Consider the following 56,599-nt stretch of genomic DNA (forward strand, 5'->3'; position numbering starts at 1 on the left):
GAGACGTGAGACGGGATCATTCCCACGTACGTGGTGGTGGCCGGGCGTGGCGCCGTGGGGGGGGGGGGGGGGGGGGGGGGGGGGGGGGCGCGGGGGGGCGGGGGGGGGGGGGGGCCCCCCCCCCCCCCCCCCGCTGTCGGGTCAGGTCACCGGGTCGACGGCATGGTCGCGAACTCGGCGGCCAGCTCCGACTCGACGATCGTCGCGGCGGACGGCCGGCGCGGCCCGCGCGCCCGGCGCCCGGAGGGGACGGCCAACGCCGCCACCGCCGCCGCGAGGGCGATCGCGGTGAGGAGCAGGAAGCCCATGGTGAAACCGGCCTCACGGGGCAGTCCACTCGCCTGCGGGTGGGCGGTGATCACGCCGCTGACCACCGCGGCGCCGATCGCGCCGCCGATGGTGCGGATGTTGGCGTTCATGCCGGTCGCGACGCCGGTCTGCGACGCCGGGACGTTGGCCACGATCAGGTTCGCCATCGAGGCGAACGCGAGCCCGATGCCGAGGCCCACGAGCCCGCCGGCGACGGCGACCTCCAGGCGGCTGTCGTGCGCGACCGCCAGCATCGCCGAGGCGACCACGTTGAACGCGGCGCCCGTCGCGAGCTGGGCCTTGGCGCTGAACCGCGCCTCGAGGCGGCCGGCGGCGATGCCGGCGACGAACATCGCGACGAGCATGGGCAGCATGAGCAGGCCGGCCTGGCTGATGCTCGCGCCGAAGCCGTAGCCGGCGGAGGTCGGGGTCTGCACGAACTGCGGCAGGAAGGCGTAGACGGCGAACATCGAACCGCCGTAGAGGAGGGCGACCAGGTTGGTCGTCCAGACGCCGGGCAGGCGCATCATCCGCATGTCGATCAGCGGGTTGGTGGAGCGGATCTCGGCCAGCGCCCAGCCGACGAAGAGCACGGCGGCCAGCGCCAGCAGGCCGAGCACGCGACCGGAGGTCCAGCCCCAGGCGGCACCCTGGCTGATCGGCAGCAGCAGCGCGACCAGCCAGCCGGAGAGCAGCCCGGCGGCGAGCCAGTTGATCCGGCCGGGCGCGCGAACGGGCGATTCGGGCACGAACCGGTACGCGGCGAGGGCGGTCAGCCCGACGATCGCCATCGGGATCCAGAACAGCCAGCGGTAGCCGAGGACCGCGACGATCGGGCCGGCGAGCACCACGCCCAGGCCACCGCCGGCGGCGACGATCGCCGAGATCGACGCGACGGCGGAGCTCACCCGCGTGGCGGGGAACTCGTCGCGGATGATCCCGAACGACAGCGGGAACACGGCGCCGCCCATGCCCTGGACGACCCGGGCGATGATCAGCACCCAGATGTTCGGCGCGATGGCGGCGAGCAGACAGCCGAACGCGAGGGCGAGCAGGGACGCGACGAGCATCCGCTCCTTGCCCACCATGTCGCCGATCCGGCCGACGATCGGGGTGAAGATCGACGCGGAGAGCAGGTACGCGGTCAGCACCCAGGTCACGGTGTTCTGGGAGGTGTGCAGGTCGTGCTGGATCGTGGGCAGCACCGGGGTGATCAGCGACTGGAGCATCGCGAAGAATCCGGCGCCGGCCGCGAGCACGAGGAACGTCAGCCGGCGCGAGCCGCGCCGGGTGGTCTCGATCACGGAGGGAACTCCAATGGGTACGAGTGGGGAGGGAGCGAATCCCGGAGTACGCTATCCGGAGGCACGGCTCCGGTCTTTTCCGGAGGGGTGCCTCCATTAAGCTAGCGGAGGTAGCCCTCCGGTTGCAACCGAGAAGAGGTGACGCGCGTCATGACCAGCGCCGACCAGCTGGGAGAGGTCTTCCTGCGGCGTCCCAAGCGGGCCGATGCCCGGCGCAACTACGACGCGCTGATCGCCGCGGCCCGCACCGTCTTCGGCGAGTGCGGGACGGGCGCGTCGCTGGAGGAGGTCGCCCGGCGGGCCGGGGTCGGCATCGGCACCCTCTACCGCAACTTCCCCAGCCGCCGGGATCTGTTCGAGGCGGTCTACGTCGACGAGGTCCAGGCGCTGAGCCGATCGGCCGCCGACCTGTCCGACCTGCCGCCGTGGGACGCGCTCGTCGCCTGGCTGCACCGCTTCGTCGCGTACGCCGCCACGAAGCGGGCCCTCGCCGAGGAGTTGATCCACGACTCCGACGTGTTCCGCACCTGCCGCATCGAGATCTTCGCGGCGGGCGAGCCGCTGCTGCGCCGGGCGCAGGACGCCGGGGTGGCCCGGCCGGACGCCAGCTTCGAGGACGTCATCCGGCTGATCAGCGGCATCACCGCCTACCAGTTCATGGAGCCGGCCCAGCGGGATCGGGTGCTGGCGATGGCCCTCGACGGGGTGCGCTACACCGGACCGCGCTGACCCTCAGCGGTCGACCAGCACCAGCCACTCGTCGTCGAGCCGCCGCACCGTCGTGCCCTCCGGCCACACGTGCGCGACGCCGGCGGCGGCCCGGGCCTGGTCGACCTGCGGTGGCCGGTGCAGCCGCGCCCCCTCGAAGCTCGCCGGGCCCTGGAAGCGGGCGCGGCCGAAGTTCGCCGCCCCGGCGAAGCGCGCCCGCTCGAACCACGCCTCGGCCGCGAACACCGTCCAACGGAACAGCGCCATGTCGGCGAAGCCGGCGCCCCGGAAGTCGGCGTGCCCGGCGAACTCGGTGTGCTCCATCGACAGGCCACCCGCGAACGCGGCCTCCGCGAACGTGGCCCCGTCCTCGAAGCGGGCGGCGTCGAAACTGGTCGGCCGGTCGAAGCCGGCGCCCCGGAAGGACGCCCGCTCGGTGAACGCGGCCCGCCGGCAGGAGAGGCCGCCCCCGAACCGGGCCCGGTCGAAGCTGGCCCGCCCGGTGAACCGCGCGTCGTCGAGCACGACCTCGCCGTCCCCGGCGAGGTCGTCCAGGACCGCGTCGGCGAGGACCGCGCCGAGGCGCAGCCGCCCCCGCACGGTGGCGCCGGCGAACGTGGTGGCCCCGTCGAACACCGCCCCGGAGAAGTCCGCGTCGACCAACTCGCAGCCGCTGGCGTCGAACCCGTCGAGCCGGGCGCCGCTCAGGTCGAGCACCGTGCCCGGCCAGTGGGCCGGGTCGCCCGGTCGCAGGCGCCGGGTGAGCACCCGCTGCGCGCTGCGCCGCACCTCCGTCTCGCGCGGCTCGCCGTCGGCCGGCGGCATCCGCAGGTACGCGCAGAGCACCGCCACGATCGTCGGACGCTGGGCCGGGTGGTCCTGGCCGAGCCGCTCCAGGGCGTGCAGCCCGCCGAGGCGTACGGCCGCGCTGTCGCTTCCGAGCAGCTCGACCGCGCGCGTGTAGAGCTCGGTCAGGCGGCGCTCACCGGCGTCGTGTTCGGCAGCGGCGGCCAGCCGCTCCTGGTGCCGCTCGGCGGCCGCGGCCACCGCCTCGGTGTGCGCCTGCACCCGCTCCCGGTGCTCCTGGTCGCGAGCGGCGACCGCCTCCTGGTGCCGCTGTGCCCGCTCGCCGATCCACTGCCGACGGGCGGCTAGCAGCAGCGCGAGCCCGCCGCCGGTGCCGGCCACCACGGTCAGACCGGTGCGGATCGCGTCGACCCGCAGGGTGGCCCGGGTGTCGGGCTGGCTGGCGCGGTCGGCCTCGCCGAGCAGCCAGTCCAGGACCAGCCAGCCCAGCAGCGCGGCGAGGAGCAGGCCCAGCAGCACCAGCCACCACGGCATCACCCGTAGCCGCCCGTCCGGGGCCTCCTTGACGCGCACGGCGCACAGCATGCCACCTTCCGCCGCGTCCCGGGTGCGGCGGACGCGCGCGCCGTCGCGACCGCGCCGGCGACTGTGGACGGTCGGCGGAACGCGGCCCGATATGCCGGATCGTGCGCTCGCCGGGACAACAGTTACCGGCGCGTAACTTGTCATTGACGTTTCTGAATTGTTAACCCCATCATCGATCCACGGTCGACCGGACACCCCCACCCGTCCTCCCGGTAACGCCGGGTGCCTCCCACCGGAGGTGCAGCCATGCTGCTCCGAAAGACCGCCCTGGCCCTCGCCCTCGCCGTCGGCGCCGTCCTCGCCGCGCCGTCCGCGGCCACCGCCACCGCGGCACCCCCTCCCGCCTCCGCCGCGGTCCCCGAAGCCACCGCCACGGACGCCGCCGCCGTGAGCGCCGCCGCGGCCCGTCCGGTCATCGTCGTCGGCGGCCTCAGCGGCGTCGCCGTCGCGTACGAGCCGCTCGCCGCCCGGCTGCGCGCCGACGGCTTCCGGGTGTACATCTACCAACTGCCCGGGCTGGGACTCGGGGACATCCCCACCTCCGCGCGGGCGTTCGCCGGCTACGTCGCGCAGGTCCGCGCGGCCACCGGCGCGGCCACCGTCGACCTGGTCGCCCACTCCGAGGGCGGCCTCGTCTCCCGCTACTACCTCAAGCGGCTCGGCGGCGCCCCCGCCGTCGCGCGCTACGTCAGCCTCGGCACCCCCCAGTACGGCACGTACGTCGCCAACATCCTCCAGTTCCTCGGCCTCGGCAGCTGCGCCGGTGTCGTCGCCTGCCAGCAGATGACCATCGGCTCGGCGTTCCTCGCCGACCTGAACGACGGCGACGACACCCCCGGCTCGGTCCGCTACACCACGGTGCGGACGGTGCAGGACGAACTGGTCCGGCCGACGCAGAACGCCACCCTCGCCGACGGCGCGACCAACGTGCTGATCCAGTCGTACTGCCCGCTGCGGGTGGTGGGTCACCTCGGGCTCGTGCTCGACGGCACCACGTACACCGTCATCCGCGGCGCGCTGGCCGACGCCCCCGTACGCCCCAACTGCCTGGCCCTCTGACCGGGCCGGCCCCGGGCGGGGCGCGACCCCGCCCGCGGCCACCGGCGCGCGACGCGGCACCGGGCGCGGCGGACCGCGCCGCGCTCGGTCACGTGCTGGAACCGCACCACCGCGATGGGTACGGTGTCGACACCTGCCGGTCCGGGACGCTCGACGAGGGGCTGCCATGGCACGCGTACTGCTGGACGTCACCATGTCGCTGGACGGCTTCATCGCCGGCCCCGACGTCAGCGTGGAGCACCCGATGGGCGTGGGCGGGCTCCGCCTGCACCAGTGGATCTTCGACGCCTCGGCGAACGAGGTGGACGCGGAGATCGTTCGTGGGATGCGGGCGGGCACCGGCGCGGTGGTGCTCGGCCGACGGACGTTCGACGTCGGCATCGACGTCTGGACCGACACCCCCTTTCCGGTGCCCTGCTTCGTGCTGACCCACGACCCCCTCGCCGAGCGGGTCGAGAAGAGCGGCACCTTCACCTTCGTCACCGACGTCCGGGACGCCTTCGCCCGGGCCACCGCCGCCGCCGGAGACCGCGACGTACGCCTCATGGGCGCGGCGGTCGGCCAGCAGTTCCTGGCCGTGGGCCTGGTCGACGAGGTCCGTGTCCAGCTCGCCCCCGTGCTGCTCGGCGCGGGCCGCCGCCTGTTCGCTCACCTCGGCGACGCGCCCATCGAACTGGACCGGGTCGCCACGGTGGACTCGCCGCACGTGACCCACCTGCGCTACCTGGTCCGGCGCCCCTCGACGCCGGCCACCGAGGTCCACCCGCCCCGCCCCGCCGGCGAATGATCGCGGCCGACGGCCGACGGCCGACGCCGGTGGCCCGGCGCGCGGTGGCGCCGGAGCGGGACGGAGCACCCGCACCCGACAGGGGGAGACCGGAACCGCCCGATCCGGCGGAGACCGGGCGGGGCGGGGCCCGGATTGGCCGAGCGTCCGCTGTGCCGCCACGGGCCGTGCGACGCTGGGCCCGTGCCGGCGGTGTCGACCGAGGGTCGCCCCGCCCGACACCCGGCGGGAGGGGGCAGCCAGTGACGGGAGTGCCGCAGGTCGACTTCGCGCTCGACACGTACGAGTGCATCGTGCTGTATCCCGGCGCCGCCGGCCGGGCGCTGCCGCCCGAGACGGTCCAACGCCTGCAGTCCGAGCACGCCGAGCACGTGCAGGCGCTGCAACGGCGCGGAATCATCCTCGTCTCCGGCTCGGTCGACGGCCCGGCCCGCAATCCGGACCCGCCGATCGGGTTCGGGCTGGCCCGCACCGGGTCGGTGGAGGACGTGCGCAGCGTGATGGAGGCCGATCCGGCGGTCCAGGCGGGGCTCTACCGGGTGGACGTGATGACGTTCCTCTGCCCGGCCGGCTCGCTGGAGTTCCCGCTCGCCAAGACCGAGAGCTGAACGGCCGAAAGGCATCGGTGGGTGTCGTCATCGTGACGGCGCCGCGCGGCCCTCGGTGTTAGCGTCGCGCCATCGAGTCCCGTCGCTGGGGAGCGAGCCGGGGGCTCCTCCGCCCGACCCCGCCGCGCCGGCCCGCCCCGACGACCGGGAGCACCGGAGCTGGACCGGCGTGCGGGAGCACCCCGGTGGGCGCCGACGCCGGAGGCGTACGATTCCCGGCGCGCGGTCGCCGTTGCCCGCCGCAGTCACAACGTTCCCCGGTGGGGTGTCACCCGCCGAGACGCGCGCATGCCGCGCGACGTTGGACAATTGTTCCGCAGCCCGCAAGGGGTCGGCCCCCGGATCGACCCGGAAGAGAGACTAGCCTGATGGGCGTGACACGCCGCGCGAAGATTGTCTGCACTCTTGGTCCCGCCACCTCCTCCCCGGAGCGCATCCGGGGGCTCGTAGAGGCCGGGATGAACGTGGCGAGACTCAACTTCAGCCACGGCAGCCACGCCGACCACGAGGCGGTCTATCGGCTCGTCCGCGAGGCGGCCGAGGCGTCCGGCAAGCCGGTGGCGATCCTCGCCGACCTCCAAGGCCCCAAGATCCGGCTGGGCCGGTTCGCCGACGGCCCGCACGAGTGGCGCACCGGCGACTCCGTCGTGATCACCGGCGACGACATCCTCGGCACCAAGGAGCGGGTCTCCTGCACCTACCGCAAGCTGCCGCAGGAGGTGAAGCCCGGCGATCGGCTACTGATCGACGACGGCCGGGTCGCCGTCGAGGTCATCGACGTCACCGGCAACGACATCCGCGTCCTGGTCACCGAGGGTGGGCCGGTCTCCAACAACAAGGGCGTCTCGCTGCCCAACGTGGCGGTCAGCGTCCCGGCGCTGTCGGAGAAGGACGCGGAGGACCTGCGCTTCGCCCTCGGTCTCGGCGTCGACATGATCGCGCTGTCGTTCGTCCGCTCGGCCGACGACATCAAGCTCGTCCACTCGATCATGGACGAGGAGGGCGTCCGCCGCCCGGTGCTGGCCAAGGTCGAGAAGCCGGAGGCGGTGGACCACCTGGAGGCCATCGTGCTGGCCTTCGACGGGGTCATGGTCGCCCGCGGCGACCTCGGCGTCGAGCTGCCGCTGGACCAGGTCCCGCTGGTGCAGAAGCGGGCCGTGCAGCTGTGCCGGGAGAACGCCAAGCCGGTCATCGTGGCCACCCAGATGCTCGACTCCATGATCGAGAATTCCCGCCCGACCCGCGCCGAGGCCTCGGACGTGGCCAACGCGGTGCTCGACGGCGCGGACGCGGTGATGCTGTCCGGCGAGACCAGCGTGGGCAAGTACCCGGTGCTCACCGTCAGCACCATGGCCAAGATCGTGACGACCACCGAGGCCGGCTCGATCGCCGTGCCGCGGCTCCAGCACGACCCGCGTACGCACGGTGGCGCGCTCACCGTCGCCGCCTCCTCGATCGCCCGGGCCATCGGCGCCAAGGCGATGGTGGCGTTCTCGCAGACCGGTGACACCGTCCGGCGGCTCTCCCGGCTGCACTGCGACCTCCCGCTGCTGGCCTTCACCCCGGTCCCCGAGGTGCGCAACCAGCTCGCGCTCTGCTGGGGCGTCGAGACGTTCCTGATGCCGTTCGTGCAGCACACCGACGACATGTTCCGCCAGGTCGACCAGGCGCTGCTCGGCCTCAACCGGGCCAACCCGGGTGACTACGTGGTGATCGTGGCCGGCAGCCCGCCCGGCACCCCGGGCTCCACCAACACGCTGCGGGTGCACCAGCTCGGATCGCTGGTGGACGCGGCGTCGGCACGGGCCCTGCAGTGAGCAACCCGCCGGTCGCCGTCGGCCAGGCCGCGGTGGACCAGCTGCTGGAGGTCCTCGACCTCACGCCGAACGGCGAGATGGCCTTCCGGGGGATGAGTCCCCCGGTGGGCCCGCAGCGGGTCTACGGCGGCCAGGTCGCCGGCCAGGCGCTCGTCGCCGCCGGCCGCACGGTCGACCCGGAGCGCTTCGTGCACTCCCTGCACGGCTACTTCGTGCGCCCCGGCGACCCGTCCGAGCCGATCGACTACCAGGTGGAGAACGTCCGCGACGGGCGCTCCTTCTCGGTACGCCGGTCGGTGGCCCTCCAGCACGACAAGCCGATCTTCTTCATGTCGGCGTCGTTCCACCGGGCGGAGGAGGGCCTGGACCACCAGGCGCCGGCGCCACCGGACGTGCCGGGGCCGGAGGACGTTCCGACGATGACCGAGCGGCTCGCCCGCTACCCGGAGCGGCTCGGCATCTGGGGGCAGATCCCTCGACCGATCGACGTCCGCTACGTCGGCGAGCCCGGCTGGGTGCGCCCCGGCGACCGCCCCGCCGACCCCCAACAGCGGGTCTGGATGCGGATCGACGGCAAGCTGCCCGACGATCCGCTGCTGCACGCCTGCGCGCTGACGTACGCCTCCGACCTCACCCTGCTCGACTCGGTGCTCTCGGTGCACGGCGAGGTGTGGGGGCCGGGTGGCCTGGTGGGCGCGAGCCTGGACCACGCCCTGTGGTTCCACCGCCCGTTCCGCGCCGACGAGTGGTTCCTCTACGACTGCTGGAGCCCGTCCGCGTCCGACGCGCGCGGTTTGGCCACCGGCCGCATGTTCACCACCGACGGCCAGCAGATCGCCAGCGCGGTCCAGGAGGGTCTGCTGCGCCGCGTGGGTGCGTGATCGATTCGTGCAGGGGCGGCGGCCTGGTCCGCTGACCAGGCCGCTAACCTTGCCGGCATGCGCCTCTCCGCCCGGGTCGACTATGCCCTCCGCGCCGTCGCCGAGCTCGCGGCGACGGCGAGCGGCCCCGGCCGGGGCCGCCCGGTGACGGCCGACCAGATCGCCCGGGCGCAGGAGATCCCGCCGAAGTTCCTGGAGAGCATCCTGCTGCAGCTGCGTCGCGGCGGCGTCGTGAACGCCCAGCGGGGCCCGGAGGGCGGCTACTGGCTGGCCCGCCCGGCGGAGGAGATCTCCCTGGCCGAGGTGATCCGGGTGATCGACGGGCCGCTGGCTCACGTACGCGGACAGCGACCGGAGGACCTCGGCTACCACGGCGCCGCCCGCTCCCTCCAGGAGGTCTGGATCGCGTTGCGGGCCAGCGAGCGGGAGATCCTGGAGCTGGTGACCGTGGCCGACGTCGCCGCCGGCACGCTGCCGCCGCGGGTGACCGAGCTGGTCGCCGACCCGCGCGCCTGGACCTGAGCCGGCCCCTCCGACCTGAGCCGTTCGACCTGGGCGGGCGCGCCTGGTTGGGCGGACGGCGTCCCACCCATCGATCGGGGACTTGACCGGGGCACCCCCGTGGCGCATTGTCGACCAAGTCGATAGGTCATGCCGAAAAGCCCGGGGGTGCCTCGTGCGCAAGCTGCTGGTCCTCGCCCTGGTCGGGCTCGCCGCTCAGCTGGTCGACGGTTCACTCGGCATGGCGTACGGGTTGACCTCGTCCACCCTGCTGCTGGTCGCCGGGGTCGCTCCGGCCGCCGCGTCCGCCTCGGTGCACCTCGCGGAGGTCGGCACCACGCTCGCCGCCGGCGTCGCGCACTGGCGGTTCGGCAACGTCGACTGGCGGGTGGTCTCCCGGATCGCCCTGCCCGGCGCGCTCGGCGCGTTCGCCGGTGCCACCGTCCTCAGCTCCCTCTCCACCGAGTCGGCCGCGCCGTGGATGGCCGCCATCCTGTTCACCCTCGGCGCGTACCTGCTGGTGCGCTTCACCCGGCCGCTGCGCTCCGCAACCACCGGGGGCCGCCTGCGGGGGCGGTTCCTCGGCCCACTGGGCCTGGTCGCCGGGTTCGTCGACGCCACCGGCGGCGGAGGCTGGGGTCCCGTCGCCACGCCGGCGCTGCTGGTCTCCGGCCGCCTGGAGCCGCGCAAGGTGATCGGCTCGGTCGACACCGCCGAGACCGTGGTGGCCGTCGCGGCCAGCGCCGGCTTCCTGATCGGCCTCGGCTCCGAGGGTTTCCTCCTGCCGACCGTGGCCGCCCTGCTGGTCGGCGGCCTGATCGCCGCACCGGTCGCCGCCTGGCTGGTACGGATCGTCCCGGCCCAGCTGCTCGGGGCCGCCGTCGGCGGCGTGATCGTCCTGACCAACGCCCGCACCCTGCTGCGCGCCGGCGAGGTCGGGACCCCGCTGTCGGCCCTGGTCTACGGGCTGCTCGCCGCCGGCTGGCTGACCGCCCTGACGCTCGCCGTCCGGGCGCTCCGCCGCACCCGCCACGTCCAGGCGCTCGCCGAGCCTGCGCCCACCAGCGGCGTCGTCGACACCGCCGCTGCGGCAGCCCGCGGTGGCGCCGCGTCTGTCGTGGCCACCGGGGGCGAGCAGTCGCGCCGGCTGCCGGTCGCGGTGGACTCCTGACCCGGAGGCGGCAGGAGATCGACTCGGGATCCGTGACGTCGGGGTGTCACGGTGGCGGGACACCCCGACGTCAAGGTTCCCGAGTCGATCACCGTTCGCCGGGTGCCGGCGCTCAGGTTGCCAGGAGGTCGTCGGCGGCGGTCCGCAGCAGCGCCCACGCCTCGTCCACGTGCGCCTCGGCGGTCTGCGGGGAGCCGACCGCCAGCCGCAGCGTGAACCGGCCGGCGACCCGGGTGTGCGTCAGGTGGACCCGGCCGGTGCCGTTGACCCGGGCCAGCAGCTCGGCGTTGACCTCGTCACCGGCCCGCAGCCGGAAGCACACCAGCGAGAACGGGTGCGCGGCGGCCAGCTCGAACCGGTCGTCGGCGCGTACCCGCTCGGCGAACCGGGCGGCCAACGCCACCCCGCGGCGTACGTGCGCGCGCAGCCCTTCGACGCCGTACCAGCGCAGCACGAACCACAGCTTCAGCGCCCGGAACCGGCGACCCAGCGGCACCTGCCAGTCCCGGTAGTCGAGCACCGCACCCGACTCGGTCGCCGCGTTGCGCAGGAACTCCGGCATCACGGTCAGCGCCTCGACCAGCTCACCCCGGTCGGCCACCCAGAACGCGTCGCAGTCGAACCCGGTCAGCAGCCACTTGTGCGGGTCGAAGCAGTACGAGTCGGCGAACTCCACCCCGGCGTGCGACCAGCGCAGCTCCGGACAGACCGCGGCCGCACCGGCGTACGCGGCGTCCACATGCAGCCAGATCCCGTATTCCGCGCAGATCGCCCCGATCTCCGGCAGGGGGTCGACAGCCGTGGTGGAGGTGGTGCCGACGGTCGCCACGACGATCGCCGGTACGTCACCGGCAGCCCGGTCCGCCTCGATCGCCGCGCGCAGCGCGTCCGGCCGCATCGCCTGGCTGACCGGGTCCACCTCGACCGCGCGTACCCCGTCGGCGCCCAACCCGGCGATCCGGGCGGCCTTCTCGATGGAGGAGTGCCCGTGGGTCGACGTGTAGGCCCGGTAACGCCGGTCGACGCCGACCTCCCGCCAGCGGCCGCCGCCGGCCCGGTGCAGCGCGGCCAGGGTGGCCACCAGGGTGGCCGACGACGCGGAGTCCTGGATGACCCCGCCACCGCGAGTGTCCGACCGGAACCGCCGCGGCAGGTCGAGCAGCCCGGCCAGCCAGTCCATCATCACCGTCTCCAGCTCGGTGCAGGCCGGGCTGGTCGCCCACAGCATCCCCTGCACGCCCAGCCCGGAGCTGACCAGGTCGCCGAGGACGCTCGGCCCCGAGGTGTTGGCCGGGAAGTAGCCGAAGAAGCCGGGGTGCTGCCAGTGGGTCAGCCGAGGCGCGACCAGCGCGTCCAGGTCGGCGAGGACCGCGTCGATGGCCTCACCGTCCACCGGCGGCCCGGCCGGCAGCGCCGCCGCGAGGGCCCCGGGCGGGTCGGACGACACCACCGGGCGCTGCCCCAACGTCGACCAGTAGTCGGCGATCCAGTCCACCACCGCGTAACCGGCGCGGCGGAACTCCTCGGGATCCATGTGCTCGGCCACCCGTGGAGTCGATCAACAATCGAGCCGGGTCGCAAGAGGGGAGGGCCGCACCGGGCCGGCGGCAGGCACCGGGCCGCAGCCGCGGAATCCGCACAGCTCCGGCCCGGTGCGCCACACCGCGGCATCTCCGACCCGTCCCGACCGGAAATGCCGTACCACCACCGGACTCAAAACTAGGTACCGTCCGGGTCGCGGGGGTGACGCCAGCGTGAAGATCGTGTTTCAGGCGCCCCGACGCAGCCCGCCGACGACCTGCTCGGCGATCAACTCGTACGAGCGCACCCGGTCCTCGACGTCGTACACCAGCGTGGTGAGCATCAGCTCGTTCGCGCCCGTGCGCTCCAACAGGTCACCGAGCTGCCGCCGTACCGTCTCCGGGGAGCCCATCGCCTGGCCCTCCCGGCGCTGCAGCACGAACTCCCGCTCGACCTCCGTGTACGGGTACTCCGCCGCCTCCTCGGGCGTCGGCAGCGGGCCCGGCCGGCCCGAGCGCAGCTTCAGGAACGAGAGCCCGGCCGGCGCGGCCAGCCACTCCGCCCGCTCGTCGGTGTCCGCGCAGACGGCGTTGACCGCCACCATCGCGTACGGCTCGTCCAACCACCGCGACGGCCGGAAGCTCTGCCGGTAGAGCGTGAGAGCGGGCAGCGTGTTCTGCGCGCTGAAGTGGTGCGCGAAGGAGAACGGCAACCCCAGCATGCCGGCCAGCTGGGCGCTGAAGCCGCTGGAACCGAGCAGCCAGACCGCCGGTTGCAGACCCCGACCCGGGGTGGCGGTGATCGGGCCCGGCTCCTCGCCGCTGAAGTAGTTCATCAGGTCGGCCAGCTCACGCGGGAACCCCTCGGCCGACAGCCCCTCCATCGTCCGGCGCAGCGCCAACGCGGTCACCTGGTCGGTGCCCGGCGCCCGGCCGATGCCGAGGTCGATCCGACCCGGGTGCAGCGCCTCCAGCGTGCCGAACTGCTCGGCCACCACCAGCGGCGCGTGGTTCGGCAGCATGACACCACCCGAACCGAGCCGGATGGTCGAGGTCGCCGCCGCCAGGTGCGCGAGCAGCACCGCCGGCGCGGAGCTGGCGATGCCGGGCATGTTGTGGTGCTCGGCCACCCAGAAACGGTGGTAACCCAGCTCCTCGGTGCGCCGGGCCAGCTCGGTGGTGTGCCGCAGGGCCTCGCCGGCGGAGGAGCCGGCGGCGACCGGTGCGAGGTCAAGAACGGAGAGCGGTACGTCGATCACACGCGAGGCCAACCCGTACCGCGCCGGATTTGTTCCCGCTCGCGCTCAACCCACCCCGCGGGCCTGCTCGAAGATGAGGCTGGTCTGGGTGTGCTGCACCGCCGGATCCACCGCCAGGTGATCGAGCACGAAGTCGCGCAGCGCGTCCGCCGACGCGGCCCGCACGTGCAGCACGTAGTCCTCCGCACCGGCCACGTGGAACACCGACACCACTCCGGGCAGCCGCACCGACCGGGACCGGAACGCGTCCACCGCCGGCCGCTCGTGCTCCCGCAACCGCACCGAGACCAGCGCCTGCAACGGCAACCCCAGCGCGGCCGGGTCCACGTCGGCGTGGAAACCACGGATCGCACCGCGCTCGCGCAGCACCCGCGTGCGGGACAGGCACGTCGAGGGGGCCACCCCGACCCGCTCGGCCAGGGCGTTGTTCGGCAGCCGGCCGTCGGCCGCCAGCTCGGCGAGGATCGCGCGATCCACGTCGTCCAGCGCCGGCAACAGTCGCACATCATTCGACACAGGGGGCATGTGAACGCCACCGGCGGACCCCTCCCCGCCGGCGGCAGCGCCGTCTACCAGCGGCTCTGGAACCCCACCGTCGCCCGCTTCGAGAGCGCGCTCGCCGACCTCGAAGGCACCACCGACGTCGTCGCCTTCGCCAGCGGCATGGCCGCCCTCACCGCCGCCCTGCTCGCCGCCACCCGCGACGGCCGCCGGCACGTCGTCGCCGTCCGCCCCCTCTACGGCGGCACCGATCACGTGCTCGCCACCGGCCTGCTCGGCACCACCGTCACCTGGGCCCGGCCCGCCGAGGTCCGCGCCGCCGTCCGCCCCGACACCGCCCTCGTCGTCGCCGAGACCCCCGCCAACCCCACCCTCGACCTCGTCGACATCGCCGCCCTCGCCGACGCCGCCGGCGACGTGCCGCTCCTGGTCGACAACACCGTCGCCACCCCCGTCCTCCAGCAGCCCGCCCGCCACGGCGCCACCCTCGTCCTACACAGCGCCACCAAGAGCATCGGCGGCCACGGCGACGTCCTCGCCGGCGCCGTCGCCTGCGACGCCGAGTGGGCCGCCCGCCTGCGCCGGGTCCGCGCGCTCACCGGCGCGATCCTGCACCCCCTCGGCGCCTACCTGCTGCACCGCGGCCTGCAGACCCTCCCCGTGCGGGTCCGCGCCCAACAGGCCGGCGCCGAGAAGCTCGCCGCCTGGCTCGCCGACCACCCCGCCGTCGCCCAGGTGCATCACCCCTCCCGGCACGACCCGGCCGGGCTGGTCGGCCGCCAGATGTCCGGCACCGGCAGCCTCCTCGCCATCGACGTACGCGGCGGCGCACCCGCCGCCGCGACCGTCGCCGGCGCCTGCCGCCTCATCACCCACGCCGTGTCGCTCGGCGGCGTGGACACCCTCATCCAGCACCCCGCCTCGCTGACCCACCGCCCCGTCGAGGGCGACGCGAAGCCGGCCGGCGGGCTGCTACGCATCTCGGTCGGCCTGGAGGACCCCGAGGACCTGCGGGCCGACCTCACCCAGGCGCTCGCCCGCGTCGTCTGACCCGCGGCCCCCGACAGACAGGCTCACGCTCCGGCGGGACGTGATCCGCCGGAGACGCGGACCGGTGCCGACGACCGGGGACCCGCCGGGAACGTCAGGACTTCGGCCCGACGTGGCGGTCGAGCGCGGCGACCGCATCCCGACGGGCCACCGACAGCGAGTCGGGGCGGTTCATCCGCCACGCGATGCCCAGCAGGTCCAGCGCCCACTGACAGAGGCCCATGATGTCGGTCGACTTGTTGCTGAGCATGTAGCGCGGATGGACGTAATCCTTGCCGCGCACCCGCACCCGGTTCCCGAAGCGCGCGCCGTCGGACCGGAACAGGCCCCGCAGGAGATCACCCGGGTGGGCGGTGACGATCTCGCGTTGCCACCCGGCGAGGACGATCGGCCGTTCGTGCTTCCGGCCCGGGCCGTGCTGGGGGAGCAGGCAGGGCCAGTGCGCTCCACTGCTCTCGACGGAGACGCAACCGACCTTCTGAATCCGCTGCACCCGGGTGGCGAGCACGGCGAGCATGCTCTGCGCGCAGGCCTCGACAAGATCGGGGTAGGACGCGGCGCACGCGATGCGGAGCACCGGGACCCGGGCGGAGGTGACCAGGTGCCCGTTGAGGCCGAGGAGGTATGAGTAGGCAGCTGGGTCTGTCGGATTGTCGACGTCGGGGCGCAGCGGGAGGCTGCGCGCCACCGATCGGATGTTGTTGCCTGCGCCCGGAGAGCGCGGGCGCGGGCTCTCAGATGGGGTGGATGCACGCGCCGATGGTCGAACGTGCGTACGACATTCGGTGCCCCCGGTGGGACTCGAACCCACACTGTCGGAGGTTTGAGCTCCGTCTCTCTTCCGGTTGGAGTACAGGGGCTTCTGTGGTTCAGCCCGATCAGGGTACCCACTACGCTAAGGGCTGCGACACCCGGTACGGCGGTGTCGGGTTCTGACTGGTGGGGGTAGGGCTCGTGGCCGAGACGCAGACGGATGCCGAGCGCAGGCGCGTACTGATCGCCGAGGACGAGGCGCTCATCCGGCTGGACCTGGCCGAGATGCTGGTGGAAGAGGGCTACGAGGTGGTGGGGGAGGCCGGTGACGGTGAGACCGCCGTCCGGCTGGCCGAGGAACTCAAGCCTGACCTGGTCATTCTCGACATCAAGATGCCGATCATGGACGGGCTGGCCGCGGCCGAGCGGATCGCCGGCGCCCGGATCGCTCCGGTGATCATCCTCACCGCTTTCAGCCAGCGGGACCTGGTGGAGCGGGCGCGGGCGGCGGGCGCGATGGCGTACCTCGTGAAGCCCTTCCAGAAGAGCGACCTGGTGCCGGCGGTGGAGATCGCCCTCTCCCGCTACTCCGAGATCGCCGCGCTGGAGTCGGAGGTCGCCGGTCTGACCGACCGGCTGGAGGTCCGCAAGACGGTCGAGCGCGCCAAGGGCGCGCTGATGACGACGTACGGGATGACCGAGCCGCAGGCGTTCAAGTGGATCCAACGCACGGCGATGGACCACCGGATGACCATGAAGGAGGTCGCCGAGCGGATCATCGCCGAGACGGCCGGTGGTGAGGTGACCCGCCCGGCCTCCTGAGGGCGGACGGTCGGGGGGCGCGTCGCGCGACCCCTGATCGATAGCATCGGATCCGTGTCCGTTCGACGGGTGGTCGCGGTGTTCGGTGTCGTCGTCGTGCTGCTCGGCGGCTGCACGTCCGGTGGCTCGGACGGCGACGACGAGCCACGGCCGGTCGAGGTCGGTTGGCAGTCGCTCGACCTGCCCGCGCCGCCCGGTCCCGCGGGCCGGTTGCTGCTGCGCGACGCGGTGGCCTGCGCCGGCCACTGGTTCGTGGTGGGGGGCGTCGCGGATTCCGCGGGCGGCACCCGTCCGGCGGCGTGGACGAGCGTGGATGGCGTGGCCTGGCGCAGTGTGCCGGTCCGCGCGGATTCGTTCTACGGGCGCCAGAACGTGCTCTACGCGGTGGGCTGCCGCGACGGTGTGGCCGCGGTGATCGGCGCGAAGGTGGGCGGCGCCCACGGTTACCCGCGGGTGAGCACATGGCGGCAGGCTTCGGACGGCGGTCTGGTGGAGGTGCAGGCGCCGTTCGAGACGTTCGGCGGGCCGAAGGCGGTCAACGTGTCGCGGTTGGCCGGCGGTCCGGGCGGTTGGTTGATCACGGGTAACCGGTCGAGCGGGGCGGCGGCCTGGGTGTCGTCCGATGCCGCGGAGTTCGCGCTGGTGGAGGGCGCGCCGCAGTTGGCGAGTGACGCGGCGGGGGTCAGCTGGGCGTTCGACGCGGTGGCCGGGCCGGAAGGTTGGCTCGCGGTGGGCGGTGTCCTGCCGGCGGGGCGGATCGACCGGGATCCGGCGGTCTGGGTGTCGGCGGACGGGCGTTCGTGGCGGCGGACGGTGCTGCCGGGCGGCCGGGACTACGAGGAGTTGCAGCGGGTCACGGTGGTCGACGGGGTGCCGGTGGCGGTGGGCCTGCGGGGCGGCACGTTCGGTGCCTGGCGGCGGGAGTCGTCCGGGTGGGTGGCGGCGGGCGCGTTCGGTCGGCGGGCCGGTGCCGGGGTCCCGTCGGTGACGGGCCTGGTCGCGGCCGGTGGTCGCCTGGTGGCCGCGGTGGCCGACGGTGAGCGGCATTCGGTGTGGGAGTCGGCGGACCGGGGCGGGACGTGGCGCCCGGTGTGGACTCCGGTGTCGCCGACGGCCGGGACCGACCGGGACGTGGCGGTGGTGGCGGTCGGGGACCGCTGGTGGCTGGCGGTGGACGACGGGTCGCGTGCCGGGTTGTGGTGGGCGCCGGTCCCGTCTGGACCTTGAGGCCGGACGACCAGGGCCTCATCACGCTGGGTAGCTGATCGAATACGCGGTGACCGCTGGGTCGCGGGCGGTCGGCCGTCGGGTCAATTGCGTGGTGGGCGAGCCGGCGAACGCCGTTCGTCGCCCCCGTTGCAGGCACCTAAGGACCGTAAGTCGGATTGACCTGTGACAACTATCTGAGGATTCGCGCGCGTCTTCGTAACGGTTTCGCAGACCCCGCCAGTAGGCCTTCCGAGACGGTCTGTCATGTCTGTACGCTCCGCCATCACGAGCCGTAACGCAGGGGGCGTCCCTGCGGGGTGGGTGGAATTGCGGGTTGCTGCTGTCCCCGGTTGTCGGGTCAGCGCGAGCCCGCATCTGGAGGAGGTCAGGAAGCCGTGAGGCGAAGCTATGTACGGGCGCTGAGCACCGCCGCGCTCGCCGCGACCCTGGTCGTGGCCGCTGGTTGCCAGGACTCGGGCGGCGAGGCTGGCACCGCGTCGGGCGACTGCGGTGGCAAGATTGCGATCTTCGGAGCGTTCACCGGCGACAATGCGGGTCTGGTCATCCCGTCGCTGAACGGCGCGAAGCTCGCCGTGAAGCAGTTCAACGAGGCGAACCCGAACTGCAAGGTCACCATGCAGGAGTTCGACACCCAGGGTGACCCGGCGGTGGCGACCCCGTTCGCGAACCAGATCGCGGGTGACAACTCGTTCCTCGGTGTCATCGGCGGTCACTTCTCCGGTGAGTCGGACGCGACGATGCCGATCTACCAGGCCGCGGGCCTGGCGATGGTCGCCCCGTCGGCGACCCGGACCGACCTGACCCAGAAGGGCAACACCTCCTTCTTCCGGGTGGTCGGCAACGACGGCACGCAGGCCGGCGCGGTGGCGACCTACCTCAAGTCGCAGAACGCGCAGAAGGTCTTCATGATCGATGACGCCAGCGCCTACGGCGCCGGTATCACCGAGGAGCTGGGCAAGCAGCTGGGCCCGCTGGTCGTGAACAAGGACAAGATCCAGGAGCGGCAGGCGCAGTTCGACGCCACCATCTCGAAGATCAAGTCGGCGCAGGCGGACTTCGTCTTCTACGGCGGTTACACCCGTGAGGCCGCGCCGCTGGTGAAGCAGATGCGCGCCGCCGGTGTCCAGGCCAAGTTCGTGGGCCCGGACGGTCTCTACGACACCGCCTTCCCGGAGGGTGCGTCGGGCGGCGCCGAGGGCGCCATCATCACCTGCCCGTGCCTCCCGGCCGACAAGGCCGGCGGCACCTTCTCCGCGGACTACCAGAAGGAGTACGGCATCGCGCCGGGCTCCTACGGTGCCGAGGGCTTCGACGCCGCGAAGATCTACCTGGACGCCTTCAAGGACGGCAAGAAGAGCCGGGCGGACATCCTGGCGTACGTGAAGTCGTACGACAAGCAGGGCGTGTCGAAGTACATCAAGTTCGACTCGAAGGGTGACGTCGACCCGACGAAGGTCGTCATCTGGGCCTACCAGATCAAGGGCACGGCGATCGAGCCGCTGCAGGAGCTCAAGCTCAGCTGACGCCCTACGCGATGGAGTGCGGCCGGGGTCGTTCACCCCGGCCGCACTCGATTCAAGGAGACCCCCGGTGCATTTTGATGAACTGATTGGCCACCTCGGCCAACACACGGTCGACGGGCTTTCCAAGGGTGCGATCTACGCCCTCATCGCCCTCGGCTACACCCTCGTCTACGGCGTCCTTCGCCTGATCAACTTTGCGCACTCCGAGGTCTTCATGGTCGGCACCTTCGCGGTGCTGATCCTGTGGAACCAGCTCGGTGTGGAGAACAACCCGCCCGTCGGCCAGGCGATCCTCTTCCTGGTGCTCGGCCTGCTCGTCGCCGCGGTGGCCTCGGGCGGCACGGCGTTGGCGCTGGAGCGGATCGCCTACCGCCCCCTGCGCCGTAAGAACGCGCCGCCGCTGATCTTCCTGATCACCGCGATCGGCCTCTCGCTGGTCTTCGTGGAGCTCTTCGGCCAGGTGCTGCCCAAGCTGCTCGGTGGTGTTCTGCCGGCGGCGTTCGGCCGGCCCCGGCAGATCGTCGGTATGCCGACGATCGTCCAGCAGGAGACCCTGTTCACCATCGGCAACACGGCGATCACGAACATCCAGCTGATCGTCTTCGTCGCGGCCGTGGCGATGATGGCGGTGCTGGACTGGTTCATCAACCGCACCCGCTATGGCCGCGGCGTGCGGGCGGTGGCGCAGAACCCGGAGACCGCCGCGCTGATGGGCGTCAACCAGGAGCGCGTGATCATGCTGATCTTCGTGCTCGGTGGCATCATGGCCGGCGCCGCCGCTCTGCTGTGGAGCATGCGGTTCGGCTTCACGCAGAACAGCATCGGTTTCGTGCTCGGGCTCAAGGCGTTCACCGCCGCGGTGCTGGGCGGTATCGGTAACCTGCGCGGCGCGCTGCTGGGTGGCCTCTTCCTCGGCATCGTCGAGGTCTACGGCGCCACGCTCTTCGCGTCCAACTGGGAGGACGTCATCGCCTTCGTGGTGCTGATCGTGGTGCTGATGTTCCGGCCGACCGGTCTGTTGGGCGAGTCGCTCGGGAGGGCCCGCGCATGATCGACAAAGTTCGCTCCGCCGACCGTCGCCGGGTGAGCCTGCTGACCGGCATCGGCGACCGCTGGCGGGCGCTGACGAAGTGGCAGCAGGCCCTCGGGCTGGCCGCCTTCGTGGCGATCCTCTACTACCTGCCGTGGCTCGGCATTCCGGGCCTGACCTGGTTGCGCACCGACTCGATCCAGGGCGGCAACAACTGGGCGGGTGTGCTCTTCGTCTGCGCCATCTACGTGCTGGTCGCGATCGGTCTGAACGTCGTGGTCGGCCTCGCCGGCCTGCTCGACCTGGGCTACATCGGCTTCTTCGCCATCGGGGCGTACAGCGTGGCGCTGTTCGGTTCGGTGAACTCGCCGGTGGTGAAGTGGATCCAGCGGGAGTTCGACCTGCCGCCGACCTGGGCGGTGACCTGGGCGATCTGCCTGTTCATCGCGATCGTGCTGACGATGATCTCCGGGGTGCTGCTGGGCTGGCCGACGCTGCGGCTGCGCGGTGACTACCTGGCCATCGTGACGCTGGGCTTCGGCGAGATCATCCGGATCGTGGCCCGGAACGCCACCGGGCTGACCAACGGCCCGGTGGGCATCTCGGCTATTCCCGGCCCGGAGGGTGCGCCCTCGCCGGACAACAAGGTCTTCGGCCTGATCGACGCGAAGCCCTGGTACTGGCTGGCGATCACGTTCGTGCTGATCATGGTGTTCCTGGTCCGCCGGCTGGAGCGCAGCCGGGTCGGCCGGGCGTGGCTCGCCGTCCGCGAGGACGAGGACGCCGCGGCGGTGATGGGTGTGTACCCGTTCAAGTTCAAGCTCTGGGCGTTCGCCATCGGCGCGGCGCTCGGCGGCCTGTCCGGGTTCCTCTTCGGCAGTCGGAACGCGTTCATCGACCCCACCCAGTTCAACGCGAACCTCTCCATCCTCTTCGTGGCCATGGTCGTGGTCGGCGGCTCCGGCAACATGATCGGTGTCTCGCTGGGCGCGGTGCTGCTGGCGTATCTGCCGGAGCGGTTCCGCGACTTCGCCGACTACCGGTGGTTGGCGTTCGGTGTGGCCATGGTCGTGGTCATGATCCTGCGTCCGCAGGGCCTCATCCCCAGTGGACGGCGGGCCCGGGAGTTGAAGGACCGTGCGACGGAGGCAGAGGAGGCGCCCGCTCATGTCTGACGAGACCACCAGCACGGCCGCGCCGAAGATCCCGGCGCAGCCCGGGCCGCGGCCCGTGCTGCTCGATGTCGACAACGTCACGCTCCGCTTCGGCGGCGTGGTCGCCCTCGACGGGGTCAACTTCCAGATCCACGAGGGCGAGATCCTCGGTCTGATCGGTCCGAACGGCGCCGGGAAGACCACCACGTTCAACGTGATGACCGGGGTCTACCGGCCGACCGCCGGGGCGGTCCGGTTCCAGGGCCAGAAGGTGACCGGCCGCAAGCCGCACCAGATCAGCCAGCTCGGCATCTCCCGCACGTTCCAGAACATCCGGCTGTTCCCGGAGATGACCGCGCTGGAGAACGTCATGGTCGGGACGGACTCCCGGCACAAGACGAGCGTGCCGGGCGCGTTGTTCCGGTTGCCGCGGTTGAAGCCGAAGCCGCACGAGCTGCCGCAGGTCACCGCCCCGGCGGGGATCCAGCGGTCGTGGCAGGAGACGCGTCGGTCGTTCGCCAAGACGTTCGGGCTGTCCCGGTACATCCTGGAGGAGCGGGCCGCCGAGGCGAAGGCGATGGAGCTGCTGCGCTTCGTCGGCATCGCCGACCGGGCCAACGACGAGGCGCGGAACCTGCCGTACGGCTACCAGCGCCGCCTGGAGATCGCGCGGGCGCTGGCGACCGAACCGAAGCTGATCTGCCTGGACGAGCCGGCCGCCGGCTTCAACCCGGCGGAGAAGGAAGAGCTCCTCACCCTGATCCGCAAGATCCGTGACATGGGCCTGACCGTCCTGCTCATCGAGCACGACATGCGCCTGGTCATGGGGGTCACCGACCGGATCGTCGTGCTGGAGTTCGGCCGCAAGATCGCCGAGGGTGCGCCCGCGGAGGTCAGCCGCGATCCGAAGGTGATCGCCGCGTATCTGGGGGAGTCCGTCGATGACGCTGCTTGAGCTCGACGACGTCACCGTCGCCTACGGCCGGATCGAGGCGTTGCACGGCATCAGCTTCACGGTCAACGAGGGGGAGGTGGTGGCCCTGATCGGCGCGAACGGCGCCGGCAAGACCACCACGATGCGGGCCATCTCCGGCACGCGCTCCCTGTCGAACGGCCGGATCACCTTCAACGGCGAGGACATCAGCAAGCTCCGGGCGGACCTGCGGGTCGTCCGGGGGTTGTGCCAGTCGCCGGAGGGCCGGCAGATCTTCCCCGGCATGACGGTGATGGAGAACCTGGACATGGGGGCGTACACCCGGCGGGACTCCGCCGGCATCGCCGCCGACCTCGACCGGGTGCTCACCCTGTTCCCGCGTCTCGCCGAGCGGCGCAAGCAGCCCGGTGGCACGCTCTCCGGCGGTGAGCAGCAGATGCTGGCCGTCGGGCGGGCGCTGATGAGCCGGCCGAAGCTGCTGCTGCTCGACGAGCCGTCGATGGGTCTGGCGCCGATGGTGATCCGGCAGATCTTCGACATCATCACGGAGATCAACCAGCAGGGCACCACGATCCTGCTGGTGGAGCAGAACGCCCAGCAGGCGCTGTCCCGGGCCCACCGGGGTTACGTGCTGGAGACCGGTCGGATCGTGAAGGAGGGCTCCGGTCAGGAGTTGCTGCACGACCCGGCGGTCAAGGAGGCGTACCTCGGCGTCGCCTGACGTTCCGCGGCGGCGGCCGTCCCCGGAGGCACCTCCTCCGGTGGCGGCCGTCCGCTTTTTCCGCCCGTGGTGCGGTCGCCGGGGATGTCGGTGGCACGGGCTAGAGTCGCCACGTGACAGCTACGACGCCGCGCCTGCTCCTCGTCGACGGACATTCCCTGGCATACCGGGCCTTCTTCGCCCTGCCGGTGGAAAACTTCTCCACCACGACGGGGCAGCCGACCAACGCCGTCTACGGCTTCACCTCGATGCTGATCAACGTGCTGCGCGACGAGCAGCCGACACACATCGTCGTCGCCTTCGACGTGTCCCGCCGCTCCTTCCGCACCGAGAAGTACGCGGAGTACAAGGCCGGCCGCAGCGAGACCCCGGCCGACTTCAAGGGCCAGGTCAGCCTGGTCAAGGAGGTCCTCGCGGCGCTGCGCATCCCGGTGGTCGAGATGGAGGGCTACGAGGCCGACGACGTCATCGCGACGCTCGCCTGCCAGGCCCGTGACCAGGGCATGTCGGTGCTGATCACCACCGGCGACCGCGACGCCTTCCAGCTGGTCGGCGACGCCGTCACCGTGCTCTACCCGCGCAAGGGCGTGTCGGACCTGGCCCGGATGGATCCGGCGGCGGTCGAGGCGAAGTACGGGGTGCCGCCCGAGCGCTACCGCGACCTGGCGGCGCTGGTCGGTGAGACCAGCGACAACCTGCCGGGTGTGCCCGGTGTCGGCCCGAAGACCGCGGCCAAGTGGATCACCGCCTACGGCGGCGTCGACGGCGTCGTCGCCCGGGCCGACGAGATCAAGGGCAAGGCCGGCGACAGCCTGCGCGAACGGCTCGCCGACGTGATCCGCAACTACGAGATCAACTGCCTGGTCTCCGACCTGGAGCTGCCGCTGCGCCCGGAGGACGCCCGCTGGGCCGGCTGGGACCGGGAGGCTGTGCACCAGGTCTTCGACACCCTGGAGTTCCGGATCCTGCGCGACCGGCTCTACCAGTACCTGGAGGCGGTGGAGCCGGAGGCCGAGTCCGGCTTCGACCTGGCCGGCGAGGTGCTCGCCGCGCCCGGCGCGGTGCGCGGCTGGCTCGAGACCCACGCCCCGGCGGGAAGCCCGGTCGGGCTGGCGGTCACCCTCGACACCGGCCCCAACCGGCGGCACACCGCCACCGTGACCGCCCTGGCGTTCGCGACCGCCGGCGGCGCCGCCGCCTGGGTCGACCCGAGTCGGCTGGACGCCGCCGACGAGGCGGCGCTGGCCGGGTGGCTGGCCGACCCGCAGCGCCCCAAGGTGCTGCACGACAGCAAGCCGGCGGTGCTGGCGTTCGCCGCCCACGGCTGGTCCCTGGCGGGGATCGCCCGCGACACCCAGATCGCGGCCTACCTGGCCCGCCCCGACCAGCGCTCCTACGACCTCACCGACCTCGCTCTGCGCTACCTGCACCGCGAGCTGCGCGTCGACGCGCCGGAGACCGGTCAGCTGACCCTGGAGGGGCTGGGCGACGACGGCGAGGCCGAGCAGAACCTGATGCTCCGGGCCCGGGCCACCCTCGACCTGGCCGACGCGATCGACGCCGAGCTGTCCCGCGACGGTGAGCAGTCGGCCCGGCTGATGGCCGGGGTGGAGCTGCCGCTCATGCGGGTGCTCGCCGATATGGAGCGCACCGGCATCGCCGCCGACACCGACTACCTGTCCGAGCTGGAGGCGCACTTCGCCGCCGAGGTGAAGGCCGCCGCGCAGGGTGCCTACGAGGCGGTCGGGCGGGAGTTCAACCTCGGCTCACCCAAGCAGCTTCAGGAGATCCTCTTCGGCGAGCTGGGCCTGCCCAAGACCAAGAAGATCAAGACCGGCTACACCACCGACGCCGACGCCCTTCAGTGGCTCTACGCGCAGAACCCGCACCCGGTGCTGGAGCACCTGCTGCGTCACCGCGACGTGGCCAAGCTGAAGTCGACCGTCGACGGGCTGCTCAAGTCGGTCTCCGACGACGGCCGGATCCACACCACCTTCAACCAGACGGTGGCCGCCACCGGTCGGCTCTCCTCCACCGAGCCCAACCTGCAGAACATCCCCATCCGCACCGAGGAGGGGCGGCGGATCCGCCGCGCCTTCGTGGTGGGGGAGGGCTACGAGTGCCTGCTCACCGCCGACTACAGCCAGATCGAGATGCGGATCATGGCGCACCTGTCGTCCGACGACGCGCTCATTCAGGCGTTCAACTCCGGCGCCGACTTCCACGCCGCCACCGCCTCGTCCGTCTTCGAGCTGCCCGTCGGCGAGGTCACCGCCGACCAGCGACGCAAGATCAAGGCGATGAACTACGGCCTGGCGTACGGACTGAGCGCGTTCGGCCTCTCCCAGCAGCTCTCCATCAGCACCGAGGAGGCACGCGGGCTGATGGAGAACTACTTCGCCGGCTTCGGCGGGGTGCGCGACTACCTCCAGGAGGTCGTGGCCCGGGCCCGGCACGACGGCTACACCGAAACCATCCTGGGGCGTCGCCGCTACCTGCCCGACCTGGTCAGCGACAACCGGCAGCGCCGGGAGATCGCCGAGCGGATGGCGCTCAACGCCCCCATCCAGGGCTCCGCGGCCGACATCATCAAGGTCGCCATGCTGCACGTCGACACCGCGCTGCGCGACGCCGGGCTGCGCTCCCGGATGCTGCTGCAGGTGCACGACGAGCTGGTCTTCGAGGTCGCCCCCGGCGAGCGGGCGGCGCTGGAGGAGTTGGTCCGGCGCGAGATGGGCGGCGCCTACCCGCTCTCCGTGCCGCTGGAGGTCTCGGTCGGCGAGGGCCGCGACTGGAACAGCGCGGACCACTGACCGACCCGGCCGGACTCGGTCAGCGGCCCGGCCCGCGGCGTTCCTTCGGCGGGGCGCCGTGCCGCTGCAGGGCCTTGCGGGACGGGCCGCCCGGCGGCGGGAGCGGCCCCTTGACCGGGTCGTGGCCCCAGTTCATCAGCGAGTACCGCCAACGGGTGCGGCGCACGTCGCCGCTCGGCCGCTGGGCCATGTGCCGCCGGACGTACCCGACGACCTTGCGCATGTGCTTGTAGTCGGCGGCGGTGAGCTGGTCGCGTTTGCGGCGCAGCAGGTCGATGATCCTCCGGCCCGACTCGTGGCCCACCGACTCGCCGCCCCGGGTGCCCTTGCGCCAGCCCACGTGCTTGGACTCGTCGGTCTCCAGCCACTTCTGGAGTTCGCCCGGCTTCATGTTCACCGCGTCGGTGAACTCCCGGTACGTCTGCTGCGGATCGTCACTTCGGCTCATGACGCAGCACCTCCGGTCGGTGGGCGACGTCCCGGCCCGAGTCGTCGTTGCGGATCCGGTACTGGGGCTCCTCCGGCGTCGCGTTCACAGCGTGCCCGCGGATGTGCGTCCGGTCGATCAGCTTCTCCTTGACCACGCCGTACGCCCGGCCGCTGTGGCTGGCCCAGGAGACGTGGTCGCCCCGGCGGAACTCCTCCTTCTCGGCCATGCGCGCGGTTACCCGGGCCCGCCGGCCGGAAACGACGCGTCAGCCGGCGGCCGGCTTCTCCGCCACGAAGATGGCGGTGCCGGGGAAGAGCCGGCCGCGCAGCGGGCTCCACTGCCCCCAGATCCCCTCGTGTCCCGCCGGCCACTCCGGCTCCACGAGGTCCACCAGCCGGAACCCGGCGCCGACCAGCTCGCGGATCCGGTCGCCGAGGGTGCGGTGCTGTTCGACGTACGTGGCCACCCCGGCGTCGTCCTGCTCGACGTACGGCGCGCGGTCGAAGTAGGAGTGCACGGCGGTCAGCCCGCCCTCACCCGGGTCGTCGAGGAAGATCCACCGCATGGGGTGGGTGACCGAGAAGACCCAGCGGGCGCCGGGGCGCAGCACCCGGAACACCTCCCGCATCAGCGCCGCCGAGTCGGCCACGAACGGGATCGCCCCGAACGCCGTGCAGGCGGTGTCGAACGCGCCGTCGGCGAAGGGCAGCGCGAGCGCGTCGGCCTGCACCAGCGGCACGCGTACGCCGGTGCGGTCGGCGGCGAGCGCGGCGTGCCGCAACATGCCGGCGGACAGGTCCATGGCGACCGGCCGGGCGCCCTGGGTGGCCAGCCAGCGTGCGGCGGACGCCGCGCCGGAGCCCACCTCCAGGATCCGCCGCCCGGCGAGCTCGCCGAGGAGCCGGGCGTCCGCCTCGCGCACCCCCTCGGGGCACCAGACGAAGTCCACGTCGCCGAGGAACGCCCCGTGCTCGGCCTGGTAGTCGTCGGCGTCGGTGTCCCACCACCCGCGGTTGGCCCGTCGCGCCTCGGTGTCGCTGACCCGGCGCCGGGTCACCCGGCTGTCGTCGTCCACCCGCTCACGCTAGGGCCCGGAGGCGCCGGCGGCGCGGTGGGGGGCCCGGCCCGGCGCGCCGCCACCCGCCGTCCGGGTCCGGCGCTGTCGGCGGTACGGGCGTGACAGGTGTGACGCGCGAGACAGCGGCGAGTGTTTCGGGCTGATTTCTCGGCTTTCGCAGGTCACGAGCCGACGAGCATGACGGGAGGGCTTGCACGCTGTGGTAATGCGCAGGGTAGGCTTGACGATGCGCTCGCGGATCGTGTGCCTCGGCAGGGAGCAGGTGCGCGGTCGACGAAGCCACCTGACGGCGCCACATCATCTCAATCTGGCAATGTTCGGTGTGCCCGGCGACGGATCCGCAGGCGCGACCGGGTCACCGCGACACACCTGCCAGCTGTGACAACCCATCCGACCGGAGCAACCGCCCACATGACGAGCAGCATCGAGGCCCCCTCGAGCGCCACCAAGGTCACCGTCGACGACCTCGGTTCCGAGGAAGCTTTCCTCGCCGCGATCGACGAGACCATCAAGTACTTCAACGACGGCGACATTGTCGAAGGCACCGTCGTCAAGGTCGACCGGGACGAGGTCCTGCTCGACATCGGCTACAAGACCGAGGGTGTCATCCCCTCTCGGGAGCTGTCGATCAAGCACGACGTGGACCCGGCCGAGGTCGTCTCGGTTGGCGACCACATCGAGGCCCTTGTTCTCCAGAAGGAGGACAAGGAGGGGCGTCTGATCCTCTCGAAGAAGCGCGCTCAGTACGAGCGGGCCTGGGGCACGATCGAGAAGATCAAGGACGAGGACGGTGTCGTCCGCGGTTCGGTCATCGAGGTGGTCAAGGGCGGCCTCATCCTCGACATCGGGCTGCGCGGCTTCCTGCCCGCCTCCCTGGTCGAGATGCGGCGGGTGCGCGACCTGCAGCCGTACGTCGGGCGTGAGCTCGAGGCCAAGATCATCGAGCTGGACAAGAACCGCAACAACGTGGTCCTGTCCCGCCGGGCCTGGCTCGAGCAGACCCAGTCCGAGGTGCGCACCGAGTTCCTCAACAAGCTCCAGAAGGGGCAGGTCCGCAAGGGCGTCGTGTCCTCGATCGTCAACTTCGGCGCGTTCGTCGACCTCGGCGGCGTGGACGGTCTGGTGCACGTCTCCGAGCTGTCCTGGAAGCACATCGACCACCCGTCCGAGGTCGTCGAGGTGGGCCAGGAGGTCGAGGTCGAGGTCCTGGACGTCGACCTGGACCGCGAGCGGGTCTCGCTGTCGCTGAAGGCGACCCAGGAGGACCCGTGGCGGCAGTTCGCCCGCACCCACGCGATCCAGCAGATCGTGCCGGGTAAGGTCACCAAGCTGGTGCCGTTCGGTGCGTTCGTCCGGGTGGACGACGGCATCGAGGGCCTGGTCCACATCTCCGAGCTGGCCGAGCGCCACGTGGAGATCCCGGAGCAGGTCGTCCAGGTCGGCTCCGAGGTCATGGTCAAGGTCATCGACATCGACCTCGAGCGCCGCCGGATCTCGCTGTCGCTCAAGCAGGCCAACGAGGGCTTCGTCGAGGGCGAGGAGCACTTCGACCCGACCCTCTACGGCATGGCCGCGACCTACGACGCCGAGGGCAACTACATCTACCCCGAGGGCTTCGACCCGGAGACGGGCGAGTGGCTCGAGGGCTACGACAAGCAGCGCGAGACCTGGGAGCAGCAGTACGCCGAGGCGCGCCAGCGCTGGGAGGCTCACACCAAGCAGGTGCAGACCTCTCGTGCCGCCGACGCCGAGGCCGCTGCCAACCCGGCTCCGGCCACCACGGGTGGCGGCGCCACCTCGACCAGCCCGGCCCCGAGCCGGCAGGCCGAGGAGCCGGCCGGCACCCTCGCCACCGACGAGGCGCTCGCCGCTCTGCGGGAGAAGCTCGCCGGCGGCAAGTGACCCGCTGACGACGACGGGCCCCGTTCCCGCGATCTCCGGATCGCGGGGCGGGGCCCTCGCCGTTCCACGACACCGGGTACGCGCCGCCCGCCCCGCCCCGTCCCGCCCACCTACCGCCCCATCTCGTCCGCCCTACCGCCCCTTCCTGCCCGACCTTCCTCCCCGCAACCCGCCGCGTCTCGCCGATCGCGCGGCCTCCCGCGGTTCCGCCCTGCTGCCAGGGACGCCGCGCTGCGTCTCGCGAGCACCTACATCCCTGATGTAGGTGCCTCCGGCGGGCTTCGAGGCCCCTACATCTCTGGTGTTGGGCGGTCGGTGTCGTGTGGCGGCCTCTTCTGGTCTCGCCGTGCCGTCCGGGAGGGCGGCGCTGCGTCTGGCGGTCGCTATTTCCCGGATGTAGTTGCCTCCGGCGGGCTTCGAGGCGCCTACATCCCTGATGTTGCGCGATCGGCCTCGCGCGATCGACCTTGTGCGGTGACCTTGGGCCGTGGCCGCGCTGGTCGTGAGTGGGTGGCCGAGCCTGGCGCACGGGGTTGGTTTGTCTGCGCCGGGCGGGATCCGGTTGACTGGTGCCGTGCTGATGGTGGGGTTGACAGGCGGGATCGGGTCGGGCAAGAGCGCGGTGGCGGCCCGCCTCGTCGAGCGCGGTGCCGTGCTGATCGACTCCGACCGGGTCGCCCGCGAGGTGGTCGCGCCGGGGACCCCGGGGCTCGCCGAGATCGTCGAGGCGTTCTCCCCGCGGGTCCTGGCGGCCGACGGCAGCCTCGACCGGGCCGCGCTCGGTGCGATCGTCTTCGGCGACGAGGCGTCCCGACGGCGGCTGGAGGCGATCACCCACCCCCGGGTCCGGGCGCGCAGCGTCGAGCTGGCCGCCGCGGCGGGAGCGGACGCGATCGTCGTCAACGACGTGCCGCTCCTGGTCGAGGTGGGGCTCGCGCCCACGTACCACCTGGTGGTGGTGGTGCAGACGGCCGTGTCGACCCGGTTGGCGCGGCTGGCCCGGGACCGGGGGATGGACCGCGCGGAGGCCGAGCGGCGGATCGCCGCGCAGGCCGACGACGCCCGGCGCAGCGCCGCGGCCGACGTGCTGCTGACCAACGACGGCACCCTCGCCGAGCTGCACGCCGCGGTCGACGCGCTCTGGCGCGACCGGTTACTGCCCTACGAGCGGAACGTGCGCGAGCGGCGGGTCGTGCGGGCGACCCGGGTGGAGCTCACCGAGCCGGACCCGACGTGGCCGCAGCAGTACGTGCGGCTGGCGGCCCGCATCCGGCACGCGCTCGCGCCGGCGGACCTGCGGATCGACCACATCGGCTCCACTGCGGTGCCCGGTCTGGCCGCCACCGACGCCATCGACATCCAGCTCACGGTGCCGACCCTGGCCGACGCGGACGGGCCGCTCGCCGAGCGGCTGGCCGACGCCGGCTTCCCGCGCGTTCCGGAGGAACGGTGGGACGGCCCCCGCTCGGCCGGCTCCGGGCGGTGGGAGAAGCGGCTGCACGGCAGCGCCGACCCGGGACGCCCGGTCAACCTGCACATCCGCGCGGCGGGTTCCCCGGGCTGGCGGTACGCGTTGCTGACCCGGGACCACCTGCGCGCCGACCCGGGCCAGCGGGCGGCGTACCTGCTGCTGAAGCGCGAGCTGGCAGCCTCCGCGCCGGACAGCGCCACCTACACCACGGCGAAGGACCCATGGTTCGACGAGGAGCACCTGCGCGCCGAGGCGTGGGCGGCGCAGACCAGCTGGCGACCCTAGACCGACTTCCGGGCCGCGCCGGCGACTCGTGTCGCAGACGTGCGGCACCGCCGGGTCGCGCCCGCCGCCGCCTCGCCGGTCACGCCGGAACGCCGGTCAGCGGGCACCGCCGGCGGAGCGTCTCGGCGCGGGCAGGCGGGGCACCGGGCCGGGCGTGAGGTCCAGCTGGGCCCAGGCGCCGCCGTCGGTGTGCAGCTCGACCCGGCGGAGCAGCCCGTCACGGTCCACCCAGTAGCGCAGGCGGGTCGCGCCGGTGTCCACCTCCACCACGTCGACCGTACGGTCGCCGAGGCTGTCTTCCCGGAGCCGCTCGGTGGTGGCCTGCGGGGCGGCCCGGCCCGCGGCGAGCGCCGCGTCGAGCAGCCGGCCCGTCTCGTCGGCCTCCCGGTCGGTGCGCCAGGCGGAGCCGGCGGGCGGTGGTAGGGGCGGCCGGTCCGGCTTCTCCGGGTCGCCCGCGCTCGGGACCTCGGCCCGGGACCATCCGGCGGCGTCGCGGCGCAGCAGCGTCCGGCGATCCGGTACGCCGAGATCCGTGACCGCCAGGTAGGCGCTCTGGTCGGTCCAGCTCAGCCATCCGGCGCCGCGCAGGTTGGTGTCGCGCCCGACGGGGGCGCTCAGCGTCACCGTGGCACCGCCCCGGGCGCGCAGCCGCGCGGGGAGTCTCTCCAGCCGGTCGCGTTCGGCGGCGGTCAGCTCCCGGGGTAGCCCGGGCCGGCCGCCCAGGGCGTCGACCGGACGCAGAGTCGGCCGGTCGGTGCGGTTGAGCGTGACCGTCACCGGACCCGCGCCGGGCAGGTGCGCGGTGAGCCGGTGCAGTCGGGCCTCCTGGTCGACCCAGTAGCGGGGCAGCCCGCCGGACGGGGCGGTCGGCGGCGCGGCGGTGGTCGCCGGCAGGGGGGCCGCGAAGACGTCCACCGGCCCGGCGGTCAGGGTCTCCTGCGTCACCCACCGGGCACCCGCGTCGCGCAGGGCGCCGGCGGACTCCGGGCGGTCGGCGGAGAGGCCGAACAGGAGGTCCAGGACGGGGGCCAGCGCGCTGCCGTCGGGCAGCCGGTGCAGGCGCCACCGGTCGGTCGGGGGCACCAGCGGCGGCGGCGCGGCGGTGGGCACGGCCGCCGGGTCGGGGCGGATCACCAGCGCGGTCGGGGTCGCCTGGAGCAGGCCACGCTGTGGGCCGGCGCCCGGACCGCCGACGTCCAGGTAGAGCAGTGGCCTCGACCAGTCGATCCAGCCCATGAGTTCGGTGCGGGTGGCGCCGTCGCCGACCGTCACGTGCAGACCGGCGCGCAGCTCCCGATAGTTGGTGACCCGCACGGCGGCGAGGCGTTCGCTCTCGGCGACGGTCAGCGCCCGTGGCTCCACGGGTGGGTCGGGCGCCCAGCTCAGCAGACCGAGGACGAGGCCGGCGGCGGAGAGGGCCGCGACGACGCCGAGCAGCGCCAGCAGGCCGCGTCGCCGGCGGCCCTCGATCCGGGGCAGCAGACCGGTGTCGTCGGGGCTGGCGGCTCCACCGGCCGCCGGGTCGCCGCCGCTGCCGGCGGGTGCCCCGGCGGGGGCGGTGCTGTCGGTCGGGGATGTGGCCGCGGAGCCCGGACGGGCGGCCCGGGCGGAGGAGGTGTCCACGCGTTGTTGAACGGGCGGGACACGGCTTGGGTGACGAATAGGGGCGCTCGCGGCGGCCGGTCTGCGCCTCACGCGCGACCACGTCGGTGCGCACGGCCGGGCGCGCCGGGTGCAGCGACCTCGTGCCGGGGGCGGGCCGGCCGTGATGACGGCCTGGCCACCTGCCCGGTCGGCCGCCGCGAGCGGCCTACACGGAGAGCGTAGCCCGGTGACATGTGCCACACAATGGGAATATCGAAGCCGATCACGTACCCGCCGTGACCGCCGATTATGTCGGACCTGCGGCGTACCGTTGACGGCATGGCGCTCGACATTCCCCGGCTCGACGGCCGTTTCCAGGTCGTCAGTGAGTTCCAGCCCGCCGGTGACCAGCCGGCGGCCATCGACGACCTGGAGCGGCGGGTCCGGCGCGGCGACCGCAACACGGTGCTGCTGGGCGCGACCGGCACCGGCAAGAGCGCCACCACCGCCTGGCTCATCGAGCGGTTGCAGCGGCCGACCCTGGTGCTGGCCCCCAACAAGACGCTCTGCGCGCAGCTGGCCAAGGAGTTCAGCGAGCTGCTGCCGCACAACGCCGTCGAATACTTCGTCTCCTACTACGACTACTACCAGCCCGAGGCCTACATCCCGCAGACCGACACCTACATCGAGAAGGACTCCTCGATCAACGAGGAGGTCGAGCGGCTGCGGCACTCGGCGACGATGTCGCTGCTCACCCGCCGGGACGTCGTGGTGGTGGCCACCGTCTCCGCCATCTACGGCCTGGGCACCCCGGAGGAGTACCTCGACCGTGCCGTGCGGGTCGCGGTGGGTCAGGAGCTCGACCGCGACCAGCTGCTGCGCCGGCTGGTCGACATTCAGTACACGCGCAACGACATGGCCTTCAACCGGGGCACTTTCCGCGTCCGGGGCGACACCCTGGAGATCATCCCGGCCTACGAGGAGCTCGCCGTCCGCATCGAGCTGTTCGGCGACGAGGTGGAGAAGCTCTACTACCTCAACCCGCTGACCGGTGACGTGGTCCGCGAGGTCGACCACCTGCTGATCTTCCCGGCCACGCACTACGCCGCGGGCCCGGAGCGGATGGAGCGGGCGATCCGCGACATCGAGACCGAGTTGGGCGAGCGGCTGGCCGAGCTGGAGCGGCAGGGCAAGCTGCTGGAGGCGCAGCGGCTGCGGATGCGCACCACCTACGACATCGAGATGATGCGCCAGGTCGGCTTCTGCTCGGGCATCGAGAACTACTCGATGCACATCGACGGGCGGCTGCCGGGCAGCCCGCCGCACTGCCTGCTCGACTACTTCCCCGACGACTTCCTCACCGTGGTCGACGAGTCGCACGTGACGATCCCGCAGATCGGCGGCATGTACGAGGGCGACGCGTCCCGCAAGCGGATGCTGATCGACCACGGGTTCCGGTTGCCCAGCGCCGCCGACAACCGGCCGCTGCGCTTCGACGAGTTCCTGGAGCGGGTCGGCCAGATGGTCTTCCTCTCCGCTACCCCGGGCACCTGGGAGATGGAGCAGGCCCAGGGCGAGTTCGTCGAGCAGGTCATCCGCCCGACCGGTCTGATCGACCCCGAGGTCGTCGTGAAGCCGACCAAGGGCCAGATCGACGACCTGATGCACGAGATCAAGCTGCGCACCGAGCGGGACGAGCGGGTGCTGGTCACCACGCTGACCAAGAAGATGGCCGAGGACCTGTCCGACTACCTGCTGGAGAACGGCATCCGGGTGCGCTACCTGCACTCGGAGGTCGACACCCTGCGCCGGGTGGAGCTGTTGCGCGAGCTGCGCAAGGGCGACTACGACGTGCTGGTCGGCATCAACCTGCTCCGGGAGGGCCTCGACCTGCCCGAGGTGTCGCTGGTGGCGATCCTCGACGCCGACAAGGAGGGCTTCCTGCGCAGCGGCCGGTCGTTGATCCAGACCATCGGCCGGGCGGCGCGTAACGTCTCCGGCCAGGTGCACATGTACGCCGACAAGATCACGCCGTCGATGGCGGACGCGATCGAGGAGACCAACCGGCGGCGGGCCAAGCAGATCGCGCACAACGAGGCGCACGGGATCAGCCCGGAGCCGCTGCGGAAGAAGATCCACGACATCCTCGACGACATCTACCGCGAGGCCGAGGACACCGACACCCGGGTCGGCGGCGCGGTGCGGCAGCTGTCCCGGGGCAAGGCGCCGGTGAAGGAGACCCGCAGTCGCGGGCGCGCCGCGACCGGTGGCACGTCCCGCGAAGGCATGGCCCGGGCCGACCTGGCGCAGCTCATCCAGGAGCTCAACGACCAGATGCTGGCGGCCGCGCGGGAGTTGCAGTTCGAGTTGGCCGCCCGGATCCGCGACGAGATCGGCGACCTGAAGAAGGAGCTACGCGGCATGGACGCCGCCGGCGTGAAGTGAGCGCGGGCTCCGGTCGACGATGACGGGCGAGCCGATGGCCGAGGTGGTGCTGGGGCTGCCGCAGCCACGGCTGCGCCCGTACGTCGACCGCTACATCGGCTACCGCGAGCGGGCCGACGTGCCGCTGGTGCGCCGGGAGGTGGCGGGGGCCCACGTCGTGCTGATCCTCGGCTGGGGCGCCCCGCTCGACGTGGTCGACCCGCGCAGCGCGGAGCGGAGCGCGTACGGCGTGGACTCGTTCGTGGCCGGCACGTACGACCGGTGGTGCCGCACCCGCACGGTCGGGGTCGGTGCGGGGGTGGAGCTGCTGCTCGCCCCGCCGGTCGCCCGCCGGCTCCTCGGTCTGCCGTTGGGGGAGCTGACCAACCGTGCCGTCGACGTGGCGGCGCTGCCGGACGGCTGGCTCGACGGGCTCCGGCAGCGTCTCGCCGCCGCCTCGGGCTGGCCGGAGCGCTTCGCGCTCCTGGACGCGACGCTCACCGCCCGGCTGGCGGGGTCGCCGCCGGTCGACCCCCGGGTCGCCTGGGCGTGGCGGCGGTTGGCCGCGAGCGGCGGACGGCTCGGGGTCGGGTCGCTCGCCGACGAGCTCGGCTGGAGCCGGCGGCATCTGGCGGCCCGGTTCCGGCAGGAGATCGGGCTGCCGCCGAAGATCACCGCCAGGCTGCTGCGCTTCCAGCGGGCGTACGCCGCGCTGACCGCGCCCGCGGGCAGCCCGGCGGCGGGTGGTTGGGCCGGGCTGGCGGCGTCGTGCGGCTACTGCGACCAGTCCCACCTCATCCGGGATTTCCGGGAGTTCGCGGGGGACACCCCGGGCGCGCTGCTCGGCGTCGACCGATCCGCCCCAGCCGGCCGACGCGACACCGAACCCTGACCCCGCCCGAGGTCCCATTCGTCCAATCGGTGGGCCGGTCGGGGCCGCCAGAATCGGCGCATGCGAACCATCTACCCCGTCTTCCGGTACGCCGATCCGCGCGCCGCCATCGACTGGCTCTGCACCGCGTTCGGCTTCACCGTCAACGCCGTCCACGAGGGGCCCGACGGCGGTGTCGCCCACGCCGAACTGACCTTCGACACCGGCATGATCATGCTCGGGGGTCGGGACGAGCCCTCGCCCCGGCCGGCCGAGGACGACTGGTCGGTCTACGTCGCGGTCGACGACGTGGACGCGCACTGTTCCCGGGCCCGGGCCGCCGGAGCGGAGATCATCCGCGAGCCGTTCGACACCGACTACGGCTCGCGGGACTACGCCGCGCGCGACCTGGCGGGCAAGGTGTGGAGCTTCGGCACCTACCGGCCCTGATCCGGGCCGCCGGGCCGCTGGGCCGCCGGGCCGCCGGGCCGCTGGGCCGCTGGGCCGTCGGGCCGCCGGCCACGCCGTCCAGGGTCGATCGCGATCCCGGTGAGCGGGCCGGCGGCGAGCAGCGCAGGACGGGCGACGGCTGCGGGCGACGGCTGCCGCGGCGACGGGTGTCGGCCGGCTGGGTCGGCAACGCGACAAGCCGCCTCGATTGCGTTGCGCGAGCAAGGTATTGCAGTGCGTGACGGTCCTGCGTACGCTCCCTCGGTGGGGAGGCCGGGAATGCCGTTGCCAACGAGTCCTGTCATTCGCCGTGTGCGGCTCGGTGCCGAGCTGCGCCAGCTGCGCCGGCGCGAGGCGTTGACCCTGGAGCAGGTCTGCGACCGGCTGGGGTGGGCCTCGACGTCGAAGCTGTCGCGCATCGAGCTGGGGCAGAGCCGGCCGGACCTGGCCGACGTGCTGGACCTGCTGGACGTCTACGAGGTGCCGTCGTCGGCCCGGGACGCGCTGATCGTCATCGCCCGCGACGCCGCCACCAGCCGGGGCTGGTGGAAGGCGCTGGCCGAGATGGGGGAGCGGCAGCGCACCTACGCCGAGTTGGAGGCGGGCGCGGCGCGCATCGTGGAGTACCAGCCGGCCGTCGTGCCGGGTCTGCTGCAGACCCCGGCGTACGCCCGGCTGCGCCTCGCCGCCGCCGCGGCGGTCGACCCGGAGGTCGATGTGGACGCCGAGGTGCGGTCCCGGATGGTGCGGCAGGAGGTGCTGCGCCGCGTCGACCCGCCCCACTACACCGCGGTGCTGACCGAGGCCGTCTGCGAGCGTGGGCAGACGCCGCCCGAGGTGTGGCGGGAACAGCTGCGGCACCTGGTGACGATGACCGGGCTGGCCAACGTGACGGTGCGGCTGCTCCCGGGCGGGGCGGCGGGGTTGGACCCGCTGACGCCGTACTCCAGCTATGCGTTCCCGGACCCGGCGGACCCGAGGACCGTGATGATCGAGACGTTGACCAGCGACGTGCGGCTCGCGACCGTGGCGGACGTGGAGCGCTACGAGCGGATCACCGACGCGCTGCTGGGGGCGGCGCTGTCGGCGGAGGAGACGGTCACGGTGCTGACCGGACGCGTCGACGACTGACCCCCGCCCGCGCGGCCACCGGGCCCGGCGCCCCCGAGCCCGTCGGGACCGGTGCTCCGCGCGTGCGTGGGCACGGTAGGCGACGGGTACGACAATTTCGCTCAGGCGGGCACGTCGAGAAAGTGTTCGACCACGGGCGGGTTCGCGAAGTGCGGGCCGATCAGGGCCCGCCACCGGTCGAACCGGTCGGTGGCGCGGAAGTTGTCGTTGTGCGCCTCGACCGAGTCCCACTCGACGAGCAGCACGAAACGGGTGGGCGACTCGATTCCCCGGGTCATCCGCACCGACCGGCAGCCGGGGGTGCCGGCCAGCACCGGGTGGCCCTCGGCGTACGCGGCGGCGAAGGCGTCCTCGTGCCCCGGCAGAACATCGATCAGCGCGACCTCAAGCACCATGGCGGAAGCCTCCCACGACCTCCGCCGCTGACGATCACGCGGGGTCTGTCGCCGTGCCCCGCGTCTTCGACGTGACCTGGGACCGGGCGGACTTCCGGGAGGTGGTCCGTGAGCAGCAGGCCGCCGAGGACGCGGCCGCCCGCTCCGGCGGGCCGCTGCTGATCTGCGGCACCGACGCCCGGGCCACCGCGGTCTGGGAGGAGCGCTACCTCGGCTCCGCCGCTGTTCCCGGCCGACAACCCAGCCTCCTAGGAAGCCCTAGCGGATGTGACGCCGACCAGGCCGATCCGGCTCCCGTCCGGGCACGTGGTCGGCGCCACCGGTGCCCGACGTGCGATCACCGGCGGTGGTGCGCGAGAATGGTGATCGAGGAGGGGAGTATTCCCCCGCGACGGAGTCGTCAGCACGGTCGACCACACCCGGTGGACGACCCGGCCCCGTCGGTCGCCGCTCCCGCGGCGGCGGAAGAGACCTCCGACAGTCACCAGAGTGAGCGTCATCGGCACACCGGGCCCCACGGGGGCGTACGGTGTGCCCGACGCCGCGTGTCTGCCGGAGGAAAGAACGTTGGACGTGTCCGCACTGGTGTGGGCGGTAACCCTCATCGCGCTCATCGCGGTCCTCGCCGTCGACCTGCTCATCATCGGTCGACGCCCGCACGAGCCGAGCGTGCGGGAATCGAGCCTGTGGGTCGGCTTCTACGTCGGCCTGGCGCTGCTCTTCGGCGCGGGGGTGTGGCTGACCTCCGGCGCGAGCGCGGCGGGCCAGTTCTACACCGGGTGGTTGACCGAGTACAGCCTCTCGGTGGACAACCTCTTCGTCTTCGTGATCATCATGGCGCGCTTCGCGGTGCCCCGGCAGTACCAGCAGAAGGTGCTGCTCGTCGGCATCGTGCTGGCGCTGGTGATGCGCGGTGGCTTTATCGCGGCCGGCGCGGCCCTGATCTCCCAGTTCTCCTGGGTCTTCTACATCTTCGGCGCGTTCCTCATCTACACGGCGATCAACCTGGCCCGCCAGGGTGAACCGGACGAGGACGAGTTCTCCGAGAACGTGCTGATCCGGTGGAGCCGCAAGGCGCTGCCGATCTCCCGGTCGTACGACGGCGCACGGCTGATGACGCACGAGAACGGGCGGCGGCTGTTCACCCCCCTGCTCATCGTGATGATCGCGATCGGCACCACCGACCTGATCTTCGCGCTGGACTCGATTCCGGCGATCTTCGGGATCACCCAGGAGCCGTACCTGGTCTTCACCGCCAACGTCTTCGCGTTGATGGGCCTGCGGCAGCTCTACTTCCTGCTCGGCGGGCTGCTCGACCGGCTGATCTACCTCAGCTACGGCCTGGCCGTCGTGCTCGGCTTCATCGGGGTCAAGCTGGTGCTGGAGGCGCTGGCCGACAACAACCTGCCGTTCATCAACGGTGGCGAGCACGTGGGCTGGGCCCCGCACATCCCGATCTGGCTGAGCCTGCTCGTCATCCTCGGCACGTTGCTCCTGGCGACCGCCGCCAGCCTGATCAAGTCGGCCCGGGACCGGCGCCGGGAGTTGGCCGAAGCGCGCGGCTGAGGCGTACGCACCCGCGCGGGGCGCTCTCGGTCGCCGGGGGCGCCCCACGGCGCGTACGGGGTCAGACCCGGTGGGCGCCGACCAGGGTGGCGGTGCGCTCGGCGGGCAGCGGCTCCTCCAGCACGCGGCGCTGGCGGTAGCAGGCGTGCAGCATCCGCCGGTCGTCGTCGTGGGGCTCGGCCGTGACGATGCCGATGTGGTGGATCTTGCGGCCGGGGCGGGCGAAGAAGTACAGGTCGCCGGGGCGCTCGGCGCCCAGCGGCAGGGGAGTGGTCGCCGCCGCCTGGTCGTCGGCGTCGCGGGGGAGCCGTACCCCGAACCGCCGCCAGGCCAGGTGCACGAGGCCGGAGCAGTCGATCCCGTGCGCGGACACGCCGCCCCAGATGTAGACGACGTGCAGCAGCCGCTGCGCGACGGCGAGCACGTCCTCGGCGGACGGGGGTGTCGCGGCCACCTCGGCGAGGTGCGCCGCGGGCAGCCAGAGCGGGTCGGTGTGGCCGGTGGTGTGCACCGGCCGCCAGCCGTCCCGTGCCGGGCCGGCGGCGGCGAGCCGGGTGCCGATGACGACGCCGGGCAGCACCACCGGCCCGTCGGGCGCGGCGCGCAGGGCGCTCACGGTGGCGTCCACCACGAGCGGGGCGTCGGTGGGCCCGGTGGTGGCCGCGTCGGCCGGAACGAGTTGGTCGGCCGGCAGCCAGCCGGGGTAGCCGCGTGGGTCGAGCTTCGCCGCCGGCTGTTCGACCGCCACGACGTGCGCCCAGCCGTCCGGGCGCAGCTCGGTGACGAGGACCCGCTCACCGAGCAGCAGTTGGCTCAGGACGCAGTCGCCGACCTGCTGGTCGGTGTCCAGGCCGGAGATCCAGGCCGGGATGTCGGCGTCGGCGGCGACGGCGGGGCAGTCGACCGGTCGGACGGCCTCGGGGGCGGTCCAGAGCGTCGCGACCGCGACCCGGACGACGGCCTCGCGGCCCGGTTGCAGTTCCACGTCCACCCCCAGCTGCGGCCCAGTGCTCTCCGACCCTATGAAAGAAACCAACGAGCATCAACCAGCGTTCTGAATCTTTACTTCAGCGACGGAGGCGACACCGAGTCCGGGGACGTCCGGGAGCAGCACCGTCGCGCCGTCGTAGCGGATGCCGCCGTCCACCGGTGACGTGGCCAGCCACCAGGCGGCGTCCAGGTCGGAGACCGCGGTGGTGCCGTACGCGGCGACGAGGCTGGCGGCAGCCCCGATGCCGATCCCGCTCTCCATCATCGACCCGACCACGGTGCCGAGGCCGTGCGCGGCGGCCAGGTCGAGGAGGGTGCGGGCGGGGTGCAGTCCGCCGCACTTGGCGAGCTTGACGTTGACCATGTCGGCGGCGCGGCGGCGGATGACCTCGACCAGGTCACGGACGCCGAAGACCGCCTCGTCGGCGAGGATCGGCACGTCGACGCGGTCACTGACCCAGGCCAGGCCGTCCAGGTCCCACCGGGCGACCGGCTGCTCGACCAGCTCGACGTCGAGGCCCGCGTCCTCGATGCCACGGATCACCCGCACCGCCTCGCGGGGCGTCCAACCCTGGTTCGCGTCGAGCCGGATCCGCACGCCCGGGCCGACCGCTTCGCGGACCGCCCGGACCCGGTCGAGGTCGCCGGCGGCGTCGGTGCCGACCTTGAGCTTGAGCACGCCGAAGCCCTCGGCGTGGCGGCTGCGCGCGGCGTCGGCCAGGTCGTCCGCCTCCCCGGCGGCGAGGGTCACGTCGGTGGGTACGGCGAGCGCGGTGCCGCCGAGCAGCCGCACCAGCGGCACGCCGAGCCGGCGGGCGGCGAGGTCGTGCAGGGCGACGTCCAGCGCGGCCTTGGCGGCCTCGTTGCCGACGACCGCCCGCTGCACCTCGGCGCAGCGGGCGACCAGCTCATCCGGGTCGCGGCCGGTGAGCATCGGCCCGAGCAGCTGCCGGACGCACGCCTCGGAACCCTCGATGGAGGCGCCGGTGACCTGCCACACCTGCGGCGCCTCGCCGAAACCGGACCGGCCGTCGGTGTCGGTCACCTCGACGACGAGCGTGTCGACGGTGGTGGTGCGGCGCAGCGCGGTGACGAACGGGGTGTGTAAGGGGGCCGTGAGCCGGTGGGTGCGTACCGCCGCGATCGTCATGTGCGGCACCCTATACGCAGGTGGGGCGGGCGAGGGGAGGGCCGTGAGCGAGCGGGACTGGGAGTTGGTGGGCGCGCCGAACGCGCGTGACCTGGGCGGGCTGGTCGGCGCGGACGGGCGGCGGGTGCGGTACGGGCGGCTGCTGCGAACGCCGGCGTTGGGTCGGTTGACCGACGAGGACCTACCGGTGCTCGGCAAGCTGGGTGCGTCCTGTGTGGTCGACCTGCGTGACCACTCGGAGATCGAGGTGGCGCCGGCGGACCGGCTGGTCGGTGATCCGCGGCAGGTGCACCTGCCGGTGCACGATCCCGAGCATCCCGTCTTCACGTACGTGTCGGCGGTGCTGCTCGGTCACGACCTGGGCGCGTACGCGGAGCTGGCTCGGCAGGGGACACCGGCGGCGATGGCGGGCATCTACCGGTGGTTCGTCACCGGGGAGTCCGCGCGGGCCGGGTTCGGCGCGGCGGTGCGGCTGGCGGCCCGGGCGGAGAACCTGCCTCTGGTGTACCACTGCTCGGCGGGCAAGGACCGCACCGGCTGGTTGACGGTGATCCTGTTGACCGCGTTGGGCGTCGACGAGGCGGCGATCCGGGAGGAGTACCTGCGCAACAACGTGCTGACCGAGAGCCTGCGGGCGGTGATCGTCGAGGCGATGCGGCGGCGGCAGCCGCGGCTGGACGTCGAGGCGGTGCTGCCGGTGCTGGAGGTGCGTCCGGAGTATCTCGACGCGGGCTACGACGAGGTGCGCCGGGTGCACGGCTCGTTCGGGGCGTACCTGCGCGACGGGCTGGGGCTGACCGACGAGGTCATCGGGGCGCTGCGGGCGCTGCTGTTGGAGTGAGCGGCGGCGCGGTGGGGGTGGTCGCCCGGGCGGCGGCGCCGGTGACGATGAGCGCCTGCCCGGCCGCGTAGGTCGCCATCACCAGCACCGGCGCGCCGGGCGGGTCGAGGACGCCGGCGACGCCGGTGGCGATGAGCAGGTCGGAGAGGAGGAACAGCGCGCCGCCGAGGCCGACCCGCCAGCCGTGCGCGGCGGCGGTGGTGGCCATGGTGGCGAGCGCGAGCGCGTACGCGGCCACCGGGACGGCGAGCCCGGCGTCGGTGAGGCCCGTCCACATCCAGGTCAGGGCGGCGGCGGTGAGGAGCGCGTACCCGAGCGGGACCGCGAGCAGCGGCGGGCGGCGCAGCGCGGCGGCGGCCCGGTGCCGCGTGAACGCCGCGATGTAGCAGAGGTGCGCGCCGAGGAAGAGGGCCATCCCGGTGAGGAACCAACCGGTTCCGCCGACGAGCAGGGCCACGTCGCCGCCGGTGGAGAACGCCAGCGCGGCGAGGAGCAGCCGCGACGGGCGGTGGCCGCGGTCGCGGGTGGCCAGCCACAGGTATGCGGCGAGCAGGGGCATGAGCAGCGGTTTGGTGATCGCCTCGGCGAGGGTGGCGTCGGTGGCGTTGGCTGCGAGGTTCGCCGCGGTCACGGTGACGAAGGCGGCCAGCGGGAGACGGGTGCGGGGCATCGGCTGCTCCGGGGGATGCGGGGGTACGGGCAGCATAGGTGTCCCGGCGGTGGCGGGCCGTTCACAGGTCGTGTCGGGCGGCCCAGACCTGCGCGGAGATGTCGGCGATGAGCTGGCAGGCGGCCTCGTCGCCCGGCCCGGTGTCCGGGTCGGTGGTGGTGCAGACGACGATCACGTACGGGGGCGCGTCGTCGGGGAGGACGACCCCGGCGCCGTGGCGGATGCCGCGTACCCAGCCGTTCTTGTGGGCGATGCGGGTGCCGGGCGGCAGGCCGGCGGCGAGGTCGTCGCGGTGTTCCTGGGCGGTGAGGACGTCCAGCATGGCGGCGCAGGTGGCCGGCGGGGCGAGCGGACCGGGGCGGGTGGCGCCGGTGGCGAGCGTGGCGAGCAGGGCGCCCAGGTCGGCGGCGGTGACCAGGTTGGTGATGCCGGCGTCGCGGGCGGCGAAGTCCTCGATGCCGCGGCCGGTGACGCTGTGCCGGGCGCCGGCGAGCGCCCACACGTCGGCGACGGCGGGCAGGCCGACGTGGGCGAGGACCAGGTTGGTGGCGAGGTTGCTGGAGCGGACGATCATCCGGTGGGCGAGCCAGCGCAGCGGCGCGCTGTCGCCGAGCCGTGCCCAGACCGCCTCGTCGTTGTCGTAGTCGCTGTTGCAGGTGAACCGGGGCGCGTCGGGCTGGGCGGAGGCGAAGTCGTTGACGACGGGGACCGGGGCGTCCAGGTCGAGGGTGCCGGCGTCGGCGGCGCGGTGCAGGGCGGCGAGCACGGCGACCTTCATGGTGCTGGCCGCGTAGTGGGTGTCGTCGGCCCGGCGGGCCCAGGTGGGGGCGGCGTCGGGCCGTGTCACGTACGCGGAGACGGTGCCGGGCACCTCGGCGAGGCGGGCGTCGAGATCATCCCAGGTCATGCCGCCGACCGTAGCGGACCAGCCCCGCCGACGCCGCCCGGGCCGGACCTCTGCAGTTGTTGCCTCCCACATCGGCGTGGCGCGGCAACAACTGCATGATCAACGGGGGAGAGCGGGCGGGTGGGTGGGACGACGGAGCCCGGTCCCGCGTGGGCGGGACCGGGCTCCGGGTGGGGCTGGTTCTGTCGGGTCAGCCGGCGTGCTTGCGGCGGGCCGCTGCCCGGCCACGCTGCTGCTGGTCGAGCACCACCTTGCGGATCCGCACGGCGGCCGGCGTCACCTCGACGCACTCGTCCTCGCGGCAGAACTCCAGGGCCTGCTCCAGCGACAGCTTCCGCGGCGGGATCAGCTTCTCGGTCTCGTCCGCGGTGGACGAGCGCATGTTCGTGAGCTTCTTCTCCTTGGTGATGTTGACGTCCATGTCGTCGGAGCGGGAGTTCTCCCCGACGATCATGCCCTCGTACACCTCGGTGCCGGGCTCGACGAAGAGCTGGCCGCGCTCCTGGAGGTTGGTCATCGCGAACGCGGTGACCGCGCCGGAGCGGTCGGCGACCAGCGAGCCGTTGTTGCGGGTACGCAGCTCGCCGAACCACGGCTCGTACGACTCGAAGACGTGGTGCAGGATGCCGGTGCCGCGGGTCTCGGTGAGGAACTCGGTGCGGAAGCCGATCAGGCCGCGGGCCGGGACCAGCCACTCCATCCGGATCCAGCCGGTGCCGTGGTTGACCAGCTGCTCCATCCGGCCCTTGCGGGTGGCGAGGAGCTGGGTGATCGCGCCCAGGTACTCCTCGGGCGCGTCGATGGTCAGCCGCTCGACCGGCTCGCAGGTCTTCCCGTCGATCTCCCGGGTGACGACCTGCGGCTTGCCGACGGTCAGCTCGTACGACTCGCGGCGCATCTGCTCGACCAGGATCGCCAGGGCCAGCTCACCGCGGCCCTGCACCTCCCAGGCGTCGGGGCGCTCGGTGGGGAGCACCCGCAGCGACACGTTGCCGATCAGCTCCTTGTCGAGCCGGTCCTTGACCATGCGGGCGGTGACCTTGGCGCCCTTGACCCGGCCGACCAGCGGCGAGGTGTTGGTGCCGATGGTCATCGAGATGGCCGGCTCGTCCACGGTGATCAGGGGCAGCGGGACCGGGTTCTCGGCGTCGGCGAGGGTCTCACCGATCATGATGTCCGGGATGCCGGCGACGGCGATGATGTCGCCCGGGCCGGCCGACTCGGCCGACTTGCGCTCCAGGCCCTCGGTCATGAGCAGCTCGGAGATGCGGACCCGCTGGGTGCTGCCGTCGGTGCGGCACCAGGCCACGGTCTGGCCCTTGTTGATGGTGCCCTGCCGGACCCGGCACAGCGCGAGGCGGCCGAGGAACGGCGACGCGTCGAGGTTGGTGACGTGCGCCTGAAGCGGGGCGTCCTCCTCGTACGCGGGCGCCGGGATGGTGTCCAGCAGCGTGCGGAACAGGGGCTCCAGGTTGTGGCTGTCGCTGGGCACGGAGCCGTCGGCGGGCTGGGTCAGCGAGGCGATCCCGTCGCGGGCGCAGGCGTAGACGATCGGGAAGTCGATCTGCTCCTCGTCGGCGTCCAGGTCGAGGAAGAGCTCGTAGGTGTCGTCCACGACCTCCTTGATCCGAGCGTCCGGCCGGTCCACCTTGTTGATCACCAGGATGATCGGCAGCCGCGCCCGCAGGGCCTTGCGCAGCACGAACCGGGTCTGCGGCAGCGGGCCCTCGCTGGCGTCCACCAGCAGGACGACGCCGTCGACCATGGTCAGTCCGCGCTCCACCTCGCCGCCGAAGTCGGCGTGGCCGGGAGTGTCGATGATGTTGATCGTCACCGGGTCCGAGCCGTCGGCCGGCATGTAGTGCACGCCGGTGTTCTTGGCCAGGATGGTGATGCCCTTTTCCCGCTCCAGGTCCATGGAGTCCATGACCCGGTCGGCCACCTCGGCCCGGGCGCTGAACGCGCCGGCCTGCCGCAACATGGCGTCGACCAGGGTCGTCTTGCCGTGGTCGACGTGGGCGATGATGGCGACGTTGCGGAGGTCGGTGCGTAGCTGCATACCCTCCATACTCTCCTGTCCGCGGTTGCCGGTTCCCCATCGGGGTCTTCCCCCGAATGGCCCGGATCTCTGGTGGAACTCCTGTCCCAGCCGCGCTGGCGGCTGGCATGCTGACCCTCGTGTTCGTGGGGGCCGGATGCACGACCTGCTGACCCTGGTGCAGGGTCTGCCACCCCTGCTGATCTACCTGGTCGCCGCACTGATCGTGGCCGGCGAGACCGCCGTGATCTTCGGGCTGCTGGTGCCGGGAGAGGCGACCCTGCTGCTGGTCGGCTTTCTAGCGTACGCGGGCACGTTACGGCTCGCGCCGACGCTGATCGTGATGATGGTCGCGGCGGTGATCGGCGACACACTGGCGTTCCGGGCGGGTCGCCGGTACGGGCCGAAACTCCGCGCCAGCGGCCTGGGGTCCCGGGTCGGCCCGCACCGGTGGCGGCGGGCGGACGAGCTGCTGAACCGGCTCGGCGGTCGGGGGGTGTTCGCCGGCCGGTGGGTGGCCTTCGCCCGGACGTTGGTGCCCCGGCTGGCCGGCGCGGCGGGCCTGCCGTACCGGCGGTTCGCACCGTGGAACGCGGCCGGGGTGGCCACCTGGGTGGGCGCGTCCGTGCTGGTCGGCTATCTGGCGGGGGAGTCGTACGAGACGGTGTCCCGGCTGCTCGGTCGGGCCACCGGCGCGCTGCTGGTGCTGATCGTCGCGCTGGTCGCGGTGGTGCTGGTCGGCCGCTGGCTGGGACGCAATCCGGACCCGGTGCGGGCCCTGCTGTCCCGGGCCGCCGCGCTCCCGCCGGTGCGCTGGCTGTCCCGCCGCTACGGGCTGTTGTTCTTCCTGCTCGCGATGCGGATCGGGCGCGGCTGGACCCTGCTGCTCAATCTCGTCGCCGGGCTGGCGCTGCTGTTCGCCGCCGGGTTCGCCGTCGCGGCGGTGCTGGAGGTGGTGGTCCGCCACAGCGGTCTGGACGCCGTCGACGGGGCGATCGCCCGCTGGTTCGCCGACCGGCGTACCCCCGATGCCGTGGTCGCGGTGCGGGCCACCGTGTCGGCGTTGCGCGGGGGGATGCTGATCGCCTTGGTGGCGGTGGTGGCGGCGGTGCTGGCGTGGCGGAACCGGCCGTGGCGGTCCGACCTGCTGAGCCTGATCGGCACCTTCGGGGCCTTCGTCCCGCTGTTGGTGCTGGCGGTGGTCGCCTATCTGGCTGGTTCGGCCGGGCCGGGGCCGGACGACGCGCTGTTCCCCACCCAGAACGCCGTGGTGACCGCCAGCCTCTGCACGCTGGCGTGGCTGCTGTCGCGGTCGACCCGCTGGCCGCTGGCGGTGGCCGTGTGGACGGCCGCCGCGGCGGGTGTCGTCTACCTCGCCGGCGCCCGCCTCTACCTGGGGCTGAGCACGGTCAGCGGCACGGTCGCCGCGGTCCTGCTCGGGGTGCTGTGGACGGCGGTGTTCATGGTCGCCTGGGCGACCCGGCACCGGACGCTCGGCGGTGAGGAGCCCGGCACCGGCGGGCCACCGGCGCGGCCCGAGGGGCCCCGACGGCGGGTCGAACCCTGTTAGGGTGCGGCGACGTCAACGGGAGGGGACGCAGATGCGCCGACGGCTCGGGGGATGGGTTGCCGTGGTGACGGCCGGCGTGCTGCTGGTCACCGCCGGATGCGCCGGAGAGCAGGCCCGTCCGCAGGACCTGTCCCAGCAGGCCCCCGTCGCCGCCGAGGTGGCGGGTGAGGCCAGCGCCGAGCCGGTCGCGGCCGACGCGCCGACCCGGCCCGCGGTGCAGGGTCTGGGTGGGGCGCCCCGGCGCAGCGTGCCGCCGTCGACGAAGCCGACCCCGCCGACGGTCAAAACCTCGCGTCCGGCGGGGCCGCGAGCGGTGCCCAAGCCGCCCACCGAGACGAGGGTCCCGCCGCCGCCGTCTCCGCCGCCGGCCGGGTGCACCAAGCCGCGCTACGAGGGCACCCAGGCCAGTCGGGCCCAGGTCAAGACGGCGCTGACCAACGCGGCGGAGCGCACCTACTGGCCGACGTCGGCGCCGGACATCGCGATCCCGCTCAACCTGCTCAAGGCCACGGCGTGGCAGGAGAGCGGCTGGCAGTCCAACATCATCGCCTGTGACGGCGGCGTCGGGTTGATGCAGGTCATGCCGGACACCGCGACGTGGATGAACCAGCGGTTCGGGCAGAGCTACAAGATCGACGTCTATCAGGACAACGCGTACCTGGGCGGCACCTACCTGGCCTGGCTGACCAAGTACATCGGCGACATGTACTTCGACGCCGACTACCGGCTCGACGCGTCGCTGTGCACCAGCGAGCTGAACTCCTGCCTGCTCAACGCCGTCATCGCCGCGTACAACTACGGGCACGGCGCGGTGGCCCGGGAGGGCGAGCCGTTGACCATCCCCAACCCGCAGTACGTGCGCAACGTGCGCGCGCTCATGACCGAGTGCGAGTGCCTGAGTTTCTGAGCGACCCGCTCGGGCCCGGCGACACCACTGACGATCCCCGCTGACGCGACCGGGGGCCGGCGCCGGCCGACCCCCGGTCGATCCGGTCAGTCGCGCGCGGCGACCGGCTCGGCCGGCACTCCGGGCGTGCCGGCGGCGGGCGCGTCGGGGCCGCGGGTGATCCGTCCGGGCCACCAGAACCGGTCGCCGAGCAGGAACGCCAGCGCCGGCACCAGCACCGTGCGGACCAGCAGCGTGTCCAGCAGAACGCCGATGCAGACGATGATCCCGATCTGGGTGAGCGTGATCAGCGGCAGCACGCCGAGGACCGCGAACACCGCGGCCAGCAGCACGCCGGCGCTGGTGATGACCCCGCCGGTGACGCGCAGCGCGGACAGCATGCCGTCGCGGGTGCCGGCGTGGCGGGCGTCCTCACGGGCCCGGGTGACCAGGAAGATGTTGTAGTCCACGCCGAGCGCCACCAGGAACACGAAGGCGAGCAGCAGCACCCCGCTGTCCAGCGCCGGGAAGTCCAGCACGTGGTCGAAGAGCAGCCAGGCCGCGCCCAGGCTGGCGAAGAACGAGGCGATCACGGTCAGCACCAGCAGCAGCGGCGCCAGCAGGCCGCGCAGCAGCAGCACCAGGACCGCGCCCACCAGCAGCAGGATGATCGGCAGGATCAGCTGAAGGTCCCGGGTGTTGGCCTCGTCCGAGTCGTAGGTTGCGGCGACCGAACCGCCGACCAGGGCGCCGTCGGGGGCGTCCGCGCCGGCGACGGTGGGCGGCGCGGAGTCCGGCACGGCGGCGACCGCCGCGCGCAGCGCCACCACGGCGCGGTCGGAGGCGGCGGTGCCGGGCTCGGCGGTGAGCACCACGTCGACCTGCGCGACGCGGTCCCCGGACGCACCGGGTCGGGCCGAGGCGACCCCGTCGACGGCGTCGGCGGCGGCGAGGACCGCGGGGGCCGCCTCCGGGTTGGTGAGCACGGCGATCGGCTGGGTGCTGCCGGCCGGGAAGGCGCGGGCCAGCGTCTCCGCGCCGGCGACCGCCTCGGGCCGCTCCCGGAACTGTTCGGTCTCCGACAGGCCGGTGCGGATGCCCAGCCCGCCCAGGGCCAGGCCGGCGAGGAGCAGGGTGGCCAGCGCGGCGACCGGCAGCGGTCGGCGGACGACCAGCTCGCCGAGGCGACCCCAGAGCCGGCCCTCCCGGGCGGCCGCGCCGACCCGGGGAACGAACGGCCAGAACAGGCCCCGCCCGAACAGCACCAGGGCGGCCGGGAGGACGAACAGGGCGGAGAGCATGGCGAAGACCACGCCGATGGCGCAGGCCAGGGCCAGGGCCCGGTTGGTCTCCTGCTCCGACAGCAGCAGCGTGAGCACACCGAGGACGACGGTGCCGCCGCTGGCCAGGATCGGTTCGGCGGTGCGGCGCAGGGCGGCGCGCATGGCGGTGAACCGGTTCTCCTCGCGGCGCAGCTCCTCCCGGTAGCGGGCGATGAGCAGCAGCGCGTAGTCGGTCGCGGCGCCGAAGACAAGGACGCTGGCGATGCCGGTGACCTGACCGCTCGGCAGGTAGATGCCGAGTGCGGGCACCAGGGACTCCACCACGCGCTGGGTGAACTGTTCGGCGGCGGCCACCACCAGCAGCGGCACGAGCCACAGGAACGGGCTGCGGTAGGTGACCAGCAGCAGCAGCGCCACGACGGCGGCGGTGACCAGCAGCAGGGTGGTGTCGGCGCCCTGGAACACCTTGCCCAGGTCGGCGGTGAACGCGGGCCTGCCGGTGACCTCGACGGTCAGGTCGGCGGGCAGGTCGCCGACCGCCTCCCGGACCTGCTCCACCTTCTCGACCACCGTCTGCGGCCCGCCCGCGGTGGACAGCGGCACCGCGACCAGCGCGACGGTGCCGTCGGGGGAGACCTGGGCGGGGGAGACCCGCCCGCCCACGGCGAGCGCTCCCAGCTCGGCGGCGACGTCGTCGAGTGCGCCGCGGTCCACGTCGCTGAGCGGGGCCCGGTCGGTGCGGCTCACCACCACCAGCGCGGGCTGCGCGTCCTTGGACGGCAGCTGGTCCTGGAGGCGTTCGACCTGCGTCGACTGCCACTTCACCGACAGGCCGGTGGCGGAGACGGGCTCGGGGTTGTCCGGCTTCGGTAGCCCGAACACCACCGCGCCGACGACGAGCGCGGCGACCACGGTGAGCCAGGCGGCCAGCCGGCCCCGGGCGACGCGGGTGAAGAGTGACATGGGATGCCCTCGCATGATCAATGCCAGAATCTTGGAAGCTGAGAATCTTGACTGTCGAGATTATCCGCGCACGTTCTATGCTGCAACCGGACGGGACAGGTAGGGGGTGGCGGTACGCGGTGACGGCGCAGCGCATGTACCGGCGGCGGGACGACCCACGTGGGCGGATGGTCGCGGAGATCACCAACGACCTGCGTCGTTACTCGACGGAAGCCCAGCACATCGGGCACGCGTTCGCCAGCCTGCACGGGCTCAACGCCACCGACCTGCAGGCGCTGATCGCGGTGATGGATGCGGAACTGATGGGCGACCCGATCACCCCCGGCCGGCTCGGCGAGGTGCTCGACCTCTCCTCCGGTTCGGTGACGGCGCTGGTCGACCGGCTGGAACGCGCCGGCCACATTCGACGGGACCGGGACACCGCCGACCGGCGCAAGATCCTGCTGCACTACGCCGACCGGGGCGCGTCCCTGGCGCAGAGTTTCTTCGGGCCGCTGGGCCGGCGCACCGACCAGGTGATGGAGCGGTTCACCGACGACGAGCTGGCCGTCGTGCACCGGTTCATGGCCGAGATGCTGCGGTCCATGCGGGCGCACCGCGACGAGGTGCGCGCCGCGCGCGACGAGCCCCACCGGGACGGGCGCCCCGGCCCCGCCGACGGCGACGCCTGACCGTGCGGCCGGTCACCCGGCTCGCCGCGGCGGCGCTGCGGCTGCCCCCGGCCCACACCGGTCGGGTCACCGTCGCCCGGGGCCTCCCCGTCCGGGTCCGCGACGGCGTCGCCCTGCGCACCGACCACTACGCCCCCGAGCGCTCCGACGCGCCGACCGTCCTGATCCGCACCCCGTACGGGCGGGGCGGTCCGATGCGGCTGCTCGGCCGGCTCCTCGCCGAGCGGGGCTTCCACGTCGTGGTCCAGTCCTGCCGGGGCACCTACGGCTCGGGCGGCACGTTCAACCCCCTGGTGCACGAGCGCGACGACGGTCTGGACACCCTGGACTGGCTGCGCCGTCAACCGTGGTACTCGGGCGCGTTCGGCAGCTTCGGGGTCAGCTATCAGGGCTTCGTGCAGTGGGCGATCGCCGGCGAGGCCGGCGACGAGCTGCGCGCGATGGTCGCGGTGGTCACCGCCTCGGCCACCCGCGACTCGACGTACGCGGGGGAGGCGTTCGCCCTGGACACCGTGCTCACCTGGGCCGAGCTGCTCCAGGCGCAGACCGTGCCGTGGCTGGCCCGCCAGTGGGAGCTCAAACGCGGCCAACCCCGGCTCGCCGCGGGGCTGGCGCACCTGCCCCTCGTCGAGGCCGACCGGGTCGCCACCGGGGTGACCGTGCCCTTCTTCCAGGAGTGGCTCACCCACCACACGCCGAACGCCGACTACTGGCGGGCCCGGATCTTCGACGACGCCGTGGCGCGGGTGCGCGCGCCGGTGGCGATGGTCAGCGGGTGGCACGACATCTTCCTGCCCGCCCAGCTGGCCGACTACGCCGCCCTGCGCGCGGCCGGCCGGCGCCCGCGCCTGGTGATCGGGCCCTGGACGCACGGCAGCCCCGGACTGCTCGCCGCGGCGCTGCGGGAGGGGCTCGCCTGGCTGGACACCCACCTCGCCCCGAACCGATCCCGACCGGCCCGGGAGCCGGCCCGGGAGCCGGCCCGGGAGCCGGCCCCGGAGCCCGCCCGGCCCGTGGCGGCGGAACCGACCTCGGCGCCCGCGCGGGCGGTGGTGGCGTCACCGGTCCCGGAGCCCGATGCGGCCGCGGTGGCAACGGCGGAGCCGGTGCGGGTGCACGTCGGCGGTGCCGGCGGTGGGTGGCGCGACCTGCCGGACTGGCCGCCGCCGGCCACCGTCACGCCGTGGCACCTGCACCCGCGCGGGGGCCTGTCGACCCGGCCGCCGGTGCCGTCCCCGGCGGACGCCATCTGGTACGACCCGGCGGACCCGACCCCGTCGCTCGGTGGGCCGCTGCTGGTCGCCCAGCGGGCCGGGCCGGTGGACAACCGGCTTATCGAGGCCCGCCCCGACGTGCTCACCTACACCAGTGACCCGCTCGTCGCGCCGGTCGAGGTGGCCGGGCCGGTGTCGGCGCGGATCCACGTCCGCAGCGATCTGCCCCATCTCGACGTGTTCGTGCGGCTGTGCGATGTGGACCGCCGGGGGCGGTCGTGGAACGTCTGTGACGGGCTGGTCCGGGTGTCGCCCGAGCGGTTTCGGAGCGGGCCGGACGGTGCGGTGTGCGTGCCGGTGACGCTCTGGCCGGCCGCCCACCGCTTCGCGCCCGGGCACCGGCTGCGCGTGCACGTCACCGGTGGCGCCCACCCCCGGTACGCCCGCAACCCCGGAAGCGGCGAACCACTCGGCACCGCCGTCACGCTACGTGCGGGGCGGCGGGTGATCCTGCATGACCCGGAGCACCCCTCCGCGGTCTTCCTGCCGGTCATCCAGAGTGGACCAATGGGCCGTCCAATGTGAATGTGAAACTCGCTGACCTGGGCGTTTGTCCAAAAGCGGGCTATGGTTGAGCCAACGCCCGGCGCCGTGCACCACGCAGGCCGGGCCTGCGCAAGCGCCTCGTCATCCACACGCGGTGTAACGCCGTGCCCGGCCCCCGTTCCATTCGAGAGGGGGAATCATGACCCGGGCTCCGGCGAATCTGATGGCCGTACGCAGCCTGTTGCTCGAGCACCTCAACGTCGACAAGAACGCCGCCCGTGACGCGGACCTGGAACCCGCGGAGGTCGGCATCGTCGGCGATCCCGCGCACCGGGGCGGCTACCACTGCGGCTCCGACCGCGTGGTGACCAACGACTACTCGGTCGTGGAGTCGGCACGGGACCGCAACGGCCTGACCCTGGACGCGGCGGCGCTCGACGTCGGCCAGTTCCAGGTGCGGGCCGGCGGCGGCACCCACGACCTGCGCAGCTTCTCCACCTGGTGCGTGGCGCAGTGCGCCGCGAACGCCCCGGACGCCCGCGACATCCGGGAGGTCATCTACAGCCCGGACGGCCGAACCGTCCGACGGTGGGACCGGCTCGGTCGCCGCACCACGGGAGACAACTCGCACCTGTGGCACACGCACTTCAGCTTCTTCCGTGACTCGATCAAGGCGGGGCGGGATCAACGGCCCCTGTTCCGCCGCTACCTGACCACCATCGGTCTCTTGGAGGACGACATGACACCGGAACAGGACCAGCGCCTCAAGCGGGTGGAGACCATGCTCTCCCGCCTCGACGGGCGGGAACCGATCGGCCAGACGTACCTGCGCCTGGCCGTCGGCAAGGACGACGCCCCCGGCGCGAAGCCGGTCAGCCACCCGACGCTGACCAGCCTCGCCACCCAGCTCACCAGCGTCCAGCAGGCCCTCACCACCCTCGCGGGCCGGGACTTCACCGACGAGCCGTCGATCATTCAGGGCGTGCTCGCCGGGCTGAGCCCGGAGCGGATCGCCGCGGCGATCCCACCGACGATGGCCAAGCAGGTCGCCGACGAGCTGGCCCGTCGCCTGGCCGCCTGAGTCGCGGGCGGGCCGCCCCGGCCCGGGGTGGCCCGCCCCGAAGGCGCGTCGACCGCTCCGGTCGGCATCCCGCCGGCCCGACCTGGAATCCGCAACACTATTTACGCAATACCTATTGCGCAACAGCTCTTGCGGATAACAGGCTGACGGCATGGAGAACCGCGACGTACGCCAGGTGACCGACTCGCGGGTGCTTGCCGCGATGGCCCACCCGCTGCGCCGGCGGCTGATGGACGTGCTCAAGGTGCACGGCCCGTCGACGGTCGGTCAGCTCGCCGAGCGCACCGGCCAGGCACCCGCCAACGTGAGCCATCACCTCAAGGTGCTCGCCGGCGCCGAACTGGTCGCCGAGGCGCCGGACCTCGCCCGCGACCGCCGCGAGCGGTGGTGGCAGCTGGTCAACCGCGGGCTGCGCTGGTCCAACTCGGACTTCGACAGCGACCCGGCCGGCCGGGCGGTGGCCGACGCCGCGACCTCGCTCAACCTGGATCGGCACGTCTCGCTCGCCCGAGCCTGGCACGCCACCGACGAGGCGACGCAGGCCGAGTGGGACGACGGACCGTTCTCCACCGACCGCTGGGTGCACCTCACCCCGGAGGAGCTGGCCGAGCTGGGGCGCGAGATGATCGACCTGCTGGCCCGATGGGCCGACCGGGAGGTGCCCGAGGACGGGCGGGAACGCAAGCCGGTCTTCGTGTTCGCCTACGGCATCCCGGCCCGGCCGTGACCGGCCTCGTCACCGCCCCGGCGCCCCCACGGCCCGGCGGCCTGCTGCGACACCGCGACTTCCGGCTGCTGTGGACCGCCCAGACGGTCAGCAGCGTCGGCAGCAACGTCACCACCGTCGCGCTGCCCCTGGTGGCGGTGGCCGTGCTCGACGCGACCACCTTCCAGGTGGCGGTGCTCACCGCCGCGGCCGGGGTGCTCACCGTCGGGCACCTGCTCGCGGCGGCGCTGGGCGCCGGGCTGGCCCGGGTGTTCTTCGAAACCGCCGACCAGGTCTACCTGCCGGTGGTTCTGCGCCCGGCCGATCTGCCGGAGGGCAACGCCAAACTGCAGGCCACCCAGACCGCCAGTTACGTGATCGGGCCGGGCCTCGCCGGCCTGATCGCCCAGGCCGTGGGCACCGTCGCCGCCCTGCTGCTGGACGCGCTGACCTTCCTCGTCTCCGCCGTCAGCCTCGCCCGCATCCGCACCCGGGAACCTCGGCCGGCGCCGGTGGGGCCGGGACGGTCGCTACGCCACGAGATCGCCGACGGGCTCCGGTTCGTCGCCCGCGACCCGTACCTGCGGGTGCTGACGCTCTTCGGCGCCGCCAGCAACATCGGGCTGGTCGGCTACCAGGCCGTGAAGGGCAGCTTCCGACAGACGTACGCGCCGCACCACCTGCTCGGACGGGTGACCGTGAGCATGCAGCTGCTCAACTACGGCACCATCCCCGTGGCCGCGCTGGCGGCCGGCGCGCTCGGCAGCGCATACGGTGCCCGGACCGCGGTGCTGGCGATGACCGGCTGGCTCGCGGCCACGCCGCTGATCATGCTGATCGGGCCCCTGCGCCGCCGACGGGACCTGCCCGCCGCACCGGCGACCTGACCCGGCACAAGGTGCGCTGGGGCGGCGACCGGTCGACCGGTCGCCGCCACCGGCGCGGAGGTCACATCGGACGGACGTTGTCCGCCTGCGGGCCCTTCTGACCCTGGGTCACCTCGAACTCGACCTTCTGACCCTCGTTGAGCTCCCGGTAGCCACTGCTCTGGATGGCCGAGTAGTGGACGAACACGTCCGGGCCGCCGCCGTCCTGCTCGATGAAGCCGAAGCCCTTTTCCGAGTTGAACCACTTAACCGTGCCGGTTGCCATGCGTCTCTCCCTGTTCAATGCGGGTGACCACCGGTCGTCGACCGATGATCGCCCTGTACCACCACGACAGTAACCGGCCAAACCCTCATCCGCCGGGCGAAGTGCCGCAGGCGACCGGGTGAACTCTGCGTGCGGCCCGGTAAAAGCCGGGCGTCGGCCTCCACCCTGGGGCATGCTTGCGACGGTGGACGATGCCGCAGCCGTCGCGCTGACCCAGCTGGAGCGGGAAATCGACGCTCCGGGCGGCGGGCTGGACCGGCTGCGACTGGTGCCCATTCCCTTCGTTCCCGAGGTGCGGCTGCACCTGGCCGAGGACGCGATCGTGTGGTGGGCCCGGATGGAGGCGGCCGCCGGGCACGCCCTGCCGCCGCCGTACTGGGCGTCCGTCTGGGCCGGCGGGCAGGCCCTGGCCCGATACCTGCTCGACCACCCCGAACTCGCCGCCGGACGCCGGGTGCTGGACCTGGCCGCCGGCTCCGGCCTGGTCGCCATCGCCG

51 protein-coding genes and 1 tRNA gene (1 of these 52 only partly in view) are annotated in these 56,599 nt (G+C 72.9%); 33 read left to right on the forward strand and 19 right to left on the reverse strand.

The genetic code is table 11. The annotated features are described in order from the left end of the window. Positions 1-146 precede the first annotated feature (146 nt). Positions 147-1,613: an MFS transporter gene (locus ACIBTV_RS08740; RefSeq protein WP_396703408.1), complete on the reverse strand. Its 1,467-nt coding sequence runs from the start codon at positions 1,611-1,613 to the stop codon at positions 147-149. Between the two features lie 150 nt (positions 1,614-1,763). On the opposite strand from ACIBTV_RS08740, the gene ACIBTV_RS08745 reads away from it, so the two are divergent. Continuing rightward, a complete protein-coding gene (locus tag ACIBTV_RS08745; protein ID WP_396703409.1) occupies positions 1,764-2,342 on the forward strand; it encodes a TetR/AcrR family transcriptional regulator in 579 nt (192 codons plus the stop codon). A 3-nt stretch (positions 2,343-2,345) separates the two neighbouring features. Here the strand turns inward: ACIBTV_RS08745 and ACIBTV_RS08750 are convergent, their stop codons facing one another. Continuing rightward, on the reverse strand, positions 2,346-3,701 hold the full coding sequence (locus tag ACIBTV_RS08750; RefSeq protein ID WP_396703410.1) for a pentapeptide repeat-containing protein: 1,356 nt from the start codon (positions 3,699-3,701) through the stop codon (positions 2,346-2,348). 258 nt (positions 3,702-3,959) lie between these two features. Here ACIBTV_RS08750 and ACIBTV_RS08755 point away from each other — a divergent pair, with 258 nt between their 5' ends. From ACIBTV_RS08755 to ACIBTV_RS08785, 7 genes are all read left to right on the forward strand, one after another. Further along, a complete protein-coding gene (locus ACIBTV_RS08755) occupies positions 3,960-4,772 on the forward strand; it encodes an esterase/lipase family protein (protein ID WP_396703411.1) in 813 nt (270 codons plus the stop codon). Positions 4,773-4,938: 166 nt separating this feature from the next. Continuing rightward, on the forward strand, positions 4,939-5,559 hold the full coding sequence (locus ACIBTV_RS08760; RefSeq protein ID WP_396703412.1) for a dihydrofolate reductase family protein: 621 nt from the start codon (positions 4,939-4,941) through the stop codon (positions 5,557-5,559). Positions 5,560-5,801: 242 nt separating this feature from the next. Beyond that, the gene (locus ACIBTV_RS08765) at positions 5,802-6,167 is read left to right on the forward strand and encodes a YciI family protein (RefSeq protein WP_396703413.1); all 366 of its coding nucleotides are present in this window, start codon (positions 5,802-5,804) and stop codon (positions 6,165-6,167) included. Between the two features lie 368 nt (positions 6,168-6,535). After that, positions 6,536-7,984: a pyruvate kinase gene (gene pyk / locus ACIBTV_RS08770; RefSeq protein WP_396703414.1), complete on the forward strand. Its 1,449-nt coding sequence runs from the start codon at positions 6,536-6,538 to the stop codon at positions 7,982-7,984. After that, on the forward strand, positions 7,981-8,865 hold the full coding sequence (locus tag ACIBTV_RS08775; protein WP_396703415.1) for an acyl-CoA thioesterase: 885 nt from the start codon (positions 7,981-7,983) through the stop codon (positions 8,863-8,865). The genes pyk and ACIBTV_RS08775 overlap by 4 nt, the downstream gene beginning before the upstream one ends. Positions 8,866-8,922: 57 nt before the next feature. Next, positions 8,923-9,387 carry an RrF2 family transcriptional regulator gene (locus ACIBTV_RS08780; RefSeq protein ID WP_396703416.1) on the forward strand — a complete coding sequence of 155 codons (465 nt, stop codon included), beginning with the start codon at positions 8,923-8,925 and terminating at the stop codon, positions 9,385-9,387. Between the two features lie 154 nt (positions 9,388-9,541). Then, entirely contained in the window at positions 9,542-10,537 is a 996-nt protein-coding gene (locus ACIBTV_RS08785) for a sulfite exporter TauE/SafE family protein (RefSeq protein WP_396703417.1), read from the forward strand. A 112-nt stretch (positions 10,538-10,649) separates the two neighbouring features. Here the strand turns inward: ACIBTV_RS08785 and ACIBTV_RS08790 are convergent, their stop codons facing one another. The 3 genes from ACIBTV_RS08790 to ACIBTV_RS08800 all read right to left on the reverse strand — a co-directional run bounded on the left by ACIBTV_RS08790 (position 10,650) and on the right by ACIBTV_RS08800 (position 13,841). Beyond that, the gene (locus ACIBTV_RS08790) at positions 10,650-12,083 is read right to left on the reverse strand and encodes a pyridoxal-dependent decarboxylase (RefSeq protein WP_396703418.1); all 1,434 of its coding nucleotides are present in this window, start codon (positions 12,081-12,083) and stop codon (positions 10,650-10,652) included. A gap of 222 nt (positions 12,084-12,305) precedes the next feature. Continuing rightward, a complete protein-coding gene (locus ACIBTV_RS08795; RefSeq protein ID WP_396703419.1) occupies positions 12,306-13,316 on the reverse strand; it encodes an LLM class flavin-dependent oxidoreductase in 1,011 nt (336 codons plus the stop codon). A 45-nt stretch (positions 13,317-13,361) separates the two neighbouring features. Then, positions 13,362-13,841, reverse strand: coding sequence for an Lrp/AsnC family transcriptional regulator (locus tag ACIBTV_RS08800; protein WP_396703421.1), 480 nt, complete (start codon positions 13,839-13,841; stop codon positions 13,362-13,364). Here ACIBTV_RS08800 and ACIBTV_RS08805 point away from each other — a divergent pair, their 5' ends adjacent. Continuing rightward, positions 13,842-14,867 (forward strand): trans-sulfuration enzyme family protein, encoded by a 1,026-nt coding sequence (locus tag ACIBTV_RS08805; protein WP_396703422.1) that lies wholly within the window; start codon positions 13,842-13,844, stop codon positions 14,865-14,867. 94 nt (positions 14,868-14,961) lie between these two features. Here ACIBTV_RS08805 and ACIBTV_RS08810 read toward each other — a convergent pair whose 3' ends face one another. Beyond that, on the reverse strand, positions 14,962-15,555 hold the full coding sequence (locus ACIBTV_RS08810; protein ID WP_396703423.1) for a hypothetical protein: 594 nt from the start codon (positions 15,553-15,555) through the stop codon (positions 14,962-14,964). A gap of 98 nt (positions 15,556-15,653) precedes the next feature. Beyond that, a tRNA-Leu gene (locus ACIBTV_RS08815) sits at positions 15,654-15,727 on the reverse strand. A gap of 94 nt (positions 15,728-15,821) precedes the next feature. On the opposite strand from ACIBTV_RS08815, the gene ACIBTV_RS08820 reads away from it, so the two are divergent. The 8 genes from ACIBTV_RS08820 to polA all read left to right on the forward strand — a co-directional run bounded on the left by ACIBTV_RS08820 (position 15,822) and on the right by polA (position 25,847). After that, positions 15,822-16,442 (forward strand): ANTAR domain-containing response regulator, encoded by a 621-nt coding sequence (locus ACIBTV_RS08820; RefSeq protein WP_091596917.1) that lies wholly within the window; start codon positions 15,822-15,824, stop codon positions 16,440-16,442. Between the two features lie 54 nt (positions 16,443-16,496). Then, complete coding sequence (locus tag ACIBTV_RS08825) at positions 16,497-17,669, forward strand: hypothetical protein (RefSeq protein ID WP_396703424.1); 1,173 nt, start codon at positions 16,497-16,499, stop codon at positions 17,667-17,669. Positions 17,670-18,046: 377 nt separating this feature from the next. Beyond that, entirely contained in the window at positions 18,047-19,195 is a 1,149-nt protein-coding gene (locus ACIBTV_RS08830; RefSeq protein WP_396703425.1) for a branched-chain amino acid ABC transporter substrate-binding protein, read from the forward strand. A 67-nt stretch (positions 19,196-19,262) separates the two neighbouring features. Then, positions 19,263-20,246, forward strand: coding sequence for a branched-chain amino acid ABC transporter permease (locus ACIBTV_RS08835; protein ID WP_396703426.1), 984 nt, complete (start codon positions 19,263-19,265; stop codon positions 20,244-20,246). Then, positions 20,243-21,400: a branched-chain amino acid ABC transporter permease gene (locus ACIBTV_RS08840; protein WP_396703427.1), complete on the forward strand. Its 1,158-nt coding sequence runs from the start codon at positions 20,243-20,245 to the stop codon at positions 21,398-21,400. Before ACIBTV_RS08835 ends, ACIBTV_RS08840 begins: the two co-directional genes overlap by 4 nt. Beyond that, on the forward strand, positions 21,393-22,334 hold the full coding sequence (locus ACIBTV_RS08845) for an ABC transporter ATP-binding protein (RefSeq protein ID WP_396703428.1): 942 nt from the start codon (positions 21,393-21,395) through the stop codon (positions 22,332-22,334). The genes ACIBTV_RS08840 and ACIBTV_RS08845 overlap by 8 nt, the downstream gene beginning before the upstream one ends. Then, complete coding sequence (locus tag ACIBTV_RS08850; RefSeq protein ID WP_396703429.1) at positions 22,321-23,034, forward strand: ABC transporter ATP-binding protein; 714 nt, start codon at positions 22,321-22,323, stop codon at positions 23,032-23,034. The genes ACIBTV_RS08845 and ACIBTV_RS08850 overlap by 14 nt, the downstream gene beginning before the upstream one ends. Positions 23,035-23,147: 113 nt before the next feature. After that, positions 23,148-25,847 (forward strand): DNA polymerase I, encoded by a 2,700-nt coding sequence (polA, locus tag ACIBTV_RS08855; RefSeq protein ID WP_396703430.1) that lies wholly within the window; start codon positions 23,148-23,150, stop codon positions 25,845-25,847. 19 nt (positions 25,848-25,866) lie between these two features. On the opposite strand, the gene ACIBTV_RS08860 is transcribed toward polA, so the two are convergent. Genes ACIBTV_RS08860 through ACIBTV_RS08870 form a run of 3 tightly spaced genes read right to left on the reverse strand, consistent with a single transcriptional unit; the run spans position 25,867 to position 27,352 of the window. Next, the gene (locus tag ACIBTV_RS08860) at positions 25,867-26,295 is read right to left on the reverse strand and encodes a DUF3140 domain-containing protein (RefSeq protein WP_396703431.1); all 429 of its coding nucleotides are present in this window, start codon (positions 26,293-26,295) and stop codon (positions 25,867-25,869) included. Then, on the reverse strand, positions 26,282-26,503 hold the full coding sequence (locus ACIBTV_RS08865) for a DUF2945 domain-containing protein (protein WP_254338488.1): 222 nt from the start codon (positions 26,501-26,503) through the stop codon (positions 26,282-26,284). Before ACIBTV_RS08865 ends, ACIBTV_RS08860 begins: the two co-directional genes overlap by 14 nt. A 39-nt stretch (positions 26,504-26,542) precedes the next feature. Continuing rightward, positions 26,543-27,352, reverse strand: coding sequence for a class I SAM-dependent methyltransferase (locus ACIBTV_RS08870; RefSeq protein ID WP_396703432.1), 810 nt, complete (start codon positions 27,350-27,352; stop codon positions 26,543-26,545). 414 nt (positions 27,353-27,766) lie between these two features. On the opposite strand from ACIBTV_RS08870, the gene rpsA reads away from it, so the two are divergent. Further along, positions 27,767-29,257, forward strand: a complete 1,491-nt coding sequence (gene rpsA / locus ACIBTV_RS08875; protein ID WP_396703433.1) for a 30S ribosomal protein S1 — start codon at positions 27,767-27,769, stop codon at positions 29,255-29,257. Positions 29,258-29,831: 574 nt separating this feature from the next. Further along, complete coding sequence (coaE, locus tag ACIBTV_RS08880; RefSeq protein ID WP_396703510.1) at positions 29,832-31,013, forward strand: dephospho-CoA kinase; 1,182 nt, start codon at positions 29,832-29,834, stop codon at positions 31,011-31,013. A 96-nt stretch (positions 31,014-31,109) separates the two neighbouring features. On the opposite strand, the gene ACIBTV_RS08885 is transcribed toward coaE, so the two are convergent. Further along, entirely contained in the window at positions 31,110-32,636 is a 1,527-nt protein-coding gene (locus tag ACIBTV_RS08885; protein ID WP_396703434.1) for a hypothetical protein, read from the reverse strand. 300 nt (positions 32,637-32,936) lie between these two features. Here ACIBTV_RS08885 and uvrB point away from each other — a divergent pair, with 300 nt between their 5' ends. The 4 genes from uvrB (at position 32,937) to ACIBTV_RS08905 (ending at position 37,473) form a co-directional block, all read left to right on the forward strand. After that, complete coding sequence (gene uvrB / locus ACIBTV_RS08890; protein WP_396703435.1) at positions 32,937-35,042, forward strand: excinuclease ABC subunit UvrB; 2,106 nt, start codon at positions 32,937-32,939, stop codon at positions 35,040-35,042. A gap of 19 nt (positions 35,043-35,061) precedes the next feature. Then, the gene (locus ACIBTV_RS08895) at positions 35,062-35,913 is read left to right on the forward strand and encodes a helix-turn-helix domain-containing protein (RefSeq protein ID WP_396703436.1); all 852 of its coding nucleotides are present in this window, start codon (positions 35,062-35,064) and stop codon (positions 35,911-35,913) included. A 60-nt stretch (positions 35,914-35,973) separates the two neighbouring features. Beyond that, on the forward strand, positions 35,974-36,342 hold the full coding sequence (locus tag ACIBTV_RS08900) for a VOC family protein (RefSeq protein WP_396703437.1): 369 nt from the start codon (positions 35,974-35,976) through the stop codon (positions 36,340-36,342). A gap of 279 nt (positions 36,343-36,621) precedes the next feature. Next, positions 36,622-37,473, forward strand: coding sequence for a helix-turn-helix domain-containing protein (locus ACIBTV_RS08905; RefSeq protein ID WP_396703438.1), 852 nt, complete (start codon positions 36,622-36,624; stop codon positions 37,471-37,473). A gap of 101 nt (positions 37,474-37,574) precedes the next feature. Here ACIBTV_RS08905 and ACIBTV_RS08910 read toward each other — a convergent pair whose 3' ends face one another. Next, positions 37,575-37,868: an antibiotic biosynthesis monooxygenase family protein gene (locus ACIBTV_RS08910; protein WP_396703439.1), complete on the reverse strand. Its 294-nt coding sequence runs from the start codon at positions 37,866-37,868 to the stop codon at positions 37,575-37,577. Positions 37,869-38,435: 567 nt separating this feature from the next. Here ACIBTV_RS08910 and ACIBTV_RS08915 point away from each other — a divergent pair. After that, positions 38,436-39,434: a TerC family protein gene (locus ACIBTV_RS08915; RefSeq protein ID WP_396703440.1), complete on the forward strand. Its 999-nt coding sequence runs from the start codon at positions 38,436-38,438 to the stop codon at positions 39,432-39,434. Positions 39,435-39,495: 61 nt separating this feature from the next. On the opposite strand, the gene ACIBTV_RS08920 is transcribed toward ACIBTV_RS08915, so the two are convergent. Together ACIBTV_RS08920 and ACIBTV_RS08925 are read right to left on the reverse strand one after the other, a co-directional pair. Further along, the gene (locus ACIBTV_RS08920) at positions 39,496-40,419 is read right to left on the reverse strand and encodes an NlpC/P60 family protein (RefSeq protein ID WP_396703441.1); all 924 of its coding nucleotides are present in this window, start codon (positions 40,417-40,419) and stop codon (positions 39,496-39,498) included. Between the two features lie 57 nt (positions 40,420-40,476). Further along, on the reverse strand, positions 40,477-41,574 hold the full coding sequence (locus ACIBTV_RS08925; RefSeq protein WP_396703442.1) for a mandelate racemase/muconate lactonizing enzyme family protein: 1,098 nt from the start codon (positions 41,572-41,574) through the stop codon (positions 40,477-40,479). Between ACIBTV_RS08925 and ACIBTV_RS08930 the strand changes: the two genes are divergently transcribed. Further along, entirely contained in the window at positions 41,573-42,415 is an 843-nt protein-coding gene (locus ACIBTV_RS08930; protein WP_396703443.1) for a tyrosine-protein phosphatase, read from the forward strand. The genes ACIBTV_RS08925 and ACIBTV_RS08930 overlap by 2 nt on opposite strands. Here ACIBTV_RS08930 and ACIBTV_RS08935 read toward each other — a convergent pair. From ACIBTV_RS08935 to typA, 3 genes are all read right to left on the reverse strand, one after another. Further along, positions 42,381-43,085: a lysoplasmalogenase gene (locus ACIBTV_RS08935; protein WP_396703444.1), complete on the reverse strand. Its 705-nt coding sequence runs from the start codon at positions 43,083-43,085 to the stop codon at positions 42,381-42,383. The genes ACIBTV_RS08930 and ACIBTV_RS08935 overlap by 35 nt on opposite strands. Before the next feature lie 61 nt (positions 43,086-43,146). After that, positions 43,147-43,992: a serine hydrolase gene (locus ACIBTV_RS08940; RefSeq protein WP_396703445.1), complete on the reverse strand. Its 846-nt coding sequence runs from the start codon at positions 43,990-43,992 to the stop codon at positions 43,147-43,149. A 190-nt stretch (positions 43,993-44,182) separates the two neighbouring features. Continuing rightward, the gene (typA, locus tag ACIBTV_RS08945; protein ID WP_396703446.1) at positions 44,183-46,051 is read right to left on the reverse strand and encodes a translational GTPase TypA; all 1,869 of its coding nucleotides are present in this window, start codon (positions 46,049-46,051) and stop codon (positions 44,183-44,185) included. A 136-nt stretch (positions 46,052-46,187) separates the two neighbouring features. On the opposite strand from typA, the gene ACIBTV_RS08950 reads away from it, so the two are divergent. Both ACIBTV_RS08950 and ACIBTV_RS08955 read left to right on the forward strand, forming a co-directional pair. After that, positions 46,188-47,600: a DedA family protein gene (locus tag ACIBTV_RS08950; RefSeq protein ID WP_396703447.1), complete on the forward strand. Its 1,413-nt coding sequence runs from the start codon at positions 46,188-46,190 to the stop codon at positions 47,598-47,600. Between the two features lie 31 nt (positions 47,601-47,631). Continuing rightward, positions 47,632-48,507 carry a transglycosylase SLT domain-containing protein gene (locus ACIBTV_RS08955; protein WP_396703448.1) on the forward strand — a complete coding sequence of 292 codons (876 nt, stop codon included), beginning with the start codon at positions 47,632-47,634 and terminating at the stop codon, positions 48,505-48,507. Between the two features lie 86 nt (positions 48,508-48,593). On the opposite strand, the gene ACIBTV_RS08960 is transcribed toward ACIBTV_RS08955, so the two are convergent. Next, positions 48,594-50,732: an MMPL family transporter gene (locus ACIBTV_RS08960; protein ID WP_396703449.1), complete on the reverse strand. Its 2,139-nt coding sequence runs from the start codon at positions 50,730-50,732 to the stop codon at positions 48,594-48,596. A 134-nt stretch (positions 50,733-50,866) separates the two neighbouring features. Between ACIBTV_RS08960 and ACIBTV_RS08965 the strand changes: the two genes are divergently transcribed. The 5 genes from ACIBTV_RS08965 to ACIBTV_RS08985 all read left to right on the forward strand — a co-directional run bounded on the left by ACIBTV_RS08965 (position 50,867) and on the right by ACIBTV_RS08985 (position 55,837). Next, complete coding sequence (locus ACIBTV_RS08965; RefSeq protein WP_396703511.1) at positions 50,867-51,403, forward strand: MarR family winged helix-turn-helix transcriptional regulator; 537 nt, start codon at positions 50,867-50,869, stop codon at positions 51,401-51,403. A gap of 2 nt (positions 51,404-51,405) precedes the next feature. Beyond that, positions 51,406-53,202 (forward strand): CocE/NonD family hydrolase, encoded by a 1,797-nt coding sequence (locus ACIBTV_RS08970; protein ID WP_396703450.1) that lies wholly within the window; start codon positions 51,406-51,408, stop codon positions 53,200-53,202. 160 nt (positions 53,203-53,362) lie between these two features. Then, the gene (locus tag ACIBTV_RS08975) at positions 53,363-54,244 is read left to right on the forward strand and encodes a hypothetical protein (RefSeq protein ID WP_396703451.1); all 882 of its coding nucleotides are present in this window, start codon (positions 53,363-53,365) and stop codon (positions 54,242-54,244) included. Positions 54,245-54,395: 151 nt separating this feature from the next. Continuing rightward, complete coding sequence (locus tag ACIBTV_RS08980; protein WP_396703452.1) at positions 54,396-54,971, forward strand: ArsR/SmtB family transcription factor; 576 nt, start codon at positions 54,396-54,398, stop codon at positions 54,969-54,971. Then, complete coding sequence (locus ACIBTV_RS08985; protein WP_396703453.1) at positions 54,968-55,837, forward strand: MFS transporter; 870 nt, start codon at positions 54,968-54,970, stop codon at positions 55,835-55,837. Before ACIBTV_RS08980 ends, ACIBTV_RS08985 begins: the two co-directional genes overlap by 4 nt. A gap of 61 nt (positions 55,838-55,898) precedes the next feature. Here ACIBTV_RS08985 and ACIBTV_RS08990 read toward each other — a convergent pair whose 3' ends face one another. Next, positions 55,899-56,102, reverse strand: coding sequence for a cold-shock protein (locus ACIBTV_RS08990; RefSeq protein WP_013287480.1), 204 nt, complete (start codon positions 56,100-56,102; stop codon positions 55,899-55,901). A 172-nt stretch (positions 56,103-56,274) separates the two neighbouring features. On the opposite strand from ACIBTV_RS08990, the gene ACIBTV_RS08995 reads away from it, so the two are divergent. Continuing rightward, positions 56,275-56,599, forward strand: the start of a protein-coding gene (locus ACIBTV_RS08995) for a class I SAM-dependent methyltransferase (protein ID WP_396703455.1). The gene runs 371 nt beyond the window's last position; the window shows 325 of its 696 coding nt (coding positions 1-325); it begins with the start codon at positions 56,275-56,277; its stop codon lies off the right edge, out of view.

Origin of the sequence: Micromonospora sp. NPDC049366, from assembly GCF_044466625.1 — a bacterium.
Taxonomy (GTDB): domain Bacteria; phylum Actinomycetota; class Actinomycetes; order Mycobacteriales; family Micromonosporaceae; genus Micromonospora.

What these genes read in the sequence shown, in the direction of transcription:
- ACIBTV_RS08850 (WP_396703429.1), top strand. Translation starts at nt 22,321, where the DNA reads ATGACGCTGCTTGAGCTCGACGACGTCACCGTCGCCTACGGCCGGATC.
- ACIBTV_RS08900 (WP_396703437.1), top strand. Translation starts at nt 35,974, where the DNA reads ATGCGAACCATCTACCCCGTCTTCCGGTACGCCGATCCGCGCGCCGCC.
- ACIBTV_RS08800 (WP_396703421.1), bottom strand. Translation starts at nt 13,841, where the DNA reads ATGCCCCCTGTGTCGAATGATGTGCGACTGTTGCCGGCGCTGGACGAC.
- rpsA (WP_396703433.1), top strand. Translation starts at nt 27,767, where the DNA reads ATGACGAGCAGCATCGAGGCCCCCTCGAGCGCCACCAAGGTCACCGTC.
- ACIBTV_RS08990 (WP_013287480.1), bottom strand. Translation starts at nt 56,102, where the DNA reads ATGGCAACCGGCACGGTTAAGTGGTTCAACTCGGAAAAGGGCTTCGGC.
- ACIBTV_RS08930 (WP_396703443.1), top strand. Translation starts at nt 41,573, where the DNA reads ATGTGCGGCACCCTATACGCAGGTGGGGCGGGCGAGGGGAGGGCCGTG.
- uvrB (WP_396703435.1), top strand. Translation starts at nt 32,937, where the DNA reads ATGGCGCTCGACATTCCCCGGCTCGACGGCCGTTTCCAGGTCGTCAGT.
- ACIBTV_RS08840 (WP_396703427.1), top strand. Translation starts at nt 20,243, where the DNA reads ATGATCGACAAAGTTCGCTCCGCCGACCGTCGCCGGGTGAGCCTGCTG.
- ACIBTV_RS08935 (WP_396703444.1), bottom strand. Translation starts at nt 43,085, where the DNA reads ATGCCCCGCACCCGTCTCCCGCTGGCCGCCTTCGTCACCGTGACCGCG.
- typA (WP_396703446.1), bottom strand. Translation starts at nt 46,051, where the DNA reads ATGCAGCTACGCACCGACCTCCGCAACGTCGCCATCATCGCCCACGTC.
- ACIBTV_RS08780 (WP_396703416.1), top strand. Translation starts at nt 8,923, where the DNA reads ATGCGCCTCTCCGCCCGGGTCGACTATGCCCTCCGCGCCGTCGCCGAG.
- ACIBTV_RS08895 (WP_396703436.1), top strand. Translation starts at nt 35,062, where the DNA reads ATGACGGGCGAGCCGATGGCCGAGGTGGTGCTGGGGCTGCCGCAGCCA.
- ACIBTV_RS08910 (WP_396703439.1), bottom strand. Translation starts at nt 37,868, where the DNA reads ATGGTGCTTGAGGTCGCGCTGATCGATGTTCTGCCGGGGCACGAGGAC.
- ACIBTV_RS08965 (WP_396703511.1), top strand. Translation starts at nt 50,867, where the DNA reads ATGTACCGGCGGCGGGACGACCCACGTGGGCGGATGGTCGCGGAGATC.
- ACIBTV_RS08755 (WP_396703411.1), top strand. Translation starts at nt 3,960, where the DNA reads ATGCTGCTCCGAAAGACCGCCCTGGCCCTCGCCCTCGCCGTCGGCGCC.
- pyk (WP_396703414.1), top strand. Translation starts at nt 6,536, where the DNA reads ATGGGCGTGACACGCCGCGCGAAGATTGTCTGCACTCTTGGTCCCGCC.
- ACIBTV_RS08845 (WP_396703428.1), top strand. Translation starts at nt 21,393, where the DNA reads ATGTCTGACGAGACCACCAGCACGGCCGCGCCGAAGATCCCGGCGCAG.
- ACIBTV_RS08980 (WP_396703452.1), top strand. Translation starts at nt 54,396, where the DNA reads ATGGAGAACCGCGACGTACGCCAGGTGACCGACTCGCGGGTGCTTGCC.
- ACIBTV_RS08860 (WP_396703431.1), bottom strand. Translation starts at nt 26,295, where the DNA reads ATGAGCCGAAGTGACGATCCGCAGCAGACGTACCGGGAGTTCACCGAC.
- ACIBTV_RS08960 (WP_396703449.1), bottom strand. Translation starts at nt 50,732, where the DNA reads ATGTCACTCTTCACCCGCGTCGCCCGGGGCCGGCTGGCCGCCTGGCTC.
- ACIBTV_RS08865 (WP_254338488.1), bottom strand. Translation starts at nt 26,503, where the DNA reads ATGGCCGAGAAGGAGGAGTTCCGCCGGGGCGACCACGTCTCCTGGGCC.
- ACIBTV_RS08975 (WP_396703451.1), top strand. Translation starts at nt 53,363, where the DNA reads ATGACCCGGGCTCCGGCGAATCTGATGGCCGTACGCAGCCTGTTGCTC.
- ACIBTV_RS08905 (WP_396703438.1), top strand. Translation starts at nt 36,622, where the DNA reads ATGCCGTTGCCAACGAGTCCTGTCATTCGCCGTGTGCGGCTCGGTGCC.
- ACIBTV_RS08745 (WP_396703409.1), top strand. Translation starts at nt 1,764, where the DNA reads ATGACCAGCGCCGACCAGCTGGGAGAGGTCTTCCTGCGGCGTCCCAAG.
- ACIBTV_RS08925 (WP_396703442.1), bottom strand. Translation starts at nt 41,574, where the DNA reads ATGACGATCGCGGCGGTACGCACCCACCGGCTCACGGCCCCCTTACAC.
- ACIBTV_RS08955 (WP_396703448.1), top strand. Translation starts at nt 47,632, where the DNA reads ATGCGCCGACGGCTCGGGGGATGGGTTGCCGTGGTGACGGCCGGCGTG.
- ACIBTV_RS08760 (WP_396703412.1), top strand. Translation starts at nt 4,939, where the DNA reads ATGGCACGCGTACTGCTGGACGTCACCATGTCGCTGGACGGCTTCATC.
- ACIBTV_RS08940 (WP_396703445.1), bottom strand. Translation starts at nt 43,992, where the DNA reads ATGACCTGGGATGATCTCGACGCCCGCCTCGCCGAGGTGCCCGGCACC.
- ACIBTV_RS08950 (WP_396703447.1), top strand. Translation starts at nt 46,188, where the DNA reads ATGCACGACCTGCTGACCCTGGTGCAGGGTCTGCCACCCCTGCTGATC.